This window comes from Pandoraea faecigallinarum (genome assembly GCF_001029105.3).
In the GTDB taxonomy this organism is placed as follows: domain Bacteria; phylum Pseudomonadota; class Gammaproteobacteria; order Burkholderiales; family Burkholderiaceae; genus Pandoraea; species Pandoraea faecigallinarum.
Map to the genome: position 1 here is coordinate 1 of NZ_CP011809.2, position 57,671 is coordinate 57,671.

Consider the following 57,671-nt stretch of genomic DNA (forward strand, 5'->3'; position numbering starts at 1 on the left):
AGCGCGATTACGGTGCTTGCCAGCATCCACACCGTCATCCCCGTCGTGTCGGTGATGGATGCCAACGGTCATGTACTCAAACAACAGGTGGTGGACAGGGAGACGATTACCGCACAGGAGAGCTTCGTTCAGAGCCAGGTGTACGACTTCATCATGGACTGCAACACTTTCGATCCGGCGTGGCGTCAGCGCTTTGCCGATCTGTGCCGGCTGCACGCCACGCCCGACGTGGCGCGCCAGTACGACGCGGAAACCGCTGCGGAGAACCCGCAAAACCCTACTACCTGGTCGGGCAGGGGGGCCGACGTTACCCCCAAGATCACCGGCATCACCTCGCTGGGCAAAGATGCGTATCAGGTGTCGTTCCAGTCGATTACCGAGAAAGCGGCACCGAGCCGAAGACCGAGTACTACACCGCGCTGGTGCGCTACACCTTCACGTTCAAACCGCTCGCGCTGGGCGATCGCTGGGAAAACGCGCTGGGCTTCGCCGCGACGGCGTATCGCAAGGATCAGGAACTGAGCCGACAGTAATCGGCGCCAATTATCGACGTCAACGACCGGCACCCGTCATCGAATTCAGCAAGGACACCGTCCATGAAACCCAACGCTGCTTCCCTCGCGCTTGTTCTTCTGGCCAGTGTCTGCGTGCCGCTGGCGCTGCTGGCACCACTGACGCCGGGCCCCGGCGTGGGCGGCCAAGAAGCCGAAACAGCTGGTGACCGACGATCGCGTGAAACAGGTGGCCTACGATCCGAATCAGGTCTATGAGTTGGTCGGCACGTATGGCTATCAGACCTCGATCGAATTCGCCGACGATGAGACGGTCAAGGTCGTGACCGTGGGCGACTCGATCGCCTGGCAGACAGTGCCGTACCAGAACCGCCTCTTCATCAAGCCGGTTGAGCCCAACGCGGCCACCAACCTGACCGTGATTACAGACAAGCGCACGTATTACTTCAAGCTCATGAGCGCAAAAAGCCGCGCTTCGCAGACCTTCCTGGTGCGCTTCATCTATCCGAATACCAGCACCGGCTTGGCGGGCGGGGTGGATGGGATGGGCGGGGCGGGCCGATCGAACCACGGCTTCGACCCGGCGAAGCTCAATCTCGACTACGGCACGTCAGGCAATAAGTCGGCCATCCGGCTGACGCGCGCCTTCGATGACGGCCAATTCACTTACTTCCTGTTCGACCAGAACGCCGAGATCCCCACGGTGTACACCGTGGGGCCGGACGGGACCGAGTCCATCGTCAACACGCGGCGCGAGGGCGCGTACCTGGTGGTCGAGCGCACGGCGAGCCTTTTCACGTTGCGCAATGGCGACGCGTATCTCTGTGTGCAGAACAACGCCAATCCGTATCAGCGCGTGATCAATGGTTCCGTGGGTGGTTCGGTGAGTGGCCCAGTGAGCGGGCCGGCGCGCGATCCAACGCATTCTGGATGGGGAAACTGACATGGGCGACCCTGCCAGACAACCTGAGGAGGACCGCGAGGCGGCCGTGCGCGAGTGGGAACAGCACCACCATCACTCGCTGGTGGCCGATGGCCGGAAGCGGACGGCGGGCGGCATCGCCATGGTCGCGATCGCGGCGGCCGTGCTCGGTGCTGCCGGGTACATCAAGCACGTCAGTAGCGAATCGGCGAAGCCGGCGGGTAATAGCGAGCTGAGCATTGCCGAGCGTAAGCCGGTACCGAAACTCAAGGTTCAGGAGGCGGCCGGCGTACCCGTGGCGCCATCCGCACCCGCCGCGCCGGCCGCAGTGGCCACAACGCCGGCGAGCGCGACGCCAGGCGATGACCCGATGGCCGCCCAGCGCGAACAGATGGCAATGCAACGGCAGGAACAGGCGCGCCGCATGCTCGAAGCGCGTATGAAGTCGGCCATTATCGCGCCGAATACGAACAACCCAGCGCCCGGCGTGCGCGGCGACGCAGGGCAGACGCACGCCGGCACACTTGGCACCGGTGGCGGCGCGCAAGACCCGAATTCGCGCTTCGCACGGGCCGTCTCGGGCAATGGCGTGGCCGTCAGTCCGGCGCACCAAATCGACAATCTGCCCTACAAGATCTTGCAAGGCAAGCTCATTGAGGCCGTACTGGAACCGCGCGCGATCTCCGATTTGCCCGGCATGGTGTGCGCGACCGTGCAGCGCGACGTGTACGGCGCGCAGGGCCGGCACAGGCTGATTCCCTGGGGTTCGCGCGTGTGCGGCGTGTATAGCGCCGAAGTGCGCAAGGGGCAGGACCGCCTGTTCGTGATCTGGAACACCGTGCGCAGGCCCGATGGCGTCGAGGTGGCGCTCGATAGCGCCGGTGCCGACCAGCTCGGCACAGCCGGAATGGGCGGCCGGGTGGACAGGCATTTCGCAGAGGTCTTCGGCATGTCCGCGCTGCTGTCGATCATCGGTGCGGGCGCGGCGACCGTCGGGGTCAATCCTGTCGATCAGTACAACTCCGCGGCCGCCTATCGGCAGTCTGTGCAGCAGGCGGCTGCGCAAACCTCGCAGTCGGTGCTCCAGCCGTATATCAACATTGCGCCCACCATCACCGTGCCGGCCGGCTCACGCGTGCGCATTTACGTGAACAAGGATCTCGATTTCACGCCGGTCTACCAGGCCGACATCGACACCACCCGCGACGCGGCCAGGCATGGCGGCGTGACGTTCATCCAGTAAGGGCCGGCCCATGTCTCAGATCGCTTCATTTCGCGCCAAGCTCTCGTTGCTGACCGACTATCTCGATGATCCCGGCATCACCGAAGTCGCCATCAACCGCCCCGGCGAGGTGTGGATCGGGCGGCAGGGCCAACGCTATATGCAGCACGCCGACGTGCCCGAACTGAACTACCGGCTGCTCGAGTCGCTGGCCGACGTGACCGCCGCGTACACGAATCAGGAAACCGATCGGGAGCGGCCACTGCTGGCGGCCACGATGCCGATCAATCTGGCGGAGGGCGTCGATGACACCGAGCGTGGCGGCTACCGCGTGCAGGTCGTGCGCCCGCCGGCCGTCGAGGAAAAGACCATCGCGCTGTGTATCCGCAAGCCTACGCTGCTCGATATCGGGCTGGACCAATACCGCGAGCAGGGTGCGTTCGATCACGTGAACGAGACGCTCGAGGACGGCGATGATTCGGACGAACGGCTGCGGGAATTGTACCGGGGGCGCAAGTGGGAAGCGTTTTTGCGCGGCGCGGTTCGCGCGCACAAGAACATTGTGATCTCGGCCGGTGCGAACGCCGGCAAGACCACGTTACTTAACGCGCTGCTCAAAGAAATTCCCGAGCATGAGCGTGTCGTGACGATAGAAGACGCGCGCGAAATCCGGCCGCGCCAGCGCAACTGTCTGCACATGCTGTATTCGCGGGGCGGGCAGGGCGTGGCTCGTGTGACGGCTGTGGAGCTCCTCGAAGCGATGCTGCGCCTCACACCCGACCGGCCCATCATGGGCGAGCTGCGCGGTGCGGAAGCGTATGCCTATCTCGAGCTGCTTAACTCCGGGCACGCCGGCTCAATCACGACGATTCACGCCGACAGCGCGAGTCTGATGTACGAACGCCTCTCGCAAATGGTGATGCGCTTCGGTGCGGCGATGAGCCGCGACCAGATTATTGCGTACGCGAAGTCGCTGATTCAGGTGGTGGTGCAGTTCAAGCGCGCTGCGGATGGCCGCCGCTACGTCTCGGAGATCCTCTATGAAGGCGCTTAACGGAAAGGCGATGGCGGCGGGCAGGCTCACCGTCTTCGCTATTGTCGCGGTGTTGGCCGTGATGCCTATGCTGCCTATGCTACTTATCCTGCTGCCGCTCACGGCCCGTGCGCAGAGGCCGGCACACCCACAACCACAATCGCAGCCGCAGGCGACGTTGCTCGAGACCCCATTCGAGACCCTCGCTGCGCAGTGCGCCCCGGACGTCCACCCGTCCACGCTGCGGGGCGTGGTGAGCACGGAATCCTCGGGCAACCCTTACGCCATCGGCGTGGTGGGCGCGCGCCTCATGCGCCAGCCGCGCAGTCTGGCCGAAGCCGTCGCCACGGCCCGCGCGTTGGCGCGGCAGGGCTTCAATTTCTCAATGGGCCTCGGGCAGGTGAATCGCGGCAACCTCACCAGGTACGGCGAGACCTACGAAACGATGTTCGATCCGTGCCGCAACCTGAAGGCGGGCGGCGCCATCCTCAAGGATTGCTATGCGCGGGCCAAAGTGCGGATGCACGACGACCAGCGCGCCTTGCGCGCCGCATTCAGCTGCTATTACTCGGGCAATTTTGCACGCGGCTTCCGACCGGACAAAGCGGGGCGGCCCAGCTATGTGCAGAAGGTGGTGGCAAACGCCACCGAGGCGGTGCCACCGATTCCGGTGGTGCCGGCGGTTGTGCAGCAAAGCACCGATGGGCCGATTCCGGTTCGGCCGGCGGCCCGCGCTGCTGGGGCGGCTATGGGGGCTGCCAAGCCTGCCGTTGCGCCGCCGCAATGGGTCTTCTTCGCGGACGCACCATCGCATGAAGAGGGGGCCGTGCGCTCGCCCATGTTTTCACCGAGCGGAACGTCCGATAGCCTCGCGGTGCAAGTGCGACGGGTGGCGCGGGGTACTGAAGATTCGGGGCGCGCTGAGGGCATGCGCGCTGCCGCGGCGGTTCAGTCAGAACCCGGCCCTCCGCGGGAGGCGAGCGCGGCACCGACACGGCATCCGCCGGCGAACGGCGTTCAGAAGGAAGCCTCCTTCGTGCAGTTTGCAAATTGAGCGACGTGTGGCCCAAAGACAGCTCACTTGGTTCACATGTGAAAATCAGGAGTCAACGCGATGAAGAATTGGCTTATCGCACTGCTCATCGTGGGCGCTGCCGCCTCCGCGCACGCTTCCGACTTTGGTTGCAAGGTGCTGTTGTGTCTGGCGAATCCGGCATCGAACGGTGGCCCCCAAGGGGTCGCCGAATGCGTGGCGCCGATCGACCAGCTCTATCACGATCTAGACAAGGGCCGGCCGTTTCCGACGTGCGACCTCGCGGACGGCAACGACGGTGGCAGCTATGCCCGCCAGGTCTACGACCCCTACGACCCATGTCCTCCGCCCTTGCAGCCGGCCGCCCGCGGCGCCTACGTCGTGCAGGGCCGGCGCAATGTTGGCAATGGCGGCAACGCCGGCAGCGGCGGCAGCGGCGGAATTGGGTGGGACGGCAGCGGGGGGTACACGCTGAGCGGTCAACCGCAGATGTCCGAGTCGCAAAGTGGCCAGAGTGGCGGCGGAACAGGGCCGCGGGCCTGCGTCGGTAAACCGGTCGGTACCTATACCGTGGGCAACTATGACGATAGCGTCACAGTCAATGTGTTCGTCCAGGTGCTCTGGCAGCCGGCGCAGAATCCGCGCGCCATTGACGTGTTTATCAACAACGTTCGGCAACAGCGTGTGCGCTGGTGACCGAGAGAGCGAGAGAGGAGGAGTGATGCGTCGATTTATCGTTTGCGCCGCCTGGTTGGCCTTCGCCGCCGGGGCGGAGGCTCACGGTCTCACATTGGGCGGTCTGGCCGGAGGGTACAACACGGCCACCGCCGAGCCAGGGCCCACAGCGCGCGCGCCGACTGCCGAAGCCGCTCGAGTCGCGGAAGTTGCTTTTTCCCCGGAGGCCGGCGGCGAAGCGTTGGTGCTCAAGGCGATCCATTCGGCGAAAACCTCCCTGCGCCTGGCGGGCTACCTCTTCACGTCGCCGCCCGTGGTCCGTGCCCTGCTCGATGCGAAGCAGCGCGGCGTGGATGTGGCGGTCGTGGTCGATGACAAGGGCACCCGTTCGACCACTTCGCGGCAGGCGCTCAACCTGCTGGTGAATGCCGGCATTCCGACCCGCACGGTCAGCGTCTACGCGATCCACCACGACAAATACATCGTCATCGACGGCCTGCACGTCGAGACGGGCAGCTTCAATTACACGACGGCGGCCGCAAAGCGCAATAGCGAAAACGTGCTGGTCCTGTGGAATTACCCCACGCTGGCCGCCCAGTATCTTGCGCACTGGCAAAGCCGCTGGGAGCAAGGCCAGCCGTACCAGTCCAGTTACTAGCGGAGGCCCGCCCGGGCGGCGATGCGATCCCCCACTGGGAGCCGCCGTCGGGAGGAGTGAACGATGCAGAAACATGAAGTCGAGAACGCCACGCTGCTCTTTGGCGTCATTCTGCCGATCACCGGCTGGCTTGCCGGCGCGTGGGTGGCACATGTCCCGCTTAGACCGCTCCCGCAAGCGCTCACCGTCGCCTTGCAGATGACGCCGCACCATCCGCTCATTACCGGCGGGGCTATGCTCGGACTGGGCCTTGCCGCAGCGAGCGGCTATCTAGTCCACGAATACGGTGACGACGGGTTCCGCGGCGCCCCGTATCGCCGCTGGATGCGCGGCGCCCGCATGGCGAACTGGCATCGCGTCAGGCGCCTGGTCAACGCGGCCAACCGTCGGGAGAACCGGCGTCGACGCAAGGACGATGCGACCGCGCCGCGCTTGGCCCCGATCATGGTCGGCGCGATGCCGATGCCGATCCACCTGGAGAACCGCAACACGCTGATATGCGCGTCCGTGGGCGCGGGCAAATCCGTGGCGATGGAGAGCATGATCGCGTCGGTCGTGAAGCGCCGCGACAAGATGGCGGTGATCGACCCCAACGGCACTTTTTATTCGAAGTTCGGCTTTCCCGGCGACACGATCCTTAACCCGTTCGACCGTCGCACGGCAGGCTGGACGCTGTTTAACGAGATCAAGGGCGTGCACGACTTTGACCGCATGGCCAAGAGCGTGATCCCGCCGCAGGTCGACCCGAACGACGAGCAATGGTGCGCCTACGCGCGCGACGTGCTCGCCGACACCATGCGCAAACTGGTCGAGACGGACAACCCCGATCAGGACAGGCTCGTGAACCTGCTGGTGCGAGAGGATGGCGAGGCGATCCGCGAGTTCCTCGCGAACACCGATTCGCAAGGCTACTTTCGCGTGAACGCCGAGAAGGCCATCGCCTCGATCCAGTTCATGATGAACAAGTACGTGCGGCCGCTGCGCTTCATGAGCCAGGGCGACTTCTCGCTGCATACGTGGGTGCACGATCCTCGTGCTGGCAATCTGTTCATTACGTGGCGGGAAGACATGCGCACGGCGCAACGGCCGCTGGTGGCCACGTGGATCGACACGATTTGCGCCACGATCCTGAGCTACGCGCCGATGACCGGCGCCCGACTGTGGCTGTTTCTCGACGAACTGGAGTCGCTCGGCAAGCTCGAGTCGTTTATCCCGGCCGCGACCAAGGGGCGCAAGCACGGCCTGCGCATGGTCGGCACGATCCAGGATTGGGCGCAACTCGACGAGGCTTACGGCACGGACGCGGCCAAGACGCTGCTCGCGTGCTTTCGTAACTATCTCATCTTCGGCGCGTCGAACGCGCTAAATGCGGACAAGGCCAGTGAGATTTTAGGCAAGCAGCACGTTGAGCGCATCCAGGTCACGTCCAACGCTGGCCGGGGTGGGGCCGGCCGCAGCCGCCACGTGGTGGCGAGCCCACCCGAGCCGGTCGTGATGGATTCGGAAATCTCGTACCTGCGCGACTTGCACGGCTACGTCATGTTTGCCGAGGACTTTCCGATTGCCCGCATCACGCTGCCCTATGTGAACTATCCGCATCGCGCAGCGGCGATCGAGGTCAGGTAAGGAGCGCGTCATGCTCAACGTGACCCCGATTCGCGGCAACAACCAGTATGCGGCGGCGCACTATTTTGCAGCCGCCGACGATTACTACGCCAAGGAACATCCCGGCGAGTGGCAGGGCGAAGGGGCGCAGCTGCTTGGACTCACCGGGCCGATCGAGCAGGCCCAGTTCTCGCGCCTGCTCGATGGCCGGTTGCCCAATGGCGAGCGCATTCAGACGACGTTCGATACGACCGCTCACAAAAAGCGCATGGGGCTCGACCTCACATTTTCGGCCCCCAAGTCGGTATCGATGCAGGCGCTTGTCGCCGGCGACCGGGAGGTCAGTGCAGCGCACGACCGCGCCGTCACGCGCGCCCTCGAACAGGTCGAGCGGTTGGCCGAGGCCCGTAAGAAGACCAAGGGCAAGAGCTGTCGCGAGCGTACCGGGAATATGGTCATTGGCAAGTTCCGGCACGAGATGAGCCGGGCCAAAGATCCCCAGCTTCACACGCACGCCGTCGTACTGAACATGACACGGCGCGCCGACGGCGCGTGGCGTGCGTTGTCGAACGAGGATATTTTCCGCGCCTACGACGGCATCGATGCCCTATACAAAGCCGAATTGGCGAGAGGCATGCAGGCGCTGGGTTACGCGATCCGGGTCGTTGACGACAAGGGCAATTTTGAGTTGGCCCACATCAGCCGTGAGCAGATCGAGGCGTTTTCCGCGCGTAGCCGCGTCATCGAGCAAGCGCTGGCCGACGAGGGCAAGACGCGCACGAGTGCGAGCACGCTCGAAAAACAGGTGATTGCACTCGCCACACGGCCGCGTAAAGACGAATCCGACCGGCAGATCGTCAAACAGTACTGGATCGAGAAAAGCCGCGAACTGGGCATCGACTACGGCGCCCGCTCGCCGCTCGACGGGCACAGCGAGGGTCCACGCAGCGCGCTCGATCGCGCTGCGGCAATGAGCCTGCCAGTCGGGCTCACGCCGGCGCAGGCGGTGGTGCAGTACGCGATTAATCACCTCACCGAACGTGAGGCCGTGGTGCGGGAAAGCGCGCTCACGGCGACGGCCCTGCGCCGCGCGGTCGGGCTGGCCGGCATCGAGGAGGTGTGTGCCGAAATCCGGCGCCTGGTCGAGCAAGGGGCGCTGATCGAGGCGGTGCCAGCCTACCGCACGACCAGATCCATGGACGGACCGGCGCTCTCGCCGGCCGGCTGGGCGAGCTTTTTGAGTGAACGCGAAGGATTAACCCAGCAGGAGGCCCGCGCTTATGTATCTCAGGCCATCCAGCGTGGGTCTCTTGTGGCGGCCGAGACGCTTTATACGACCCACAAGGCGCTGGCGCGCGAGAAGGCGATACTGGCCATTGAACGCAGCGGCCGCGCCGCGCTTGCGCCGATCATGACCGCTGTGGCGGTCAAAGCGGCGCTTGAGGGCTTCCCACTGAACGCTGACCAGCGTTTGGCTGTGGAGACCATCATCGCGACGCCGCACCGGTTCGTCGGCAACCAGGGCGACGCCGGTACCGGAAAAACCTATACCGTCAACCAGGCCGTCGCACTCATCCGGCAGGCGGCAGCAGGCAACGGCGGTGAGAGCGGATACCGCACCGTCGCGCTCGCACCCTACGGCAACCAGGTGACGGCGCTTAGGAACGCGGGGCTCGACGCGCACACGCTGGCGAGCTTTCTGCGTGCCAAAGACAAGTCTATCGATGCCAGGACGATCGTCGTGCTGGATGAGGCGGGCGTCGTCGGCGCCCGCCAGATGGAGCAGCTCATGCGCGCCGTCGAGCAGGCCGGTGCGCGTATGGTGATGATCGGCGACACCAAGCAGACCGAGGCCATCGAGGCCGGCAAGCCGTTCGCGCAGCTTCAGCAGGGCGGCATGCCCACCACCCGCATCAGCGAGATTACGCGGCAGGAAGACCGCGCGCTCAAAACCGCGGTCGAACACGCCGCCGAGGGCCGCGTCACGCAATCGCTTGCGCACCTCAGCCACGTGGAAGAATTCAAGGAACCGTCCGAGCGCCATCGCGCCATCGTCGCGGACTACATCGCGCTCACGGAAGCCGAGCGCCGAGATACGCTGATCGTCGCCGGCACGAACGATGCCCGCCGTGAGATCAACCGCATGGTGCGCGAGTCGCTGGCGCTCACGGGGAACGGGCGCGAGTTCGAGACCCTGACCCGCGTGGACATGACGCAGGCGCAGCGCCGCTTTGCCCCGAGCTATCAGCCGGGCATGGTGATCCAGCCCGAGCGCGACTATCAGAAAGCCGGGCTGACGCGAGGCGAAACCTACCGCGTCCGGGAAGCGTTACCGGGCAATATACTGCGCCTGCAACGGCCCGACGGCACCACGGCCGCGATCAACCCTCGCCGGGCGACGCAGCTCAGCGTCTACCAGCTGGAGCGCGCCGAGCTCTCAGTCGGCGATACCGTGCGGATCAACCGCAACGATCCCGGGCGCGATCTGACCAACGGCGACCGCCTGCGGGTGGTCGGGGTGGCGGGCGGTGCTGTCACATTGGAATCGCTTGAATCGATCGAGCCGCGCGAAGGCCGGCCGGTGCGCTCGCTTGAGTTGCCGTCCACGAGGCCCCTGCATCTTGAGCACGCCTACGCCTCGACCGTTCACAGCGCGCAGGGCCTGACCAGTGAGCGCGCCCTGATTGCGCTCGATACGAGAAGCCGCACCACGTCGATGAACCTCTATTACGTTGCCATCAGCCGGGCGCGGCAGGAGGCCCGCGTCTATACGAACTCGCTCGGCGAGCTACCGGACGCCATCGCCCGGCGTTTCGACAAGAGCACGGCACTGGCGCTCCAGCGCGAACGACAGGTGCTGCGCCGCGAGGCCGGCCTGCCGCCAAAAGGCGCGGCTGACGGCAAACCGGCGCTATCGCGCCCGCCACGCGAGCCGCATGAACTGCACGAGCCGCAGCGCAGGGCGCCGGCGAGTGGCAAGGAATCATCGGGGTACGAGCGCTTTGACTAATTCCGTGCCAACAATGGGAGCACGGCTGGCGCGTGAGCGACGCATTCAAAACGGTCGAATGGCGGATGTCGGGCAAAACTCGAAGGCAATGGACGGGGCCATCGCCAAGAGAACCCCGCAGGGGGTGCGTTTCGTGTATTGAGGTTTTCGGGCCCGTTAAGGGACCAAAAACCTCCAGGGTTAAGGGCGTTCACACGGTATAGGCCGAAGGCCGTAGGGGAATTGTTCTGAAAGAACAGCAACGTGATAGCGAAGAACGAGCAAAAGTCTAACAACTGCACACCGAAATGAGAGCGTAGTCGAAGTGATGCAGTAGGTATGTAGTAGTGCAATGGTAGTGATTCAGTAGTGATTTGGTAGCGAATGAAGCCACTCGTGAGGACCCCATGAGCGAAACTGAATTGAAAGCCCGAATCGAGGCGCTCAAGCGCTCGACGAAAGCCTCCCGGCTGCGCCAATTGATGCCGACGATCGAGGCGAAGCTCGCCGAGGGCGTGCGCGCGGCCGAGATTGTCGAGACGTTGCGCAAGGGGGGCTGGAACTGACGATAGCCACCTTCAGAAACTACCTGTACCAATACCGTGCCAGGCATCGGAACAAGAGTACGGAGCGGCCGGAGGTGCCCGGCGGATCCCAGACGGCCGGGGTGCCCGCGTCACGCCGGCCCGAGGCGTGCGTGTCGCAGGAGAGTGTCCCGCCCGCAACAGATAGCGGGCCTCCCCCGCCGCGAGAACCGCTCTCGGTGCAGGAGCTCGATCGTCTGATGAAGCCCGATCCGGCGGAACTGGCCGAACGGATCGCGCGCTATGAGCGACTCGCGATAGAGAAAGAAAGGAAATGATATGAACGCCTCCCACCCGTGAGCGGTAGGAGCTAGCAGAAAGGAATCGAAGGCGGAGCCTCACGGGCCAACGGCAACAGAGTGCCCAGATGGAAGACCATAGAGGTTTTCCTAGCAAACCGGAGGCTCCGAAATGAAGCATACGACAGTGGGTGTGGACATTGCAAAGAACGTGATGCAGCTCCATTACATCGACGCAGAGACGGGCGAAATCGTGAACAAACCGGTGAGACGGGGCGCGTTTCTCGAACACTTCGCGAATCTGGCTCCGTGCCTGGTCGGGATGGAGGCGTGCGGTGGCTCACAGCACTGGGCCCGCAAGCTCACGACGATGGGCCACGAGGTGAAGCTGATGCCGGGGAAATTTGTGAAGGCGTTTGTGATGGGCAACAAAAACGACGCAGCCGACGCGAAAGCCATCTGGCTAGCCGTGCAGCATGCAGGCAAATCGGTTGCGGTAAAGACGGAAACACAACAGGCGGTACTGGGACTGCACCGGATGCGCGAACAGTTGGTGAAGTTCCGCACAATGCAGATTAATGGCTTGCGCGGCCTGCTTGCCGAGTACGGCGAAGTGACGGGCAAAGGCCGGGCTGCGCTGGATAAGGCGATCCCCGGTGTACTGGAGCGACTGGTCGATCGTCTGCCGGCGATTCTGATCGACACGTTGCGCGAGCAATGGAACGGGTTGGCGGAGCTAGATAAACAGATTGCGAGCATCGAGCGACGTCTGCAGACGTGGATGAGAGAGGACAAAGCGAGCAAAGCGATTGCGGCGATACCGGGCGTTGGTCTGCTGACGGCGACGGCGGCTGTTGCGACGATAGGCGATGCGAAGACGTTCAAATCTGGGCGAGAGTTCGCGGCTTGGATTGGATTGGTTCCGAGGCAAACGGGTACGGGTGGCAAGGTGCATCTGCACGGAATCAGTAAGCGAGGCGATATATATCTACGCAAGCTGTTGATCCACGGTGCGCGCAGCGTGCTGTGTCTGGCGAAAGAGCCAGGGCCGTGGGCCGAAGGAATCAAAAAGCGGCGACCGCTAAACGTAGCAATCGTGGCTCAGGCCAACAGGATTGCCCGCACGATCTGGGCGATCCTGGCGCACGACAGGCAGTACGAACGGGGTTACCTGAGCGTGAAGCCGGTTTAACCGATGAGCACTGGGTAGCAGGACGATTAATTTTTACAGGATGACACGTCGAAAGGTTGCGCTGGCAATCGTATGTAATGACAAGACAGGTCGGACCGGGACTCGCTAAACCTGAATTTTCGGATGAGCTTCGAGCTCGCTAAGGAAATGAGGTGTATTAGCTGAGACTTGATCTGACAGGTAGTCGGAAGGATTAAGCGGTCACGGCAGCTGAATGAGGAATGAGTTTCTCCTTGGCGAGCGAGAGAGAATCGAGGAAAGTCTGCATGGGCGTCTTGCCATAGCACCATCGACCTTGATGTTCTCGCCGCGTGTTGTACTCGTCAAGCCAGTGGTCGAGGTCGGCCTGCAGTGCGGGGATGCAGTCGTAGATTTTCCTGCGAAAGGCGATGCGATAGAACTCGTTGAGCATCGTCTTGTGCAACCGCTCGACGATACCGTTGGTCTGGGGCGACCTGGCCCGAGTACGGGTGTGGTCGATGTTTTCCACCGCCAGATAGAGCTCATACTCGTGATGCTCGGGGTTACCGCAATATTCGGTGCCACGATCGGTCAGGATGCGCATAAGCGGGATGCCGTGGCTATCGAAGAAGGGCAGAACGCGGTCGTTGAGCAGATCAGCCGCCGGCAGTGGCGTCTTGCGATCGTAGAGCTTGGCGAATGCGACCTTCGAGTAGGTATCGACGAACGTCTGCTGGTAGACCCGGCCCACCCCTTTGAGCGTGCCGACGTAGAAGGTGTCCTGAGCGCCGCAGTAGCCGGGACACTCTGACTCGAATTCGCCGTGCGTTTCTTTCTCAAGCTTGGCCCGCTCGAGCGAGGCGAGCTGGGTCTCGGTGAGCACCAGCCCTTCCTGCGCAGATTTGGCCTCCAACGCCGTCAGGCGTTTGTTCATGGTCTCGAGGTCGTGACGTAGCCAGATGCTGCGCACGCCCTGAGGCGAGACGTGCAGCGCATGACGCTTGAGCACCTCATTGGCGATGCGGATCTGGCCGTACGCGGGCAACTCCAGGGCCAGCTCGACCACTGCGGCTTCGACCTGCGGATCCACGCGATTCTTGGGCTGCGGGCGCCGCCGAGAGATTTCCTGCAGGGCGGCTTCGCCGCCCGTCTCGTACAGTTCTTTGAATCGGTAAAAACTGTCGCGTGAATAGCCCATCACGCGACACGCTTGACTGACATTACCGAGCTGGCGGGCTAGCTCGAGAATTCCGACTTTGGCACGAATGACTTTCTGATCTTGCGTCATGGTGGACTCCTTGCGGTTCAGGGACCGCAACGTTGCCGTCACTGGATGCGACGAACAACGCTGTGCCCCGGGAGAAACCGACAGCTGTCAGATTTAGTCTAGGCTATTACAAATGAGGTGCGGGTCCGCGGATTTCATGGTGGGCCGCAGCGTATCGGGCTGCAACAAGCCCGGATATAAAGCTGCAACCCCTCCTGTCACAGTCGGAACACACGAAAAACCGTCGCAAACGGGAGGCGTTCATATAAGCCGAAAATGAAAGTCGCGGTCCTGAATTTCAGTGGGAATCCGGGCAAGACCACGCTGGTCGATCATCTGCTCGCGCCGCGCATGAACGCGCCCAGGTTCGAGATCGAGACCCTCAATGCGAGCTCGGCCGACACCGGCGCGCTGCGCCTGAAGGGCCGCGACTACGGCGGGCTGCAAGAGGGCCTGATGACGCTCGACTCGGCCATCGTCGACGTGGGCGCTTCCAACGTCGAGGAATTCATCAAACAGATGGGCCAGTTCGAAAGGTCGCACGACGAGTTCGACTACTTCGTGGTGCCTGCGGTGAGCGAGAAAAAGCAACAAACCGACACCGTGAACACGATTGAGACACTGGCTGGCCTCGGTGTGTCGGCACAGAAAATCCGCGTGGTGTTCAACAAGGTCGAACTCGAAGACGCGAGCGACGTGCCGCGTCTGTTTCGGACGATCTTCGGCTTGCACGATGGTACCCAAAGCTTCACGCTGCGAGCAGACGCCGTGGTGTTCAAAAACGAGATTTTCGAGCGGCTGCGGGGGCTGAACAAGTCCGTCGCCGACGTTATTGCGGACGACACGGACTATCGGGCCATGCTGCGCGAAGCGGGCGATGAGGCGACCCGCTCGCGCGCAGTAAGCATGATCAGCGCCCAGCGCCTGGCCAAATCTGCCCACAAGAACCTCGAGAACGTCTACCGGGCGTTGTTCAGGTAATCGGGAGGGGTCATGGCCACTGATGTCGCCACCGCGCGCGAAGCGCTGATGGCCGAGCTGCTCCAGGAGGCTGACACGCTCGTGCGGCGCTTTGAGCAGGCTGACCAGGCGCTGGCCGCCAGGATGGAGCAAGCGACCACGGACGCGGCCGGTAAGGCGTTTCTGGCCGCCCGGCTCAGCTTCGAGTCCGTTATCGACAAAAACGCCGCGAAACTGACTGAAGCGGGCCGACACGCGGCGGCGCAGATCGGCAATCAGCTCAATCATAATGCCGCGCGGGCCGTCGCCGTGAACCTCGCGCTTGAGCGCAAGGCGCGGCGGTTCGTGCTGCTGCTTGTCGGCTTCGCGTTCGTCGCAGGGGCGGTAGGTGGATTCGTCGGGGCCCGGCTGGCCGGCCTCTGAGGCCTTGACACTGAGACATTGACCGCTAAAAGATGGGTGACCATCGCGCTATCGCCTCACCCAAAAGCATCGCCACAAACAGCGCCTTACATCAGGGGCAGCGCGCCATGATGGCCGGCCACCGGGGCCCGCGTGGACGATGTCGCCGACGCTTCGAGCTTTGCCGCGCTACCGGTGTGCGGATCCGACAGTTTCGTCGTGTCCTGCGAGCGCCTGATGCCTTGCCATACAAGCACGCTGAGGCCGCCCCACTGGAGAATGCGGCGGACGACACGTCCGATCTGCGTATGCGACAAGCCGCTGAGCGCCAGCGATGCCACAGAATGGTTCGTTGCAATAAGCGTGGGTAGGCGAGCGAGGGCTTAATTAGCGGTGTGGCTGCGCGCTTCATCTGTAATAGCCTAGACTAAATCTGACAGCTGTCGGTTTCTCCCGGGGCACAGCGTTGTTCGTCGCATCCAGTGACGGCAACGTTGCGGTCCCTGAACCGCAAGGAGTCCACCATGACGCAAGATCAGAAAGTCATTCGTGCCAAAGTCGGAATTCTCGAGCTAGCCCGCCAGCTCGGTAATGTCAGTCAAGCGTGTCGCGTGATGGGCTATTCACGCGACAGTTTTTACCGATTCAAAGAACTGTACGAGACGGGCGGCGAAGCCGCCCTGCAGGAAATCTCTCGGCGGCGCCCGCAGCCCAAGAATCGCGTGGATCCGCAGGTCGAAGCCGCAGTGGTCGAGCTGGCCCTGGAGTTGCCCGCGTACGGCCAGATCCGCATCGCCAATGAGGTGCTCAAGCGTCATGCGCTGCACGTCTCGCCTCAGGGCGTGCGCAGCATCTGGCTACGTCACGACCTCGAGACCATGAACAAACGCCTGACGGCGTTGGAGGCCAAATCTGCGCAGGAAGGGCTGGTGCTCACCGAGACCCAGCTCGCCTCGCTCGAGCGGGCCAAGCTTGAGAAAGAAACGCACGGCGAATTCGAGTCAGAGTGTCCCGGCTACTGCGGCGCTCAGGACACCTTCTACGTCGGCACGCTCAAAGGGGTGGGCCGGGTCTACCAGCAGACGTTCGTCGATACCTACTCGAAGGTCGCATTCGCCAAGCTCTACGATCGCAAGACGCCACTGCCGGCGGCTGATCTGCTCAACGACCGCGTTCTGCCCTTCTTCGATAGCCACGGCATCCCGCTTATGCGCATCCTGACCGATCGTGGCACCGAATATTGCGGTAACCCCGAGCATCACGAGTATGAGCTCTATCTGGCGGTGGAAAACATCGACCACACCCGTACTCGGGCCAGGTCGCCCCAGACCAACGGTATCGTCGAGCGGTTGCACAAGACGATGCTCAACGAGTTCTATCGCATCGCCTTTCGCAGGAAAATCTACGACTGCATCCCCGCACTGCAGGCCGACCTCGACCACTGGCTTGACGAGTACAACACGCGGCGAGAACATCAAGGTCGATGGTGCTATGGCAAGACGCCCATGCAGACTTTCCTCGATTCTCTCTCGCTCGCCAAGGAGAAACTCATTCCTCATTCAGCTGCCGTGACCGCTTAATCCTTCCGACTACCTGTCAGATCAAGTCTCAGCTAATACACTTCATCGACTGGGTTCCCGGTGCTCGAAACCGTAGAGTCTACCTGTCTACCCCTATCGCGACGGAACCGTTTTTTGTGGTACCCCTTATAGTTTCCTGAGGGAGTTTGGAAGCTGCTGCCCCATTGCAAAATGACATATCGCTCTCATGCGAGGTGGTTCGCCTTCGGGAACCGATATCTCTTCGTTGTAATCTGAGCGATCCCGGACAGAACCTGACCGCTCATCCTCGAGATCTATTCGCTCATCCACAGAACTGGCGCGCTCACCGGCGGAATCTGTTAATGACCCCACGGTATCGGAAGGCTCACTAGCGGCATCGGCCCAATCGAACAGCTCGTGGGCGCGCGTCGCGTTTTTCCAAAAACCGTCCCATGCTTTTTGAGACGCTGGGGACTCATGCCTCGGCTTCGGTCAAACCTCCCTAAGTTGACAACGCCGCACCATCAGCTCGGTGGGAAATGGCGGACGGCCACCGCGCTCGCGGCCCGGCCTCGGCGCCGCCTCGTCGATCTGCGCGGCGAGTGCCACAAAGTCCACGTGTTCGCTTAGCTTGCTCAGCGCATCCCCTATCTGGTCCAGCTTGCTCTCTCGTTCCTGCTCTGCAAACAGACTGATCTTGATCATCCCAACATCCTCGTGCCTTGCCCGTCGATTACAACATCATGCCTGCGTATCGGCGGTTTTTCGAGGTGCCCCTATGCACTGGCCGCGTAAAAACCAACCTGCCCCTGGCTTCGCTTCGGCGTAACTTCGTTATCGCGACAGAACCAGATTTTTTCATGCCGCATTCTATCCTCCCCCGCCTAACAACCTGACGATACCCGGGCCGCTACACCCACCCAAAAAAATATAAAGCCGACTTTTTTGCGTAATTTCAAAAGAATTTTTTCATGTCATCGTCTATAAACAAACCCTCTGCATGACGCCGACGTTGTACGGGGGGGAATACTTGGCGCGCTGGGGCTTCACGCCGCAAAAGCCGATGAAGCGGGCGCACGCGCAGCCTTGGCTGAGCTCACACACCGGCGAGCACGAAGTGTTCTACCTGCCGTCGTACAGTCCTGGGCTCAATCTCGGCGCGGTGTTCATGTTCAACGCCGACCTCAAAGCGAAGCAAGCTGCCGGCGCGAACCAAGTGTCATGTCAAGAAAGTCGTCGCAAGTCATTTGCAGGACTTCCAGAAATAGCCACAGCGTGACGCGGGCAATTTTATGTGCAAAACAATTCGCTATACAGCCTGATTCAAAGTCATTGGTTTCTAAAAAATGTTAAGGATCTGAAGTTGAATATCTATCTTTCGAAGGGCCCGAAAATCCCCAATCTCGAGACCACGACATGGGGTGCTAAAACCTACAGCGACAAGAATTTGCGTCGCACCGACAGTAAAATTAGTAAGTTCGACAAAGTGGCGCCAGGCCAACAGCTGACGCACCTCCAACGGCTTAGAGCCAGTTTGGAAGGCTTCCAAGCGGCGAACGTCAATAAAAACAGCAGAGCAGAGCATCTTCACAATGTCTATCGTGCGAAAAACAGCTATTTTAACGATAAGGTTGCCGACGCATTTGGAGAGAAAAAAGAAGAAGGTTACTTAGATCTGAATTTTGGTCACCTCGATAATGCTTATTTCACCCGAAGCAACGATGAGGCTTTTTCCACTGTGTTTTTACGTCTTAGGAATTATGCCGACAAAATTACGGGCAAAGAAAACCAAGACAAGTTGTCACAAGCAGATAATGTGCCTACTGAGACACGCGATGCAATTCTTGAAGAATTCAAAAAAATTAAAAAGTTGATCGACAATATTAATCTACAAGATAAGCTAGTATCTTTCGGTTGGACTCAAGTAAGACCCGTTGAAAATATGAGAACCGAGGCGGATTTCACGTTGGATGTTGAGCCTCTCCCGGAATTTCACCATAATGGAATGGGGCAACCATCGTGGACGAATTTCAATTTAAACCAAAAAACTGCATACACTAATGCCGCTATGGTTTTTAATGAAATTAAAAACTCTACAATTCCGGAAAAAGATAAATACCAATTTTTTAGCGACGTGCTCTCTTACGTGCAAAGCAAAGAAGGAGTAAAGCCCAAGTGGCCACAGGATGAAACCGTTCGTCAGACACTGCAAAATAAATTTGTAGATATCACGCATGAATTAGTTTTAGGCGAAATAAAATCGTCTCCAGAATTGTCAAGATTTTTTTGTCAAAATGCAGAAGATGCATTTGATGTCAGTGTTAGATACTTTGGTATCAAAGCAAAAGATGACACCCAATGTGCCCTAACGAAGCAGTCAGGGGTGAAGTGCGTTGACAAAAATAATGTCACCATCGCCACGTTCACCGACCCTCTGCCGGCCGCTCAAGCCCGAGCATCGGGGCATTTGCCCCAATTATCGCCCCTCCAGCTAAGGATCAACGTGGATATCGCTGGGCATGGAGACAAGGCCGGGGCCAGCGCGCTTGAGATGCGAAAATTTTTTATTGAGCTAAGCAAAAAAATCAATCTCGACCTCAAATCCGTTGCGAGCATCGAAATAAATAATGATGTGCTGCAAGGAACATGGCCGTCATTCAATCCCGATAAGTTTTTTAGGATCAATCAAATTGGCATCTCTTTTAAGGCTGGTACAGCGACAAAAAAAATTTACGAAGACGCCAAAGTATTAGATGATTTTACTAAAAAGTTTTTTAAATTAAAACATACGTCTTTTGATACTGGCAGTGCCATAAAGATGGCTGGTCTCGACTACGTTACGCAAATCCATCAATCGCAACATTTATTGGTGAACGGTTACATAAAAAATAGTTTTGCGAAGACTCCCGGTTTTGGAGGCGTTGTAGCTTAAGGCATCCGCTTATACACAACTGCCTGTATTGCCACCTGTGCGTAGCGCGTGCAGTGTCTTAGCAGGGCACTGTCACGTTAGCGGCGAGTTGGCATACGATGAAGCGATGAGAAAACCGAAATCGCTCTATCACGGCCACCGTTTCCCGGCGTTGGACATCAGCCATGCCGTGCGTTGGTACTTCCGATTTCAGCTCAGCCTGCGCGACATCGAAGAGTTGCTGTTCGAGCGCGGAGTGACGGTTAGCTACGAGACGATCCGCCGCTGGTGCAACAAGTTTGGCAAGGGTTTTGCCCACCGAGTCAAAGCGGCGCGCCGCAAGGCCGGTGGCACGTGGCACCTTGACGAGATGTTCGTGAGCCTGCGCGGTGAGCAGTACCTGCTGTGGCGCGCCGTCGACGCGCATGGCGCGGAACTCGACATCCTGCTGCAGAAACGGCGCGACAAGGCGGCCGCCAAGCGCTTCTTCAAGCGCGTGCTGCGCTCGAACCCGGTGCCGCACAAGATCGTGACCGATCAACTGCGCAGCTATCCAGCAGCCAAAGCCGAGCTCCCGGAGCTGGTCAACGTCAAGCACGTGTTCGTCAAAGCAGCGGCCCGGATCAACAACCGCGCGGAGAACAGCCACCAACCTACGCGGGAGCGCGAGCGGCGCATGCGGGGCTTTCGCGACCCAGCGCGCACGCAGGCCTTCCTGTCATGCTTCGGGCCAATCCGGCAGCACTTCGCACTCAAACGCCATTTGCTGCGCGCGAGGCTTTATCGCAAACAGCTCGCGGTGTGCTTTGCTGCATGGCGAGAATTCACCAACGTTACCCAAAATCCGTCCCATGCTTTTTGAGACGCTGGGGACTCATGCCTCGGCTTCGGTCAAACCTCCCTAAGTTGACAACGCCTCGTCGAGTGTGGCGGCCCGCATGGCATCCCGGGAGGCTTGCGCCCGCTCGAAACCGTGCAGGATCTCGTAAGCGCCGTCGATAACGTGCTCGGCTACGTTGCCCTTATAAGACACCCGCACGTCGGCGACGCAATCACCACAAACAAGGCCGTTGCTGCACACGAAACGGAGCATTCCCGCGAGCATTTGATAGCTGCTCGTGCCGTCATGCGAATTGACCAAAATCACTTCGTTGGCCTCACAACTGTTGAACTGGCCGACGTGCCGCAGCCGGATCATGTGTTTGGTGGTGTCTCGCCGGTCGTCGGTCCGCACGCGGGATTGGCACACCATGAGTGGCTCGAAGCCTTCGCCGCGCAGTTCTTGCAGCACGACGGCGGTGGGGATGTAGCGGTACCGCTCGGAGCGGCTTTCATGCGGGGCCAGTGCGAAAATGGACGGTGCAACGGCACGGATCTGGTCGTCCGACAAGGGATACTCGGAGCGCAGCGCCGGTGGATGAGAAGCAAAATGGGAAGCGAGTGGCATGGTATGTCTCCTGACAAAGAGAGGGGCGACCATAGATTTCTGAGACGGCCGCAGGTGCGGAGCTTGGGCGGCATGTCGAGCGCTCCCCATTAGCACCACACGACGTGACCAAAATCGACGGTGCGGCGGTAGTGGTAGCGGCCATCCCAAGGCGTGAACGTGTATTCCATGTACGCGCAACCTAGGACCACAATCCAGTGATGCAGTGAGAGCGATGGCATATCGGCCTCCATCAAAAAGGGGTGGGGTTCACCGCTACCGGATTCCAAGATTTGGAGCCCGCTTTTTGGGGTTTCGGTGCGGTCGGCACGAGGAGCCCGGATGGCCTGTTGCCGCCGTCTTTCCTGAGTTCATCGCCCGCGACGGCCGGGAGTGCGCGGCCCGACGCCGTCAAGGAACCAAGCGCAGGGTGGGTGCGGCCCGCTGGCGCAGCCGAGGACACGGCCCTGCGCGCCTTGATGGCGTCGGGCCGTGCGCTAAAGTCGCGGACAAGGGGATGAGTTCAGGAAAGACGGCTTAACGGGAAAGGGCAGTGCTGCATGCGGATCGTGTGCAAGCGAAGCGCGCAGGGCCGGGTGGATGAATCCGGGCCGGAGGGGCCATGTCAGCCGAACTCAGTGAGGGACGATGGAGAAGTGCCCAAGTCGAGACGCCGCCCCGCCGTTTGGAGCAGACGGCCCAGCGCACGTAAACCTGAAACGATCTCAGTTTGACTTGATCTTCGCCAGCGCACGCCATTAACTGGTAACTGGCGTCCGCTGACAGTGTCGCGGGCGCATCTCCCCATTTTTTAGGAGTGCGATTATGGGTTCCAGTGTTCCGAATCTAAGCGTCAACTGCGATTACGCCACGCCCGAGAAGGATACTGCCGTCGAACTGCACATGGCATTGCCTATCCCATATGCCGATCTGGGAAAGGTGCAGAAGTGGCTCGGCGACGGTGATTGGACGTCGACTGAGCAATACCTGGCTGTGAAATATCCGCAGCATCGTGAATGGCTCTCAGACTGGCTGGCCGCGAGCCGCGAGCCGCGAGCGTAGTGACGGCCCATTGACCGCAAAACTTGCGGCGGTAGGCTGATCGCCGAGACAGGGATCGTCAGGGGCGGACGCTAGCTCCGCCCTCGTCAGTCCTCCGCCTATCCTGAAGGGTCACAAGCGCGGCGGCTACCTGAACGTAGCCGTCGCAGCGTAGCTTCAGCACAGCGGTAGCTTTCGTGGGAAACAGCGAATGGAAGTGCGACCCAAAATCGCCGCAGAAATAGCGCAGTTGCGCCAGGCTTTCCGGGAATCAGGCGCTGTGCTCGTCGAGGAGGTGCTCGATGAGGCGGGCGCCCGCGATGCGCATCAGCGGCTTGCCTCGCATCAGGAGTGGTTTATCACCATAAAAGAACCTGCCCGAGTATCGGGGCGTGGTTGCACCGAATGGCGGGTAGCTGAATGGGAGCGCATGTCGGCCCGACAAAAACGTACAATTATTAACGATCTTCATGAACGGGCAGCCGCTTCGTTCGAGATGTATTTCAAGCAGTACCCGCTGATTGAAAAATTCAGGATCGGCGAAGATGGCGACATCCCGATGATGCGCATCGCGCGCCTCCTGGTGAGCGGTGCCTTTCTCGAGCTCATCGGCAACATTACGGGTATCGATGGCCTGACCGACGTGACCGGCATGGCTTCACGATTCGACGCGGGGCACTTCATCCTGTCGCATACGGATCGACAGCCGGAAGGATCCGTGGGCCGTCGCGAAGTTGCTTTTGTTCTTTACCTGACGGAGGGTTGGCGTGATGATTGGGGGGCACATACTTGCCTGTGGTCGGAAGGGGCCTCCGCGGCCGTCTGCATCCCGCCACGATTCAATACCATGCTGATTTTCCGCGTTCCGCGGGCGCACTCCGTGCTGTACGTGCCGCCCTTTGTCACAGCAAGCCGGCTCGCACTGGCAGGTTGGGCTTACAGCAGAACCTAAACGGCGCAAAAAGGCAGCTTGAGCGCAGCGCCATCCAAACCGTCTGGTCGCCCTCCGATCGCCAACGACAGGAGCATCGATGGGATACTCCGTAGGTCCCTCAACTGAGCGCGTGCGCGCAATCTACGCGCGACAGATCCTGGCGCTTGCCAATGCGTCGGAAAATCGTCGGCTTGAACAGGCCTTCGCGGCGGTGCCACGCGAGACTTTTCTTGGCGAAGACCGATGGCAGATTCTGACCTCGCTCGCCGGCTACACGCCGTTACCCGAGAACGATCCCGTCCTGATCTATCAGGATGTCGTGGTCGGACTGGCCACGCCGCGCGGTGTGAACAATGGCAGTCCCGCGCTGCACGCACGATGGCTCAATGCGATGGCCCCGCAGAGGGGCGAGGTGGTCGCGCACATCGGTGCCGGAACAGGTTACTACACCGCAATCCTCGCCGAGCTGGTCGGGAGTACCGGCCGCGTAATCGCCGTCGAATACGATAACGATCGGTGTACTAGGGCGCTCAAGAATCTTGCGCACAGATCAAATGTTCAAGTCGTGCACGCAGATGGCGCCGCCTATCCGGTGGAGCCCGTCGACGGCGTTTACGTCAACTTCGGCGTCGCGCGGCCTGCCCGCCCTTGGATCGACCGCCTGAAGCCCGGGGGACGCCTTGTACTGCCGCTCGGTGCGCCGGAAAAGCAAGATTTTCTGCCCGGCCGCTTTGCAGCTCAAGCCATTGGTTTGCTCGTCACACGGGTAGACAACGGCTTCGCGGCGGCATCGTTGGGCCCTGCCTCTTTTATCTTTGCCGAAGGCGACCTGGGGGCAACGACTGAGGAAATCAACGCGCTTCGCGTCAGTCTTCAGAACGCAAACGACGGCAAGATACGAAGCCTGCTGTGGGACCGGCGGCCAACGGGCGCCGTCTGGTTGGCCGCTTCAAACTGGGCACTTTCATTCGAAGCACCGGTACGTGTTGGCGGCCGCTAAGAAAATGTACTCGTAACGCCCGGCCTGTTGGCGTACCGATCAAGGCTGCACCGGCCCGCTCGTTTTCTGCCGCGCATGCACAGGAAAAAATGCCTCGGACCCATCGGGATTCGCGGCGCTGAATGGCTCCCAACAAGCACCCCACGTCATTGCAATGCATCCACGAATACTGGTTTGCAAAACCACGCCTGGCGGTAGACTTCGATATGCCGCCGGCGTAGGACCAGCTGCACAGGTACCCACCCATCGGCGGGCTGACAAGAAAGTCCGCTTCGGAGAGCTTTTCGCCGGCGCGGCGAAGCCGGATGATGTCGACAAGCATTAGCGCAAAACACTGTTTATATATACAGTATTATAGGCAAGCAACGATGAGCCTCGCAACCGGTGCTCCGACGTGGCCGGCAGCGATGGTGCGCGGGGTCATGAGGGCGCCATGAGGGGTTAATGAGGAGGTTTCGATGTGTTACTCGGCGCAGATTGAGGCCAGTTTTCGCCAGTATGAGCGCACGTTTGGGGCACAAGTCGACCTGCCCGCGTTTTTCGATCTGTACGCCCACCGTGCGGCCGGCGCAAAAATCAAGCTGCCCAAGGCTGTTGACGCGGCGTTCACGCGCGCGGCCGATCCCGCGTTGGCCGAGCTCCGCGAGTCGATTCGCAGCTTTGAGATTACCCAGGGGGCGGTGCTCGAGCAGGAACTGTTCACGCAGCGCACGCGCCTGGCCGAGGCAGGCCGTACCTTCCACAGCAAAGTCACGAAGGCCGCCTTGGAGAGCCAGCGTGCACATTGCATCGGCGAAGATCACGTCGACGTTGCGTTGCCTGGACGATCTGCGCCCCACAGCGCTCAAAGTCCGCGATTTGCGCATCTTCCCCGGTGGCTATGCGCCCGTTATGGGGATAGAGCACGGCCGTCGCTTGGTGAAGTCCATGCGCTACCAGTGCCGATCGGCCGGCAAGCCTGCCAACTACGACACCCGCATCCCGGGAAACTGCAACGCGAGACGAGATAAACTTGAAGGCTTCTGGCAAGGCCAGTTCGGCGTCATGCATGGCGTGATTCAAGCGCGGGGCTGATGGGCCGGGCACTTCGAAGAATATCGGCCCGTGACGTTTTCCCAACGTGTTTTGCTATTTATGCGTATGACATTATTTACTAGCGCCGTGACATTCCATTCACATTCGTGTATACTTCACGTAACAACTAACCCTCAACCGTCCGTGTGGCTTGACCATCTGATGTGAGGGAGAAAAAGCCGGCGCAAGCCGGTTTTTTCATTTCTGGAGACGGGGCATGCAGCTGGAAGGGCGAGCGCGTCGCTTGCGGACGAGGGTCTACATCGACGGCTACAACTTCTATTATGGCTGCTTAGAGCCGGTTTACGATCTCCTGAGCAGCAGTGCCAAAAAGGCGAGATGGACAAACTGCAAGCTGGTGTTGAGCAAACGCTCACAGTTCTTCCATAAGCGCCGGTTCTTCTCCAGCCAGGCGAAACTGCGCTCGACGACCCAACGCTGCGGCAGGACCTTGAAAGTATGCAGTTCGCTGCGTTTGGCGATCTGCACCGTGACCCGCTCGCCCAAGATCTCGCGCACGCCCTGCGCGAAGGGTTCGCCCACGTAACCGCCATCGACCAGCACACTTTGCACCTGTCCCAAGCGAGGCTTGCCGTGCTCGAACGCCAGCAACGCTCCTTTGCGATCGGTCACCTCGGCAGTGGTTACCGCCACGGCGTGCGGCAAGCCCTGCGTGTCTACGGCAATATGACGCTTGATGCCCGACACCTTCTTGCCCGCGTCATAACCCTTATGCGCTGCCGTGTCAGTGTTCTTCACGCTCTGCGCGTCCACGATCAAGAACGTCGTGCTGGCGCTGCGTCCCTGTCTTGTGCGCGCCGCGCCAACCTGATTTTTTGAGTGCCTGCTCCAGCACGCTCACGCCGTGCTGGTCAGGCTGACTCCATTTGCTGAAATACGCGTAGACGGTTTGCCACTTGGGAAACTCGCTGGGCAAGAAGCGCCATTGGCAACCTGTACGCAACAGATACAGCACCGCGCAAAACACCTCGTACAAGTCCACCGTCGTGGGCTTCGTGCGCCGGCGCACGCTGCGCAACAGCGGCTCGATCTCCGAGAACTTCTCTCGGCTTATGTCACTCGCGTATTTCTTTCTCGTCATCCTCGAATTATCAGGGATGACCAGAAGATCGCAAACACGTTCTTAGGAGTTTTGCCACACGCTGCACTCGCGCAAAAAACGCTGGTGAGTGCGCTCGTGAAAGCCCCACCTAACCGAGACCCGATGAGCGCGGCTGACGTCCCTCTCCTACCCTCCCGCCCCCACCTGACGCGTCGGATCGCGGCGAGAACAGCTGGCGCGATCCGAATACCCTACGTTCTATTTGGTGCATGGAGTTGACCCTGTAAAACCGGACACACCATCGCGCACAATGTCGCCGCTGTGGCCTGCTGTCGTCGCCGCACAGCTCATCGCTTCTCGGTCGCAGCAATCCAGCGCAAACGTCACACGCAGCGGCTCGCCGTTGTCGCAGCGGAACTCGAAGCCGTCCGAGCACCATCGCTGATTGCTGCGCGCGACGGCCACTTTGCCATCATGTCGACGGTGGGCTCGCGGCGCAATCGGTCGGCGCTGTGTCAGCAGCCCATGCGTTCGCATGATGCGATAAATGCGCTTGGCATTGAACGGCGCCAGTCCAACTGCAACGCGCTCGTTGCGCAACGTGCCCCAAACCCGCCGGTAGCCATAGCTGGGCAAATTGCCGACGACACGGCGGATTTCCTCGACTACAGTTTCGTTGTCGGTCGGCCTTGATTGCCGGCCATCGCGCCACGTCGCCGGACGCGACAGTCGTGCCGATACGTTCGAGCGCGACACGCCGAGAACTTCACAGACCAGTTTCACTGGCCGTCCTCCGGCAGCAAGGGCGAGTGCGCTATCCATTTTTTTGCTCGGCTGTATTCAACTGCTTCCCGGAGAATCTCGTTCTCCATTGTTTTTTTGCCGAGCATCCGTTGCAGCTCGCGAATCTGCCTGAGCGCATCAGCCAACTCCGATGCCGGAACCACTTCTTCGCCAGCCTTGACCGCTGACAGGCTACCGTCCTGGTACAGCTTGCGCCAGTGGAATAGCTGGTTCGGGTTCACGCCGTAATGGCGCGCGACCATTGAAACCGATTTTCCCGGTTCGAAACTCTCGCGAACCATCGACAGTTTCTGCTCCGCCGTCCAGCGACGCCGGCGCTCTGGGCCCGTCAACACTTCCATCACTTCCTGCTTGGTGTTAGTCAAAAACACAGTCTTATGCCTACCCGTTATTGTAAGTGGGTCGTTGTGTCCGGTGTTTCATGGGGCCGCTCCAGTGCACGAATCAGTAATACGCATCCACACCGAAGTTCGTCACACACTTTTACGCCGGTTTCTCTTCATCGCCAGCTTGACGGTTTCTCTCATTTCTCTAAATTCTTTTCTCAGTTTACGATCTGGCACCTTACTCTTATCCCTGAGCACAAAGTCCCCCTGGTACGTTGCATCCGTCATTCGTGTATTTTTGTCCGTGACTTCGAAAAACGCGGTTGTCACCGCCCGGGTAGTCGTCAGCGAATCCGACTCGAAGAACTTGTCGCCAAAAAAATAGACCTTGGCCTCTGCGCTGAGCCTCGTGTGGCCCGAATAAAATGAGATCCCAACCGCATCGTCACGGAGAGCTGGCATAGTTTTGCGGGTGGAGATGGCGACTCGGTACTTCTCATTACGATTGTCCTTAACCGTGGGCTCGCCATTGATGTCTCTGACGATTTGCATTGCGGCCGGCCCGCGGGCAATCGTCGCGAACATCTGGCGTTGTGTGGCTTCGTTAGGACACGCCTCCTTAATCCGCCCGATCACCGCAGAGAACAGGGCCGTTTTCACCGTCGCGATCTGCTCGACCGACGTGTGGCTCGGTAGGCCCCCAATTCTCACCACATCTCTGAGGGTCTCGCGGAAGTCGTCGGGCACCTCTGACTCCGCCGCAAAAGTCTCCACGCCTCTTAAACGCTGGCAGGCCCCGCGCATCCTAGCGTCCATGATGTCGTTACCGTCGATCTTGATGACAACACGCTCCGTGCCAGGGGCGGGGAACAGGGCGCCATCTAGCGCGGCGCATACCTCTTCGAACAGCTTGGCATCGCCTTCGGAGGAGCCGAGATCAGCGGCCTGCGCGAGTTCCGCGACGTGTGCGGTGGCATAAGCATAGGTGCCTTTGGGAAGCGAAGGCACGCCCCAGAAAGTCAAGGGATTCCCAACATGTAGATTGCGGTCGGTGCGCAAGGTGCGCTCCTTCTTTTCGAGCGTCGCGCGCGCCCACTCGTCAATGGCTTTACGTTGCGTTTGGGCATCCAGCGCTGGACCCCGGTTGCGGGTCACGTGAACGTTATCGTTATCGTATTGGTAAGTGACCGCGTGCTTAAACCGCCCGTAAGCTTTGCTCGCGGACGCGAGCCAGGCTGTTTTATCGAAGTTCTCGTCAAGACCAAGTCTATCGAGACTGATCCCGTCCGGACGTGCGGCGGCGTCCGGGTCCACGCGCGCGACTTCTTCCACATCGCCCACCACGAACTTAATGCGCCGTGCGCCCAAGAATATGCCGGACAGCAAGTGGTACAAATCCTTTAGGCACGCCAAGAAATCGTTCGACGCTGGGGACGCGGCCGGCACACCGAATAGCTTCTTCGTGTCTTCGACCAGCGACTTAACCGACAGATCAGGCGATTCGGCCACTCGCACCGCAGCCTTGATAACCTCTGCCTCGACGCAGTCACCCGTGCTGGTGAACTGCATCGCCAGGTCCACGACCTGCGTCACCGGCTCATTGGACTGGGGGCCAAATACACTGCGCGCGGGGTTGATCGTCGTGTACGTCGTCGTCTTGTGGATGTGGACTTTGTTGTCGTCGATGCTCACGTGGATGGCCTGCCGATGCATCTTTTGAGAGCCATCCTGGGAGGCCAGCAAGTGGTCCGCATTCACAAACGCCTTGCAGCCCAGATGGCGCGCGATATCGCGGGCCTTAACGCATGCGATATCCGCAGGCTCACCATTGTCTTCCAAGGCTTTTTGGATTTTCCGGGTCATCTGGCGCAGCAGTGCGCCCCCCGGATCGCTTTGAAAATGCGGGTCTTTGTCGGCCACCGCGGCACACTCATCCTTTCCCACGGTGAGAATGATCTGCGCGTTATCACCAGGCGGCGCGAAATATAGCGCCTCCATTTCCTTACCCACCTCGGCGTCGGCCCGTTCCTCAAGTTCGATTCGAGCGAGGAGCACCTGGTCAATAGGCGTCGTGCCGGTAGTGTTATACGCGCGCGAGGTTGACTCTATTGCCATACTGTGTTTTTCCTTAGCATTTGGTTCAAAAGCTGCGCGCGAGAGTAATTTTTTGTCTTACCGGACGCGGTGCTGGCCCATCGGAATCACGCCACCGCAGGACTTCGTGCGGCGCTGAGAAAAGGGGCCGTATCTTGGGTGTCGACGTCAGACTGCGACGACAGCTATGCTGTCATTGTCGGCGTCCTCGGCCGGGTTGGACTCCGGTGAACACCTTAAATCCGCTCCCTGGCGCGCGCGTGAGGGCGCGCGCGCGAAGGGACAGGGCGCGAATGCGGGCACTGAAGACGTTGGTTGAGAACGATTCTCACGAGAAGAACGATGGCACGGCCGGACGACGGACGAGCGAAGCCGTTCACTCGCCCGCTTTACCCGCGTTGGTTACTTTCCAGGTCTGGAAAGCTTTATCTCGTTTCATGTGTTGGACGAGTACGTGCTCGATGATGAAATCGAGTGAAATCTCCGTCTCGTTCATTTCCTGATAAGCACGTTGATAGGCCCGCAATTCGTCGTGTACCGCTTGCGATAGGTTCATCTGGAGCTTGGTCTTTTCCGGCTCGCGCTTGACGATCGGGAGCATGAGGCGGGGCGACGAGCTACGCGGTGGTTTCTGCTTCATGGAGGTTCTGATCCTTAGAACGTGTTTGCGATCTTCTGGTCATCCCTGATAATTCGAGGATGACGAGAAAGAAATACGCGAGTGACATAAGCCGAGAGAAGTTCTCGGAGATCGAGCCGCTGTTGCGCAGCGTGCGCCGGCGCACGAAGCCCACGACGGTGGACTTGTACGAGGTGTTTTGCGCGGTGCTGTATCTGTTGCGTACAGGTTGCCAATGGCGCTTCTTGCCCAGCGAGTTTCCCAAGTGGCAAACCGTCTACGCGTATTTCAGCAAATGGAGTCAGCCTGACCAGCACGGCGTGAGCGTGCTGGAGCAGGCACTCAAAAAATCAGGTTGGCGCGGCGCGCACAAGACAGGGACGCAGCGCCAGCACGACGTTCTTGATCGTGGACGCGCAGAGCGTGAAGAACACTGACACGGCAGCGCATAAGGGTTATGACGCGGGCAAGAAGGTGTCGGGCATCAAGCGTCATATTGCCGTAGACACGCAGGGCTTGCCGCACGCCGTGGCGGTAACCACTGCCGAGGTGACCGATCGCAAAGGAGCGTTGCTGGCGTTCGAGCACGGCAAGCCTCGCTTGGGACAGGTGCAAAGTGTGCTGGTCGATGGCGGTTACGTGGGCGAACCCTTCGCGCAGGGCGTGCGCGAGATCTTGGGCGAGCGGGTCACGGTGCAGATCGCCAAACGCAGCGAACTGCATACTTTCAAGGTCCTGCCGCAGCGTTGGGTCGTCGAGCGCAGTTTCGCCTGGCTGGAGAAGAACCGGCGCTTATGGAAGAACTGTGAGCGTTTGCTCAACACCAGCTTGCAGTTTGTCCATCTCGCCTTTTTGGCACTGCTGCTCAGGAGATCGTAAACCGGCTCTTAATGTTTGCGGGTGATTCGCTTGTAGACGTTGAGCGGCCAGAGCCACACGTAATACAAGCGCACGTCGAGTCTACTATTCCAGTTCAAACCGGCCATCGCTTCGGCCGGCACAACCTTGAAGAGCAAACCGGCGAGGTAGCCGACGATCACGTAGGCGCCGAATGCGAGGACAACCTCCTGCTTGCACGGGAAACCAACACGCGGCAAGACGGTGCCGACGAGGACCATGAACGCAAACAGGACGCCCACATTGATGGAGCGCACGTGTAGCGCGCGCTCCCGGCCCATGTTGAGGGCGCGCTGTTTGATGCGGTCCCGCTCTTGGTCGTCTGCGACCCGTTTTACGCGCTCGGGTAGCGTCTCACCTTTGCGCCTACCCAACAGGATCGGGGCGATCCATTTGTACGCTTTCGTCGCAATCACGGCCGCGACACCGAACAAGACCGTATTTAGGGTGAAGGATTGGAGAAGGTGGTATTGTCAGGTTGTTCGGATGGGGGAGGCGGAAGGATAGAATGCGACATGAAAAAATTTTCAGTCAGCCCCCAGCGCTCGAGCGACGCGGCGATCTCGTTCAAAGGCTACCGATTTCCGCCTGACATTATCCGCTATGCGGTGTGGCTGTATTACCGGTTTCCGCTGAGTCTGCGCATGGTCGAGGAAATGTTGGCCGCGCGGGGGATTGAGCTGACCTACGAGACGGTACGGTGCTGGGCGACGAAGTTCGGTTTGGCCATCGCCGGGCGTATTCGATCGACGTCCCCGAGGCGCGGCGACAAATGGCATCTTGACGAGGTGGTCGTGACAATCCACGGCAAAAAACATTGGCTGTGGCGGGCGGTGGACGAACACGGCGCGCTGCTTGAGGTGCTGGTGCAAAGCCGTCGCGACACGGCCGCCGCCAAACGGCTCATGCGCCGCCTGCTCAAGCGCCATGGCGGCGCACGCGTGATCGTCACGGATAAATTGCGCAGCTATGCAGCGGCCCACCGCGAGCTCCGGCTAAGCGTCGAACACCGCCAGCATAAAGGTTTGAACAACCGGGCGGAGAATTCGCATCAGCCTACGCGGGTGCGGGAGAAAGTGATGCGTCGCTTTAAGTCGGCACGCCAATTGCAGCGCTTCGCCTCAATCCACGGTCAGGTTTCGAACCTGTTCATGGCGTGCCGCTATCACCGCAATGCCGAGCAAAAACGTGCGGCGCGCACCCAGGCCTTCGCCGCCTGGGAATGGGCTTGCTCCACCCGCATGGCGGCGTAAGGGCGTCGTTTTCTGCCATGGTACCTTGGCTCGGTTTCAACTAAACAACCTGACAATACCCATTAGACTGCTGCGACCGCGAGGCCATGAGTTGGGTCGCGAGCACGGGCGGCTACACCGGCGACATGGTGCGTGACGTGATGCTTCAGGCCGTCGAGAGCCGCTTCCAGGGAGCGCTGAAAACCGACGGCGAAATCGAGTGGCTCAGCGATAACGGTTCCTGCTGCATTGCCGACGAGACGCTGACGTTCTCGCGGGCAATCGGCCTGAAGCCGGTCACGACGCCTGTCAGAAGTCCGCAGAGCAACGGGATGGCCGAGAGTTTTGTCAAAACGATGAAGCGTGATTACGTTTCATGGATGCCCAAGCCTGACGCCAGGACAGCGCTGCAAAACCTGGCCATCGCGTTCAACCACTACAACGAATCGCATCCGCACAGCGCACTGAAATACCGCTCGCCACGCGAGTTTCGACAGCAAGCAAATTCACTAACCTAAGCGTGACCGTGTGTCCGGTCATGCAGGGGCGAGTCCAATGTATTACTGCCACGAGTGGTCCAACACAACGATCACTCAGTTCATGCAGAAGGTCGACGCCTACATCCGCTGGTATAATGAGCATCGAATCAAGATGTCACTGGGTGCTCTCAGCCCAATGGAGTATCGACGTCATCTCGGATTGGCAGCATAAATCAGTCCAAGAAAACGTCCGCACCCCCTAGTGGGTCATTGTCATCCCGTTGCTGACAGGGCGAAGGGTTGCCGTCGCCGGGGCTCGAGTGCCGGCAGCGTTTGGTCCTTAGCCCTTGGCGCATGGAGAAGGGGAGGGCCGACGGGGAGGGTGGCGCCAGGCGTGAGGCAGCGGGCGGGGCGGCGCGATACAGGGTGACGCTGGCTGGGGCGGTCCATGCGGCCGGGCGGTTCGCCGGGCACGACGCGTGCCGCCGGTCACAAACACGCGCAAGGGGCGGGCCGGACCGCCAGACACTCGCTGGCAACGCGCCGGGTAACCCCCCCGCGTCGGTCGAACCCTGGCCGTCGGCGCCGGCGTACACCTCAGGTGTTTGCCCGATAGCGGCTTTGCCTGAGCCGCCGAGAATGACAGCAAGATATCTGCCACGATCGAGACGACGGCGCGTAACCCGATGCGCCTTTATCGTCGACGACACCGGCGAAAATTGCACCTGGCGCGCTGCCTCTCGCGGGGACGACCGCATGACGCGCGCGGCACCGCGATACTGCACAAGGAGAGAGTCAGGATGTGCAGCACGACCGTGACCAAGGCGCTCTGCGACCCGAGCGCGACGTTCGTCGGCACGCTGGAGCACCGATTCGAGCTCGCACCGAAGCCTTTCGGACACGCTGGCACGCGTGTGGCGCAACGCTGTTTGCTACTGCGCGACGGGCCTGGCCGCCGGCGAGAACGCCGGCACTGCTATCGCGGGGGAAAACCGCGGCCGACGCCCCCGCCTTCGTGATTAACCCACCCCTTCATCAAGATCTTCCGGCCCACATACCATGCCGCTCGACCCACCCACCAGCGCCCAGTCCGCAGGCGTTTACGCCGGCACGGCAGCGGACGAGCCGTTAGTATTCGAGTTCTACGAAAACGACGGCACATACAAACAGTTCTTTATTACCGTTGAAGACATGCAAAAGGCCGATCCCGCGGCCTGGAACCATTGGTTCAACAAAATCTGGAACTCGATTTGTGACTATTTCTCCGGCCCTCGAGTCGCCGGCGCGCAAATCAACGAGGCCAACACGTTTTTTCACGCCGCGGTGAGCGCGAAGGACGACGTCACCAAGGCGAAGAATTACTTCGCGTTGAAGGCGATGGCTACCCTCGAAACCCAAAGAACAAGATTTAGCGAGGTGTACAACGCGACTACAGGCTTGGTTACCCTCGGCATTGAAGCTCGACTTGGCAAGGGCCCGGGCGTCGCGATGACAGTGGAAGCATCAGCCCTACCTTCCGAAGCAATAGCGATCCTCGACTTGCCGCAAGACGTCATGACCGCGGCTCTGGAGAGGGAGGCGAAGAGGGATAGTGGGCAGCCTGTGCAAGCGAACTCCGTGGAGGGCGGTGTGGCTCCCGTCTGCACGACGACGCACCAATTTGACGGGACAGCTTACCTGACGGACTGGGCTAACCGGGTGTGCACGTTACCAGATAAGGAAATTCTGGAAGACCCGGCGCGTGAGAGGGGAGCAGCGGCGCCGCGACTTCAGTATTGGTTAGACCTCTCTAATTTCGAACCTCCTGTCCACGGCCAATGCGTCTACGAACTCGAGCTGAACGACGGCCTGGGCCCTGCCACGTCTAAGAACGTTTGGACCGAGGGTGCTGATGTGGCAGCGAATCTTGAATTCGCAAATCGTCTTCACAGGGCCCAGACGCTCACGCCTGCTCAGGTGAACTCGACGGCCTTTCTGATGCTGGCCGACAATTCAGTGCAAGAACTGATGAATGAGGCCGCCGCAAGGGATCCACGCTTCGATCGCAGCGCCAATGGTTGGATGTGCAAAAATAACTTTTCCATTTCGCACCACGGAACTCATATGGTGATGTCCATCACTAGTGAGAGCCAACTGTCCGACGAGCAGCTACACATGGACACCGGGGCGGGGCCGGACGCGCCACTCGTACATCAGGAGGTCACGTACCGGCAGAAGTGGGTTATCACCCCCGACGGGCAGATGCGGTGCCTCTTTGCCACAGCGGCGAAATCGGTAAGCTTATTGGATGCTCTCAACGACGATGTCATTGCCGTGCATGCGCCGGACGTGGACGACCCACACACTGCGGCGTTAAAGAGGCGGTACGATGCCTTGGGGGACAAGGCCCGCCATTCGCTTGCGTCGTGTACGAGCCTACGAAACTTTTTGAAGGAGGCCAGGGCGTTTTTGTCAGGCGATAACGCCCGCTTTAATGAGCGAGTGGCCCATTATTTGATGGGCAAACTCACCGTATTGCCCAAGGGGCTACCTAAACCGCAGCCCGATATTCCTGATGAAGTAAAAAACGAACTCAGGAACTTGCTGCGCACTCATCGATATGGAATATTTGGTATACCCGAAACGCCTGAAAAGACAATAGCTAAGCTCTATTCCTTGGATCTTAAACTATTGGATGAGGGAATCGACCTTGAATACAAGCGCCTCTCCGCAAAAGATCATCCAAGCGAACAAGTTCCGCAAAATGGGATCGACGTCTCCCCCGTCGATACGATGCAGGATACGCAAGGGCACATAGCCGAGCGGCCACGCGTCGTGGCGGCCAGGGTGAGCGCACCAAACGCCGGGGACCTCACCGCTGCGACGGGCCAGCCACCCCACATGACTTTCCCTGAGGCGGCAACAGGCCTCGTGCCGACAAGCCTCATGACGGCTGACACGAACGTCCCTAACGCTAGCATCGTGGTTCAGGATTCTTCTGGGATGGCGGTGAAGAGGCGAGGAGAAAACGCGAAGCCTCAAGATTACTTCGGATCGATCTGGCCAAAAATTGACAAGTGGTTCACCTTGCTCGACGGGGGCGCTGCCCGGGAGTTGCTTGGCTACGTCCTCAGGGAAGGAACGAGCGTTGACGACAGGCTGACCTGCCTCGATAACCTGCGACATCTTGCGTTGGGACATCACAAAACGGCGATTCGCCCTGAGGTCGATGGCGATATCGTCTCGCTCGTGATCGATGACGTTTTTACGATGACCCTGAATCGACCCACTGGGCGCGGCATATTCCAATCGGGTTTGGATCTGCCCGATTAAATATTCTGAGCTTTGCCCACCGTTAATCTCGAAGAACACACTACCGCACCAATCTCGGGGAGCGTTTTTCCGCTCTTTCGGCGGCCGGTTGCCGGTGGCGAACGCCCCCCGGGGGATCGCCCAAGACGCCCTGGCGACGCCCCCGCGCCGTGCGTCGTGTCGCCCCCGACCCTCGCAAACCCACGCCCCGCCGTCGTCCCCAGGGCGGCCGCAGGGCAAACGAGCGCAAACGCGGGCGGCAGGTGATTTTTGGGGCGCGAGTTCGCCCGCAAAAGTGGCCCATGTCATAACCCGAGTTATAGACAGAGCTGAATTCAATCTATTGGGGCTGAGCACGCGCTTTTGCGGGTCGGCTCGCGCGACGCGCCGGGCGTGAAGCCCGCCGCGGGCCCGCCCCCGAGCCGCTTTTGCCCGCGTCGTCGAGCGGGTAGGGGAGATCGGCAGGCAGTCGCGCCAAGTATTGGCTCGGCCCGCAAGGGAGCGTGAGACCCCTTGCTCCCTCAGCGATAGCCTGCTGGGGCGCGAGGGCGTGGAGAAGGGGAGAGGCGCAGGCCTAAACGGGAGAGGGCGGGGAGGGCTCGCCGGCAACGTGCATGACGGGGCTGCCGACTTTGCTGGAGCGCCGACCAGCCGTGCCATCGTACATTCACCCAGAATGGTTCTCAGCCACGCATTTACAGGACTGCCAACCGGCTGGCCGGCGCGCAGTGCGACTGACGACTGACCAGTGTGCCGTCCCCGAAAAACGTTGTACAGCCGAGCCACTCGCTGAGGAAGGGACTCGGCGGTTCCCTTTCTTGATCTCATGGGCGTACATCGTGCAGGTGGGGGAACAGGTATTGACGGCCGGCTCGCCGGTTGGCTTCTGCGGCCCGCTCAGGCAGATCCGCTAGCCGGTAGAAGTCTGCGGCCTGCGTGTACCGACCCGCTTACCTGTCGGCCTTTGCGGCCCTCTGGTAGGCGTCTACAGCCTGCGCGCGCAGGCCCGCCAGCATGTAGAAGTCTCCGGCCCGCGCGTACCGATGCGCTTGCATGTCGGTGTCTGCGGCCAGCTCGTAGGCGTCTACGGCCTGCTCGTGAAAACCCGCCAGCTTGTAGGCGTCTCCGGCTTGCCAGGGCAAACCCGCTGCCATGTAGGCGTTTGCGCCCAGCGCATACCGCTCCGCTCGCATCTCGGTGTCTGCGGCCAGCTCGTAGGCTTTTCGGGCCTGATCGGGCTGTTGCGCTTGCGTGTAGGATTCTGCGGCCTTCCAATAGGCGTCTGCGGCCATCTCGTAGGCTTTTCGGGCCTGATCGGGCTGTTGCGCTTGTGTGTAGGATTTTGCGGCCCTCCAATAGGCGTCTGCGGCCAGCTCGTAGGCGTCTGCGGCCCGCTTGTGCAGGCCGCCCCGCTCGTAGACTTCTGCGAGTGCCGTGTAAGCGTTGGCGGCGTCCCGGTCGGTTTCTGCGGCCTCCGTGCTGTGGCCCGCGTCCGTGTAGGCCGCTGCGCCCGCCTCGAAGGCACGCGCTGCCCGCTCATACCGATCCATCGACCTGAGGATTTTGGCGAGAACCACATGGGTGTCGCCGGCCGATCGGGTGGTGGTTATGGCCTGCTCGGCCCGACCCACGGCCATGTAGGCTTGTGTGGCCTTCTTGTAGGTTTCGGCGGCCCGCGTGAGGACGTCTGTGAGCTCGCGATGTTTGGATTCGACCCGCGCCAAGGCTTCTGCGCGCGTGCTGCCGGCCGCTACGGCGCGAGCGATGGCGTCCGAGATGTCGTCGTGGTCGGTGTGATCTTGTGCGCGCAACACGTGAGCGGCCAGACAAAGCCTGTCGGCTTGCGCCAGGTATTGGCAAACCCCCTGCACTTCTACGCCTGGTTCAAGACTTTGCACGAGCTGGGCCATCTCGGTGGGCCAGAGATGGGCGGCCAGCGTCGTGAGGGCTCGGTCCCGGTTTCCTGGAATGTGCTCAGTGCTCGCGCCGCCCTGTTCGTCGGCGCGCTTGCAAAGGACCAGGGTGGCGATGGCGGGCAGGCGCTCGGCTTTCGTACCGCCATGAAAGACCGAATCGTTGACGGTGCCCCTCATTCCCATGTGGATGATTGCCTCATAGGCTTCCACGACGTCCTGCTCGCGAGTGACGTCAAGCGTTCTCGTGTGGACGAGGGCGGCCTCACGTATTGGGGACAGGTGAGGATAGCCGGGGCGGGCCTGGCGTTCAATAGAGGGGTGGTTCCCCATAAGGCAGTGCTTCAGACACGTATCGAGGATGCCAATGAATACCACCGTCAGCGGCCCATCACATTCGTATTTCGGCCAAACCATGCAGAATTGGGAAATGAAGGACGAGCTTGGCCTCGAAAAAACGGCCGATGCCTGTGCGGGCATGAGCGCCGCAAAACTGTCGTGGCTGGTCGCCTGGTATATCCGCGACGAGACCTACCAGAAAGGACTGGCTGAGCGGGGCAACTATCAGCATGGTCTGCCTTTTACTGCCTACCGGGGCGAGGGGGGCCACCTCGTCGTCCGATGGCCAGCGCTTCCGCGCGGGGGGCCACGCTCAGGCAGGCGGCTATCGCAACGCGAAGTACGGCAATGAACCCGGCGTCCTGTCTATACGCACATCGCCGATCAGTATGCGCCGTTCCACACCAAGGTCATCAATTCGCCCGTGCGGGATGCGACGCACGTGCTTGATGGCTTGCCGTACCACGAGTCCGAGTTGCGCATCGAAGAACACTATACCGACACTGCGGGCTTCACCTACCATGTATTCGCGCTGTGCCACTTCCTCGGTTTTGAGTTCGCGCCGCGCATTGCGGATCTCGCTGACAAGAATTTGTACGTACCCGGCAAACCGGGTGACTGGCCGGCGCTGTCGTCGCTGATTGGCGGCTCGATCAGCCGGAAACTGATCGAACGGGAATTCGAGGATGTGGTTCGCCTGGCGGCGTCGATCCAGCAAGGCGCCGTGACCGCTTCACTGATCCTGCGCAAGCTGAGCGCGTATCCGCGGCAAAACGGTCTCGCGGTTGGCCTGCGCGAGCTCGGCCGCATCGAGCGGACGTTGTTCACGCTCAAGTGGCTACGGGACCCGGCTTTGCGCCGGCGCGTGTCCGCCGGACTGAACAAGGGCGAGGCCCGTAACTCACTGGCGCGCGCGGTGTTGTTCTATCGGCTGGGCGAGATACGCGACCGTTCGTATGAAAACCGGCGCTGCCGGGCCAGCGGCCTGAACCTGGTGGTGGCCGCGATCACGCTGTGGAACACCGTCTACCTGGAGCGGGCGACCGCCGCCTTGCGGCAGCACCGCGAGATCGACGACAGGCTGGTCTCACACGTCGCGCCGCTCGGCTGGAACCACATCAACCTGACCGGCGACTACGTATGGCACGCAAACAAGCGCGTTGCCAAGGGTCGATTCCGGCCGCTGCGCGCGCCGAAATCGAGCCCGGCACTATCTTGGCGTACGAAAAAATCCGTTTCTTGAGGGCCCCCCGACTCACCAATACGCTTCTCAACGCGAACAGCCTGCCTCGCCAGCCGGTCAACGACTTGCTGCTGCCGGACGGCTCTCGGGGCATTATTTGTTGGCCGCCGGCCGTGCTCGAAGGAACAGTGCTTGTCGCCATACGGAAGCACCTGGCCGTCGACAAAGATCTCGAGGAACTGCGAAGCGAAGGCCGCTTCGCGCAGCTGAAGATTAAGACCCACGCGGATTCCGGTCGGCTGACGCCGTTCGAAGCACAGATGATGGCCTTGCGCGACGAGGTAACCCGGGCCGGCGATCCTGTCGAATTTCTGAAAAAGGCGGTCATCGGCAAGCTGAATATTGCCGTCGCCGGCGCGACCGGCTCCGGCAAATCGACGTTCACGCGCTCGCTGTTGAAATACGTGCCACGTACCGAGCGCGTGATGATTCTGGAAGATACCCACGAAGTCGGTTCCGACGCGCTGGACGAGGTTGGCTACCTGGTATACGGCGAACAGGAGGGCCGCTTGTCCGCTCGCGCCTGTCTGAAAACCTGCATGCGGTTGTCGCCCGATCGTATCTTTCTGACTGAGCTGCGCGAGGATGCGGCGTGGGACTACATCAAGAGTGCGAACACGGGCCATCCCGGCGGTATCTTTTCGACGCACGTCAACAGCGCGGCCGAAACCCCGGCGCGTATCGCTGACCTCGTGAAATCGTCCGAGGTCGGCCGCATGCTCGACTACGACATGATCCTGCGGACGATTCACGCGACGGTCGATGTCGTCATCTACATGCACGACTGGAACGTCGTAGAGCTGCTGTACGACCCACTGTTCAAGAAGCAAATCGCCGAGCGCTAAGGAGGCAACGTGAACGACCTTCTCGGTATTGTCAGGTTGTTTAGTTGAAACCGAGCCAAGGTACCATGGCAGAAAACGACGCCCTTACGCCGCCATGCGGGTGGAGCAAGCCCATTCCCAGGCGGCGAAGGCCTGGGTGCGCGCCGCACGTTTTTGCTCGGCATTGCGGTGATAGCGGCACGCCATGAACAGGTTCGAAACCTGACCGTGGATTGAGGCGAAGCGCTGCAATTGGCGTGCCGACTTAAAGCGACGCATCACTTTCTCCCGCACCCGCGTAGGCTGATGCGAATTCTCCGCCCGGTTGTTCAAACCTTTATGCTGGCGGTGTTCGACGCTTAGCCGGAGCTCGCGGTGGGCCGCTGCATAGCTGCGCAATTTATCCGTGACGATCACGCGTGCGCCGCCATGGCGCTTGAGCAGGCGGCGCATGAGCCGTTTGGCGGCGGCCGTGTCGCGACGGCTTTGCACCAGCACCTCAAGCAGCGCGCCGTGTTCGTCCACCGCCCGCCACAGCCAATGTTTTTTGCCGTGGATTGTCACGACCACCTCGTCAAGATGCCATTTGTCGCCGCGCCTCGGGGACGTCGATCGAATACGCCCGGCGATGGCCAAACCGAACTTCGTCGCCCAGCACCGTACCGTCTCGTAGGTCAGCTCAATCCCCCGCGCGGCCAACATTTCCTCGACCATGCGCAGACTCAGCGGAAACCGGTAATACAGCCACACCGCATAGCGGATAATGTCAGGCGGAAATCGGTAGCCTTTGAACGAGATCGCCGCGTCGCTCGAGCGCTGGGGGCTGACTGAAAATTTTTTCATGTCGCATTCTATCCTTCCGCCTCCCCCATCCGAACAACCTGACAATACCGTTTTTGGGTACCACGCCGGAAGCCCTGGTTTTCCGGATCACCTGATGCAATGTCGCCTTCGACGAAATTTTCAGCGGCGGAGGGAATAGTCCGAAAGCCCATCGTGCAAGCATTTGCCAGGCATTGCTCGGTTTGGCCGTCTAACGAGCGTTTGATGGTCACGCGTAAGATAATTACTTTGTATATACTACGTTAGTATCTATTGCGTGAAGGAGGGGGCGATGTCCAAAGCTGTTTTCACAATGAAGCTCGAACCCGAGCTGCGCGACGCCTTCATGGCCGAAGCCGAAGCAACGCACCGGCCAGCGTCCCAAGTGGTGCGTGAGCTGATGCGCGATTTCGTCCAGCGCCAACGCGAAACGCGGGAATACGATGAATTCCTGCGCCGCAAGGTCGAAGCCGCGCGCATTTCGATGAGAACTGGCCGTGGCCGCTCCAATGAGGAAGTCGAGGCCGAGGCTACCGCGCGGCGAGTGGCCTTGTTGCACAAGGCCAATAAGGCCGGCTTGTGAGGATTATTTGGACGCCCGAAGCAGAACAAGACCGAGACGACGTGTGCGAGTACATCGCGCCCGACAATCCGCGGGCAGCGGCACACATGGATCAGCTGTTCAGCGATGCAGCCGCCAGGCTGGCCGATCATCCGAAGCTTGGCAGAGCAGGGAAGATTGCGGGCACGCGCGAACTGTTTCCTCACGAAAACTATCGTCTAGTGTACGAAATTGACGGGGAAACGGTATGGCTACTGGCCTTGGTGCATACAGCCCGCCAGTGGCCGCCGCCTCGGGAGTGATGCCGGCATGATTCAGTACAGCACCCCCCTTCCAAGCGAACCGAAATGTTGCTCGCGTGCCGCTTGATTTGCTGGAGCCAACCAAGGCAGCATCCGGTTGATTTCGCAAAAGCTTCTAAGAACGTGTTTGCGATCTTCTGGTCATCCCTGATAATTCGAGGATGACGAGAAAGAAATACGCGAGTGACATAAGCCGAGAGAAGTTCTCGGAGATCGAGCCGCTGTTGCGCAGCGTGCGCCGGCGCACGAAGCCCACGACGGTGGACTTGTACGAGGTGTTTTGCGCGGTGCTGTATCTGTTGCGTACAGGTTGCCAATGGCGCTTCTTGCCCAGCGAGTTTCCCAAGTGGCAAACCGTCTACGCGTATTTCAGCAAATGGAGTCAGCCTGACCAGCACGGCGTGAGCGTGCTGGAGCAGGCACTCAAAAAATCAGATTGGCGCGGCGCGCACAAGACAGGGACGCAGCGCCAGCACGACGTTCTTGATCATGGACGCGCAGAGCGTGAAGAACACTGACACGGCAGCGCATAAGGGTTATGACGCGGGCAAGAAGGTGTCGGGCATCAAGCGTCATATTGCCGTAGACACGCAGGGCTTGCCGCACGCCGTGGCGGTAACCACTGCCGAGGTGACCGATCGCAAAGGAGCGTTGCTGGCGTTCGAGCACGGCAAGCCTCGCTTGGGACAGGTGCAAAGTGTGCTGGTCGATGGCGGTTACGTGGGCGAACCCTTCGCGCAGGGCGTGCGCGAGATCTTGGGCGAGCGGGTCACGGTGCAGATCGCCAAACGCAGCGAACTGCATACTTTCAAGGTCCTGCCGCAGCGTTGGGTCGTCGAGCGCAGTTTCGCCTGGCTGGAGAAGAACCGGCGCTTATGGAAGAACTGTGAGCGTTTGCTCAACACCAGCTTGCAGTTTGTCCATCTCGCCTTTTTGGCACTGCTGCTCAGGAGATCGTAAACCGGCTCTAAGGCAGGAGGATCACGAAAGATGTCGCTATTGAAAAATCGTCTCGCCGCGACGGATGAGAAGCTGGCCGCATTGAAAGAGGCGCGCAAGACGGCTGACAAGGCACGCCGAAAAACCATGAAGGAAAGCCGTGCCGATCGCGAACGCAAGCTCAGATTGATCGGCGAAGCCGTCCTACAACGCGTTGCCAGTGGCGAGTGGGACGAGGACGATTTCCGGACGATGATGGACGCGGCACTCGCCCGCCCGGCTGACCGAGCCCTGTTCGAGCTGGAGGAGTCAGACAACTGATCGGCGATAAGATGCCGGAGCATGCTCAAAACAAACGACGCGATAGTTTGAGGCGCCACGCCGGAAACCCGGATTTATCCGGCTGACCTGCAATGTCAAAGCTTGGCAATTGGTACGCGATTGTTTTGCAATGGGGGTAGCAGATTCGCACACCGAGGCTGACACGCCCCGCATCGCTGTCACGGAGGTGGACACCGCCAAAATTGCCGGGTAATGTCGTCCGAGCGCCTCGCGATATGAGAATTCGAATCGCGCGACGCTTATCGTCGCAAATGGGACTTGCCCGGCTTCGGTTGGGATTTTTTTTGCACGTCACTTGCAAAACAGGTGAGGGGCAAAACCGCAGGGTGCCCGCCCCGCTGGGGGCGCCCTTCTCGCATGCGAGAAATCGCACGGGTAAGTCTCGCCGAGGGCAGCAGTCCGTCTGGTATTGTCAGGTTGTTTGGTTGACGATGCGCCAATAGGGAGTTGCAGAAAACGATGCTCGTTATGCCGCCATACGGGCGGAGCAAGCCGATTGCCAGGCGGCGAAGGCTTGGGTGCGTACCGCGCGTTTATGCTCGGCATTGCGGTGATAGCGGCACCCTGTCTGGCGTCAATTAGATTTGCCGGTAACGACAACTAGAATTGCCGCCCTATGCCGGCTCCGCAGTCTTGTCGGAGCCCGCTTGCTTTGTGGCAGCGACGTTGGCCCGGTAGCTCTCCACGTCCATGAGGTCGAGCACGACGCGGTGGTGCACGACACGATCAATTGCCGCCATGGTCGTCATCGGATCCTTAAAAATGCGCTCCCACTCCGAGAACACCAGGTTGGTGGTGATCACCACGCTGCGGCGCTCGTAACGCTCGGCCAGTAGCGTGAACAGCACTTCCATTTCATCGCGGTCGTGCTGGACGTAAGCGATGTCATCGAGAATGAGACACTCGCAGCGATCGAGTTTGGCCAGTTCCTGCGGCAGGCGCAGATCGCGTTTGGCGGCCAACAGACGCTGCACGAGGGCTGCGGTCTGCGGTCGGAGAGAACAGTAGCGGGCAACCAAGTTCGACCAGGGTGTGTCCCAAGGCGCTGGCGAAATGGCTCTTGCCAGAGCCCGGGCGGCCGACGGCCACGACATTGATTGCGTCTTTGAGGAATGCGCCGCTTGCAGCCGCTCCATCTGCATCCTGGTGGCAGGGTCGAAGCAATTCAGGTCGAGTGCCCGGAAGGTCTTGCCTGGTGCAAGTTCCGCCTGCTTTCGCAAACGTTCGATGCGTCGCCCGACCTTGGCCGCCTGCTCAATGCGCACGAGCTCCAACAGGAACGCCTCATGCGTCAATCCTTCCTTGGCCGCGCGCAACGCCGTCGCCTCGACGGCCTCGCCCATGGCCGAGAGATTCAAGGTGCGCAGCAGCGCCAACAATTCATCGCGCGCACTGGCCATGTTGGCTCCTCGACGGAATCAGACGGTCGTACCCCGACGAATCGATGACGCCCTTATCGATGGCCGGTGCCTGGGTCGGAGTCGTTTTTACAATGAGTTCGCGCACCGCATCGAACGTCGGCAATTGCTGCTGGTCCACAAGCAGCCCGATCGCGCACTCAACTTCGGCTTCGCTCGTGCTCGCTGCCAGATGTAGCAGGCGCAGATACTCCTTGTCGGCCCCGGCAGGTTTGCCTTCGAGCAGCGCGTCATAAGCGCGCCGGAAGACGGTTGTCGGGAACAACTCTTCCCGATAGCAATAATTGACGAAAGCGCCAGGCTTGCGTACCAGAGACCAGATCAGGTGACGGTAGTCGATACGGCGCTGATTGCGGCCAATCAACCTGGGCAGCGTCAGCACATGCGCAGTACCATGATGCAGCTCCAGTGTTTCCGAGCGAACCCGCACTTTCAGACTCGCACCGATCAGGCGCGACGGCACGGAGTAATGGTTGTTGAGCACCCGGATCAGGCTAAAACGCGACACCCTGACTGTCAGCTCGCGCGTGAAGTCCAACGGTGCCGCCGGCAACGGCCGCAGGGCAGCACGGTCGGCTTCAAAGCGAAGTGTGCGTGTCAGGTTGCGGCTTCGTACCAAATCGCTCAGAAACCGTTCCTACGCGGTACGATCGTCGAACTCTCGGCTGCCACGCACACGCAGCGCCTGGTCTACCGCAGTCTTGAAGCGGAAATGCGACTGCTCGACATCGCCGTTCTGATTGGCGCAACCTGCGGTATTGGCTGACGGCTGCATGCCGTAGTGATTCAGCAAGCCTCGGTAATTGGCGGTGAACTCGTGCCGGCCGTCACGATCCAGATCTCGCACCGCAGCCGTGAGGTTGTCGGTCCGGTGCCATTGCGGAACACCTCCGATTTGCCACAGGCAAGCTTCCAACCCTTCGGCTAAAGATTCAAAGCTCTCCGAGAAGCCAATGCGGATCGCTTCGACATTCGAGTACGTCAGGACAAGGTGATACACAAGATGCTCAAACGGAGCGCCGGCTATCGTCACTCCGAGTGAATTCATCTCAGTAAAGTCGGACTGCGCCATCCGCCCCGGAACATGCTCCTGCGGGAACATAATCTCCCGCTCCGGACCGCTTTGCGCACGCCACGCCTGCACATGGCGCTGCAGGGTGCGTAACTGGTTTTCCTGATACCGCCCCGGATACGCCTCGCAGAGCAGAACAAACAGCGTCTTGGCCTGCAAAGCCGGATCCCGCTGTAGTTGCGCCTGGACCCCCGGCCAATCCGTCAGGAAAGGGTTGGTTCGGGTACGGTGCGTTCTCGGCGTCTTCATCTGGCTCGGCAGCTTGCCGGCGCGTTCGTATTTGCGTCCCGTCCGCTCGCTCATGCCGGTCCTGGCTGCCGCTAACTTCTGGCTCGTTCCTTTGCGTCGTTCTTCCAGCAACAATCTGATTTCTCCGTCTTGCTTCATGCGGCCTCCTTGCGGAGGCTGCACGATAAACAAGAGCCAGACCGGAATCGGCCCAGCTCTCTTCAACCGGCAAATCTAATTGTCGCCACCGGAATTTCTAATTGTCGCTGGACACAGCTGTTTCAAGTTGCCGATAATAGGGCGGATTCAACCGGTCGTCGCAACATCGGATTGTTGAACAGATTTTAGGTACTCGTCCAAGGCTTCCGCAGGCGTCTTCCAGCCAAGCGTTTTGCGGGGCCTGGAGTTCAACGTGTTCGCAACAGCCTGGATCTCTCGAGCACTCCAGCGAGACAGATCCGTGCCCTTTGGAAAGTGTTGTCGTAGGCCGTTAGTGTTTTCGTTCGTACCACGCTGCCATGGGCTGTGCGGGTCAGCGAAGAACACCTTCACGCCGGATTCGACGGTGAAACGTGCGTGATCGGACAGCTCCTTGCCACGATCCCAAGTCAACAATCGCCACAAGTGGGCAGGCAGGTCCACCACGGTCTTCTTGAGTGCGTTGGCCATCGTGACAGCTCCGTAGCCGGCCAGCGCGGGTCCGTTTTTGGTGCGTGGAATAAGTGGTTCTGTCGCGATATCGAAGTTGCGCGGAAGCGAAGCCAGGGGCGCGTTGGTTTTTACGCGGCCAGTGCATAGAATTGCTCAGCAGGGGACGCACGGCGTCCCTTGGGGGCAAGCATTTGCCCCTTGCGAATCATGTGCATGGTCTCGATGCCGCCCAGGACATTGCGGGCACAACGGAAATTCTGGAAACCCAGCATCGGTCTGACGCGCCGTTTGATCGCGCGGTGGTCCTGCTCGACAAGGTTGTTCAGGTACTTGTTCTGGCGGATTTCGATGGGTGTCTCGCGCTGGGCGCCCAGCGCCTGCAGCGCGGCGCGGTTCGCCCCGCTTTTGTCAATGGTGACGGTCTTCGGCGTGCCCCGCCCGGCGGTGGCTTTTTCGAAGAACCGGCGCGCGGCGGCGGTATCGCGGCGTGCGCATAGCAGAAAGTCGATGGTGTGGCCCGCCTTGTCCACCGCCCGGTAGAGGTATTTCCACTGGCCTCTGACCCGAATATAGGTCTCGTCCATGCGCCAGCTCTCACCCACTGGGCGCAGGCGGCGACGTATCGCTTTCTCGAAAACCGGCAGCCACTTGATCACCCAGCGATGGATCGTCGAGTAGTCCACCGGTATTGTCAGGTTGTTTAGTTGAAACCGAGCCAAGGTACCATGGCAGAAAACGACGCCCTTACGCCGCCATGTGGGTGGAGCAAGCCCATTCCCAGGCGGCGAAGGCCTGGGTGCGCGCCGCACGTTTTTGCTCGGCATTGCGGTGATAGCGGCACGCCATGAACAGGTTCGAAACCTGACCGTGGATTGAGGCGAAGCGCTGCAATTGGCGTGCCGACTTAAAGCGGCGCATCACCTTCTCCCGCACCCGCGTGGGCTGATGCGAATTCTCCGCCCGGTTGTTCAAACCTTTATGCTGGCGGTGCTCAACGCTTAGCCCGAGCTCGCGGTGGGCCGCTGCATAGCTGCGCAATTTATCCGTGACGATCACGCGTGCGCCGCCATGGCGCTTGAGCAGGCGGCGCACGAGCCGTTTGGCGGCGGCCGTGTCGCGACGGCTTTGCACCAGCACCTCAAGCAGCGCGCCGTGTTCGTCCACCGCCCGCCATAGCCAGTGCTTTTTGCCGTGGATTGTCACGACCACCTCGTCAAGATGCCATTTTTCGCCGCGCCTCGGGGACGTCGATCGAATACGCCTGGCGATGGCCAGACCGAACTTCGTCGCCCAGCACCGTACCGTCTCGCGGGTCATCAATCCCCCGCACGCCCAACATTTCCTCGACCATGCGCAGACTCAGCGGAAACCGGTAATACAGCCACACCGCATAGCGGATAATGTCAGGCGGAAATCGGTAGCCTTTGAACGAGATCGCCGCGTCGCTCGAGCGCTGGGGGCTGACTGAAAATTTTTTCATGTCGCAATCTATCCTTCCGCCTCCCCCATCCGAACAACCTGACAATACCCCGCAAACGTCCTCATTCGAGCCTAGCGGATCAGACGCCCGATGAGGCATACTTCGCGACGCTGCCAGCGATCAAATCGGCAGCATGATCGCCCCGGACGTTCCACTTAAAAATCTCGGAAAACTGTCCGAAGAAGCGACGCCACCTCTCTTATTGTTTACCTCAGCACCACAACATAAGGCTCCGCCAATTTTTCAGGACCGACTAATTGACGTCAGACACCGGCGGAGGCATTCACGTTAGCCGCTTAACCCGTGCAATATTGGCTGGGTCAATACGGCCGGCGCAACCCAGGTCACCAACCCGAGGTGATGTCGACCTTCACAGGTTTTTCAGAGCCCTTCGCCGACAGGGCGGCATGAAGCACCGTCGCATCGATGTCCGAATCGAGGTTCATGGTTAACGAAGAAAGATTATTTAGCTTTTTCAAGGGCCCAACCAAAGGATCGAATCCGGTTTGATCGAACTCATGACTACCCCTCAGATCAATCGTCAAACTCTTCAAACTTTTCATCTCGGAGATGCCCCTAAACAACCTTAACATTTCTGCATTGTCAATCTTATTCTGTTGCATCGATATTTTCAATGTATATATTTTATTATACTGCCCCAACTTCCCCAGTTGACTGCCGAAATCCCCAAAAACATTGTCGTAATCTTCAATCTCTTTTGAATAATTGAAACTGATATTTAAATTTTCCAATTTTTTTAAATTACCAATTCCACGAAACACCGCTTTCACACTGGAATCTGGATTAGAGGGCAGCTCACGAGCATGGTGGAACAAATCCATATCGATGACTAGCGTTTCCAATAGATGTAAATCATGACCCAATATGTTACCAAGCTGCTTGTAATCATCACTTTTCCATATCACTTCTTTCAAACCCAAATATAGTTGGCGCACCCCTCCCAGTGCACAGCCATGGAAAAGTTGCTTTTTTAAAGACACCCCTTCGTCTAGCTTTACCATCACCGTTGTTTCCAACAGACTCACGTTCAACTTGTGAAGATTAAGGACCTCTTTCAATGGCGGGCCTGGCATATTAACTTCATGGCCTTTATTCACCTCAACAAATCTCATGCCGACTGACGAAGCCGTTTTCCAGTGTTCTCGATTAATTTTTGCCTGCTTTATATCAGTATTTTGATTATCAGTCGCACCTTTATTTTTGTCGGACGATTCCGCGCTCTCTTTGTCATCCTCCCGCTTGACGGTAAGATGCGTTTTATAAGCCGCCCCACCAAATACTACCGATGACATGATATTTTCTCCAAAAGCATCAAATAAGATTGATTTATTACGACTAACAAATGATCGTCTAAGAGACTGTTTCAAAAAGGCGGCTCAGCGCGCCGGAAGATGTTCCAGCAGACGAGAGAACAGCCGAGTTTGAGGAATGCCTCGTGAATGTCATCCCGACGTTCGAAGCGAATGCGAAGACGGCGAAAGTTGTGAAGCCACGCATGAGTACGTTCGACAACCCAGCGGAATTTGCCCAAGCCACTGCCGTGTTCTGTCCGGCGCCTGGCGATCACCGGTTTGATGCCGCGCTCGCGAAGCCGCTGACGATGCGGCTCGGAATCATAGCCACGGTCTGCGAAGATGACTTTGGGCTTCAGAAGCGGTTGGCCGCGCACGCCGCGAATGGGTGGGATCGCGTCGACGAGCGGCAGCAACTGGGTGACGTCGTTGCGGTTCGCGCCGGTCAGGATTGCGCTGACGGGGATGCCATTTGCATCGACGAGGATGTGATGCTTGGAACCTGGTCGCGAGCGATCCGTGGGGTTCGGGCCCGTTTTTCGCCCGCCCCAACGGCTCGCACCGACGATGAATCGACGGCTGCTCGTGAGAAATCGAGCTCGCCAGCCTCGCGTAACTTGTCCAGCAGTAGCTGGTGCAACCTGATCCATACGCCGGCTTTCTGCCAGTCGCGCAAGCGCCTCCAGCAGGTTGGCCCCGAACCGAATCCCAACTTGGTCGACAGGTCGCACCAGCGTATCCCGGTCTTGAACACGAACAGGATGCCGTTCAGTGCAGCTCGGTTTGAACCGGTAGCCGCCCTGGATATTCCGGGCGTCGCGGTTTTGGCGGCGGCAGCAAAGGTTCGATCAGTGCCCACAGCTCGTCGTCAATGATCGGCGTGCCCATCCCCTCGGTTCCTGTTGTTCAGATGGACAAGGTTAACAGCTTGCCGAAAAGGTTAACAGCCCCCTTGGGCTCTTTTTGAAACGGTCTCTAAGGGAGTATGGTCATCGCCTTGCGAAGGCGCAACTGAGATAAATACACGCCGAACACAAGCAGCAGGACGACTCCCCCGCAGGCTCTTATGGACATAGTACGGATCGCGCTGATTGTTTCCGCCGCAAAGCGACGCATCAGGTGGGGCGCTCGATAGCGAGCACATCGCGGCCGGTTCGTGCGCGTTGTTGATTTTCACCAAATATTGACCCGGGGTTTTCATCGAAATTTGACCCACCCCAAACAGCGTAGTACATCTACTTCTGTGTGGATAAGTCGTCGGTTTCCGTGCCCTTGAGGGCCGTTTTCCGCGATACCCGAGACTTTGCCGAACTGGTCTTGAAACGCCAGGACTCATTGCCCGTTTCTACGATGTGGCAGTGATGCGTCACCCGGTCGAGCAGCGCAGTTGTCATCTTCGCATCCCCGAATACGCTGGCCCATTCGCCAAAGCTCAGGTTCGTTGTTATTGCCACGCTGGTGTGCTCGTACAGTTTCGAGAGCAGGTGAAATAGCAGCGCGCCGCCCGTCTGACTGAATGGCAGATAGCCCAGCTCGTCGAGGATCACCATATCCACGTACATCAACTTGTGTGCTATTTGGCCTTGCTTACCGATAGCCTTCTCCTGCTCCAGCGCGTTCGTCAGTTCCACTGTCGAGAAGTACCTAACTCGCTTGCCCTGGCGCTGCACCGCTTGGATCCCTATGGCGGTGGCCAAGTGCGTCTTGCCCGTACCTGGCCCGCCGATAAAGACGACGTTGTGTGCACTCGAGAGAAACGTCAGATCGTGCAGTTCGCGCACCAACACTTCATCTACGTGCGCTTGGCCAAAATCGAATCCCGTGAGATCTCGATGCGCAGGGAAACGAGCTGCAGTCATCTGATAAGCAATAGATCGGACCTGGCGCTCTGCCGTCTCGGCCATCAGTAGTTGCTTCATGAAACGCTCAGGATCAAACTCCGTGTGCCTGGATTGCGCGAGCAACTCTGGCCAACTGCTTGCCATGCCATGCAACTTCAAACCTTTAAGCTGGGCGGTGATGTCGTTAGACATGGCGATTCTCCGGAGCATTGGGCCGCAGGCGCTCATAGCGATCGACATCCGCTAAGGGCTCTTCGGTCAGATGCAGTTTGGTCGGGGTGGGCAATAACGGCCCAACTGGCGTTTTGAGTCGACTCAGCACATTGATGACATGCTCCGCACTCGGCCGGCCGGATTCCAGGGTAATTTTTACGGCAGTCAGCACGGCGTCTAAGCCATGGTCACGCACTGCCGCCAGCACTTGAGTCATAACCCGGTCACCACCAGGCTGTTTGAGCAAGTAGTGCTGTAAGCGCTGCAGCGGCACCGGCATCGTCGCAAATGGTGCTCCGTTGCGCAGTGCACCGGGCTTGCGCTCCACCAGGTCGATGTAGTGGCGCCAATCGTAAAAGGTGAGATATCGTTCAAAGCTACGCTCATGTCGGGCAACTTCTTGCCCTTCGGAAACGATGCTCAGATATGTCGGGTAGCTGCGCACGCTAACGACCTGATTGGTCAGACTCGACGGCACACTGTAGCGATTGCGTTGGAAGTGGATCAGGCTCGTTGAGGAGACGCGTAGCGTCTGCTCAACATATCCATCAAATGGCTTGGGGTTGGGCATCAACTTCGTTCGTTCATCTTGCAACGCGTCAGCGATGGTGATCTCGGGCCACTGCGGGTGTTTGCCTTGCCACGCGCATAGGCATTGGTCAGCCACCCACTCGTTGAGCGTCGCCAAAGTTTCCCATCGACGCTCGGCAGCTTCATGCCAAATCTGTCGCCGTCGATCTTGCACATTCTTCTCAACGATCCCTTTTTCCCAACCGGCGGCACGATTGCAGAACTCTGGCTCGAAGAGGTAGTGGCCACACATTGCCTCAAAACGAGCGTTGATCGCTCGCTCTTTGCCTCGGCCGACCTTGTCGACCGCCGTCTTCATGTTGTCGTAGATGCCTCGGCGAGGCACGCCACCAAATGCCGCAAAAGCTCGAGCATGTGCGTCGAATAGCATCTCGTGGCTCTGCGTGGGATAGGCGACTAACCAGAAAGCGCGGCTGGCGTTGAGTTTGACGTGAGCGACTTCAAGCCGTCGGCGCAAGCCTCCCACGAAGGCATACTCACAGCTCCAGTCAAACTGGAAGGCCTCTCCGGGATCGAATGCCAACGGCACATAAGCTTTGGTGCGTGGCGCCTGAGATTGCGCCTCGTGCCAGTGCCGCACAAACGCGCTCACTCGCGCGTAGCTGCCGGCATAACCCTGTGAACGTATCGCCTCAAACATGAAGCGAGCCGTACGCCGATCGCGCTTCGGCCGATGGCTGTCGGTACATAACCAGCCACTCAGTTGTTCGGCCCACTCGTCGACGACGCTGAGGCCGTTTCGCTTGGGGTAATGTGGCTCGACCGCATCGGGCTGGCGCAGCCAGCTGCGTATCGTGTTTCGGGACAGGCCCGTGCGTCGCGCGATCTCTCGCAGCGGTACCTTCTCGCGGATATACATCCGCCTGATCTTGGCTAGCATGCCCACCGTGATCACCTTGGTATCTCCTGCTCAAAGGTTGAGCAGGACATTGAATCACGTGGGTCAATTTTCGATGAAAACTACACCCCTCAAAGGGTCAGTTCTTGGTGCACATCAACACGTGCGCGTGCCACATTGCGCACGTGGCGAACGTTCGTCGCCGGGCACCGGGACGTGCAAGCTTGGCCCGCTCGAGCGAGGCAAGTTGGGTCTCGGTGAGCACCAGCCCTTCCTGCGCAGATTTGGCCTCCAACGCCGTCAGGCGTTTGTTCATGGTCTCGAGGTCGTGACGTAGCCAGATGCTGCGCACGCCCTGAGGCGAGACGTGCAACGCATGACGCTTGAGCACCTCATTGGCGATGCGAATCTGGCCATAGGCGGGCAACTCCAGGGCCAACTCGACCACTGCGGCTTCAACCTGCGGATCCACGCGATTCTTGGGCTGCGGGCGCCGCCGAGAGATTTCCTGCAGGGCGGCTTCGCCGCCCGTCTCGTACAGTTCTTTGAATCGGTAAAAACTGTCGCGTGAATAGCCCATCACGCGACAGGCTTGACTGACATTACCGAGCTGGCGGGCCAGCTCAAGGATGCCGACTTTGGCACGAATGACTTTCTGATCTTGAGTCATGGTGGACTCCTTGCGGTTCAGGGACCGCAACGTTGCCGTCACTGGATGCGACGAACAACGCTGTGCCCCGGGAGAAACCGACAGCTGTCAGATTTAGTCTAGGCTATTGCACCTCATTCGTAAATGGCACTTTTGGCAGCTATGTGGTCACTACCCCTTCTTCGACAGCCGCCACCGCGAGGTGAGCGCAAGCCGCCGCGTGAGGTGAGTCAAACGCCGGTTCTTGCCGTCATTGTCGGCCGCATAGGCAAAGGCCCCTATCGGGTGAACACCTGAGGTGTGCGCCGTCGCCGACGGCTCGGGTTCGGCCGACGCGTCCTTCTGCCCGCCGGGCGGTGCGCGGCCCTCATCAAACCGACCAAGTCTGTCGCCGTCTACGTATTGCGACAGCACCGTTGGGTGGCGCGTAAATGGCACACGCGCTGGGCTTATAGTCCCAGTTCTCACCGGCCCGCGCGTTAAGGCCGAGCGCGCTTCTCTTCTGGAGATCAGCCACGCCATCGTGACCATGCGCTACGCCACAACCGAGAAGCTTCGAGACACATTCACAATCGGCTTGGCTAGGTCGGAAGCTCGTCTGGAACGACACCCGAACCGCCTCGCTTTCCGCCAATTGGGCGGCATACTGCCAATCGACACCTTCGGGCGCTTTCCACCATGCGTCTTCCGGAAGATCGTCGGGATACCCGTTCGGGAACTCAACCGGTTCAAGCCTCGTGTAGTTGGGGGCCCTAGTTTGTATGTCTGAGTTGGCTATGAAGTCTCTCCCCGCCGAAGATTCACGGAGTATACCCATAATCATCGATTTCTCCGCCCGGGTAAGCTCTCCTTTCTTCTCCGAAAGCTTGATCCGTTTGCCCGCCTGAATATCGGCAACGAGCTTTTCCGGGTTGTCCTTATAATCCGCCGCGCGCAAAAATCCGCCTGCGTACCATAGGGTGCCGTTCGGCCCCGGTCTTAGGCCTTGGTGCGTGAACAATATGTTGGTTGATTTCGAGAAGTAAGCGTGCCGAAACACTTTTTTTTCGTGCGCTATCCAATCTTTGAGCTTTTTTGTGCTCCACGCAAAGTCCCCATATGTGGACATTTTCCCGGCGCTCGGGTCTGCCTTCAGTTGATACTCCTGCGTAACCCGATGGTCATCGTGATTGCCAAAAAGAGTAATCACCCCCATGGCGGCCAATTGCTCACGGAGCCAACATTCCACATCTTTATCCAACGAAAATCTATCGTGGCAGACATCCCCCACAAAGATAAGCTCCGTGACGCCTCGGCGAAAATCCAGGTGGTTCTTCAGTTCGCGTAGGGCCGCCCGATATTCCTCGTTTTCCTGGTAAGCTACAAAGTTAGGTCCGTGCCGTTCGCGCACCGCCCGCGCTTCAGCCTTGAGCAGTTGGCACACAAGCGCACGTCCCCTTGCGCTCTTGATTCGGATCACGCCAGCCTGAATGGCAAGCATGATCGCGCGAACCGCACTGCCGTCGCCGTCGCCGCCCGCGATCACCTCAGGGTGCGCACGGCTAACCGCGGGCTTGTCGAGCGCAGGGATATCGAGCAACGATTCGACATAATTTCGGGTGTCCGCGTCTAAATCCGCCGCGATACTCGCCATGGTATAGGCGGCTTCAGTACGAATCGCCGCGGCTCTCATCGAGGCTAAGCGGGGCTCCGGGTCTGCCACGGTAACGGCTGCTGCAAAGTCCTTGTACGCGTTCGCGCGATTCTCCCCCCAAGCCTGCCCAATCCCCCCTAGCACAACGGCGCTCAGCGCCACTAACCCGCCGAAGCCCCATACCGCTGCGCTCGACGCCAACAAATACGGCGCCACGGCCCATACCCCCACAGCGACTAAAATACCTATTAAAGTCCCCAGCTTCTCGAGCACCTTCTCCGCCACGTCCGGCCCGAGTTTTCTTTTTTGGACTTCTTGGAGCACTTCCTCGACACCGTCCACCGCTTTAGAAATCGAGGTAAGTATCTTGTCGGGTGCCGCCTGCGGTTGTGCGCAATGCTGTTTCAGCTCGGTGATTGCCGTTTCACAATTACGCAATCCCTGATCAATAAAACCGCCCTTCACCGAGTCAGTTAAAACTCTCGTTACCTTCGAGAGTTCATACGTACAATCCACCAATGCCTGCGACATTGCGTCGCCGATGCCGTTGTTTTGCGGGGCCAACGAGGTGCTATTTACGCTGGCCGAGCGCAGCCGAACCTGTGGATCCAATACCATAGTGACTAAATTCCCGACGGTGGCGCAGTTCGCCAACGGTTGACACATCACGGTGCGGCACGGTGTCGTGGCCACGCTCACGCGCTAGCGAGAACGCGATGCCCGTCCGACAGGTCGGCGGGGGGTGCGGCTCGCCAACGCCGCGTGGGGGAGCGGGCCACAGCCTGCCGTGGCCCCGCCTCGTTTCGATGAGGCGGCATGGGGCGTCTTGCCATCATTATCCGCATGGCCAGTCAGGTCGGCGTCAGGTGAACACCTGAGGTGGGCGCCATCGCTGGCTGCGGCGGCCGACGTTCGCCGCGGCGCGGGGGGCAGGTCGCCGCCCGAGGGCAGTGGGCTAAGCGGTTGATTGGGCGGGATTGGTGGGAGTAATGTAAATAGATGGTTGAGAACGGTTCTTATCCGGGAAGCCCCTCGCCGGCCGCACGGGCGGGGCGGGGCGGGGGAGCCGGGGCTGCGCGGTCCTCTGACTGGTCCTCACGGCACTGTCACGTTATCGGTAAGTTGGCGTACGATGAAGCGATGAGAAAACCAAAATCGCTCTATCACGGCCACCGATTCCCAGCGTCGGTCATCAGCCATGCCGTGCGTTGGTACTTCCGATTTCAGCTCAGCCTGCGCGACATCGAAGCGTTGCTGTTCGAGCGCGGGGTGATAGTCAGCTACGAGACGATCCGCCGCTGGTGCGACAAGTTTGGCGCGGGCTTTGCCCACCGGGTCAAAGCGGCACGCCGCAAGCCCGGTAGCACGTGGTACCTCGACGAGATGTGCGTGGGTCTGCGCGGTGAGCCGTACCTGCTGTGGCGCGCCGTCGACGCGCATGGCGCGCAACTCGCATCCTGCTGCAGAAGCGGCGCGATAAGGCGGCCGCCAAGCGCTTCTTCAAGCGCGTGCTGCGCTCGAACCCGGTGCCGCACAAGATCGTGACCGATCAACTGCGCAGCTATGCGGCGGCCAAGCAGACATCCCGGCGCTGGCCAATGTGAAGCATGTGTTTGTCAAAGCAGCGGCTCGGGTCGACAACCGCGCGGAGAACAGCCATCAGCCGACGCGGGAGCGCGAGCGGCGCATGCGGGGCTTTCGCGTCCCAGCGCGCACGCAAACCTTCCTCTCGAGCTTCGGGCCAATCCGGCAACACTTCGCACTCAAACGACATTTGCTGCGCGCGCCGCTCTTTCGCAAACAGCTCGCGGTGCACTTTGCTCAATGGCGTGAATTCACCCAGGTTGCCCAAACTCCGTCTCATACTTTTTGAATCGCTGTCGATTCGTGCATCGGCTTCGACGACATCCCTAAGAGACCGTTTCAAAAAGAGCCCAAGGGGGCTGTTAACCTTTTCGGCAAGCTGTTAACCTTGTCCATCTGAACAACAGGAACCGAGGGGATGGGCACGCCGATCATTGACGACGAGCTGTGGGCACTGATCGAACCTTTGCTGCCGCCGCCAAAACCGCGACGCCCGGAATATCCAGGGCGGCTACCGGTTTCAAACCGAGCTGCACTGAACGGCATCCTGTTCGTGTTCAAGACCGGGATACGCTGGTGCGACCTGTCGACCAAGTTGGGATTCGGTTCGGGGCCAACCTGCTGGAGGCGCTTGCGCGACTGGCAGAAAGCCGGCGTATGGATCAGGTTGCACCAGCTACTGCTGGACAAGTTACGCGAGGCTGGCGAGCTCGATTTCTCACGAGCAGCCGTCGATTCATCGTCGGTGCGAGCCGTTGGGGCGGGCGAAAAACGGGCCCGAACCCCACGGATCGCTCGCGACCAGGTTCCAAGCATCACATCCTCGTCGATGCAAATGGCATCCCCGTCAGCGCAATCCTGACCGGCGCGAACCGCAACGACGTCACC

45 protein-coding genes and 14 pseudogenes (1 of these 59 running past the window's edge) are annotated in these 57,671 nt (G+C 59.9%); 35 read left to right on the forward strand and 24 right to left on the reverse strand.

Features of this window, described 5'->3' with window-relative positions:
* Positions 1-54 precede the first annotated feature (54 nt).
* The 11 genes and pseudogenes from AB870_RS26995 to AB870_RS24910 all read left to right on the forward strand — a co-directional run bounded on the left by AB870_RS26995 (position 55) and on the right by AB870_RS24910 (position 12,664).
* Positions 55-533 (forward strand): annotated as a pseudogene (locus AB870_RS26995) (VirB8 family type IV secretion system protein).
* 63 nt (positions 534-596) lie between these two features.
* Positions 597-1,455, forward strand: a pseudogene (gene virB9, locus AB870_RS24870) (P-type conjugative transfer protein VirB9).
* A 1-nt stretch (position 1,456) separates the two neighbouring features.
* A complete protein-coding gene (locus tag AB870_RS24875; RefSeq protein ID WP_047909476.1) occupies positions 1,457-2,677 on the forward strand; it encodes a TraB/TrbI/VirB10 family type IV secretion system protein in 1,221 nt (406 codons plus the stop codon).
* A gap of 10 nt (positions 2,678-2,687) precedes the next feature.
* The gene (virB11, locus tag AB870_RS24880; protein WP_047909477.1) at positions 2,688-3,710 is read left to right on the forward strand and encodes a P-type DNA transfer ATPase VirB11; all 1,023 of its coding nucleotides are present in this window, start codon (positions 2,688-2,690) and stop codon (positions 3,708-3,710) included.
* Entirely contained in the window at positions 3,697-4,743 is a 1,047-nt protein-coding gene (locus AB870_RS24885) for a lytic transglycosylase domain-containing protein (protein ID WP_418304028.1), read from the forward strand. The genes virB11 and AB870_RS24885 overlap by 14 nt, the downstream gene beginning before the upstream one ends.
* Positions 4,744-4,803: 60 nt before the next feature.
* Complete coding sequence (locus AB870_RS24890) at positions 4,804-5,418, forward strand: hypothetical protein (protein ID WP_047909478.1); 615 nt, start codon at positions 4,804-4,806, stop codon at positions 5,416-5,418.
* A 55-nt stretch (positions 5,419-5,473) separates the two neighbouring features.
* Positions 5,474-6,055 carry a phospholipase D family nuclease gene (locus AB870_RS24895; RefSeq protein WP_047909479.1) on the forward strand — a complete coding sequence of 194 codons (582 nt, stop codon included), beginning with the start codon at positions 5,474-5,476 and terminating at the stop codon, positions 6,053-6,055.
* Positions 6,056-6,118: 63 nt separating this feature from the next.
* Positions 6,119-7,681 (forward strand): type IV secretion system DNA-binding domain-containing protein, encoded by a 1,563-nt coding sequence (locus AB870_RS24900; RefSeq protein ID WP_047909480.1) that lies wholly within the window; start codon positions 6,119-6,121, stop codon positions 7,679-7,681.
* Between the two features lie 10 nt (positions 7,682-7,691).
* A complete protein-coding gene (gene mobF / locus AB870_RS24905; protein ID WP_047909481.1) occupies positions 7,692-10,670 on the forward strand; it encodes a MobF family relaxase in 2,979 nt (992 codons plus the stop codon).
* A gap of 386 nt (positions 10,671-11,056) precedes the next feature.
* Positions 11,057-11,215, forward strand: coding sequence for a hypothetical protein (locus AB870_RS27325; RefSeq protein ID WP_237170184.1), 159 nt, complete (start codon positions 11,057-11,059; stop codon positions 11,213-11,215).
* Positions 11,216-11,644: 429 nt separating this feature from the next.
* Positions 11,645-12,664 (forward strand): IS110 family RNA-guided transposase, encoded by a 1,020-nt coding sequence (locus AB870_RS24910; RefSeq protein WP_047909179.1) that lies wholly within the window; start codon positions 11,645-11,647, stop codon positions 12,662-12,664.
* Between the two features lie 193 nt (positions 12,665-12,857).
* Here AB870_RS24910 and AB870_RS24915 read toward each other — a convergent pair whose 3' ends face one another.
* Positions 12,858-13,913, reverse strand: coding sequence for an IS481 family transposase (locus tag AB870_RS24915; protein WP_047906141.1), 1,056 nt, complete (start codon positions 13,911-13,913; stop codon positions 12,858-12,860).
* A 255-nt stretch (positions 13,914-14,168) separates the two neighbouring features.
* Between AB870_RS24915 and stbB the strand changes: the two genes are divergently transcribed.
* Together stbB and AB870_RS24925 are read left to right on the forward strand one after the other, a co-directional pair.
* Positions 14,169-14,873, forward strand: a complete 705-nt coding sequence (stbB, locus tag AB870_RS24920; protein ID WP_047909482.1) for a StbB family protein — start codon at positions 14,169-14,171, stop codon at positions 14,871-14,873.
* 48 nt (positions 14,874-14,921) lie between these two features.
* Positions 14,922-15,275, forward strand: a complete 354-nt coding sequence (locus tag AB870_RS24925; RefSeq protein WP_047909519.1) for a hypothetical protein — start codon at positions 14,922-14,924, stop codon at positions 15,273-15,275.
* A gap of 86 nt (positions 15,276-15,361) precedes the next feature.
* On the opposite strand, the gene AB870_RS24930 is transcribed toward AB870_RS24925, so the two are convergent.
* Positions 15,362-15,595, reverse strand: a complete 234-nt coding sequence (locus AB870_RS24930; RefSeq protein ID WP_047909483.1) for a hypothetical protein — start codon at positions 15,593-15,595, stop codon at positions 15,362-15,364.
* 183 nt (positions 15,596-15,778) lie between these two features.
* On the opposite strand from AB870_RS24930, the gene AB870_RS24935 reads away from it, so the two are divergent.
* Positions 15,779-16,834, forward strand: coding sequence for an IS481 family transposase (locus AB870_RS24935; RefSeq protein ID WP_047906141.1), 1,056 nt, complete (start codon positions 15,779-15,781; stop codon positions 16,832-16,834).
* Positions 16,835-17,311: 477 nt separating this feature from the next.
* Here the strand turns inward: AB870_RS24935 and AB870_RS24940 are convergent.
* Positions 17,312-17,500: pseudogene (locus AB870_RS24940) on the reverse strand (IS5/IS1182 family transposase); the annotation flags it as partial.
* A gap of 295 nt (positions 17,501-17,795) precedes the next feature.
* On the opposite strand from AB870_RS24940, the gene AB870_RS24945 reads away from it, so the two are divergent.
* The 3 genes from AB870_RS24945 to AB870_RS24955 all read left to right on the forward strand — a co-directional run bounded on the left by AB870_RS24945 (position 17,796) and on the right by AB870_RS24955 (position 20,568).
* Positions 17,796-18,074, forward strand: a complete 279-nt coding sequence (locus AB870_RS24945) for a hypothetical protein (protein WP_047909485.1) — start codon at positions 17,796-17,798, stop codon at positions 18,072-18,074.
* An 84-nt stretch (positions 18,075-18,158) separates the two neighbouring features.
* On the forward strand, positions 18,159-19,727 hold the full coding sequence (locus AB870_RS24950) for a hypothetical protein (RefSeq protein WP_157112545.1): 1,569 nt from the start codon (positions 18,159-18,161) through the stop codon (positions 19,725-19,727).
* 106 nt (positions 19,728-19,833) lie between these two features.
* Entirely contained in the window at positions 19,834-20,568 is a 735-nt protein-coding gene (locus AB870_RS24955; protein WP_047909487.1) for an IS6 family transposase, read from the forward strand.
* Positions 20,569-20,625: 57 nt separating this feature from the next.
* Here the strand turns inward: AB870_RS24955 and AB870_RS24960 are convergent.
* Positions 20,626-21,153 (reverse strand): annotated as a pseudogene (locus AB870_RS24960) (DUF932 domain-containing protein); the annotation flags it as partial.
* Positions 21,154-21,242: 89 nt separating this feature from the next.
* Positions 21,243-21,374, reverse strand: a complete 132-nt coding sequence (locus AB870_RS27390; protein WP_257786675.1) for a hypothetical protein — start codon at positions 21,372-21,374, stop codon at positions 21,243-21,245.
* Positions 21,375-21,957: 583 nt separating this feature from the next.
* Between AB870_RS27390 and AB870_RS24965 the strand changes: the two genes are divergently transcribed.
* The 4 genes from AB870_RS24965 (at position 21,958) to AB870_RS26875 (ending at position 25,181) form a co-directional block, all read left to right on the forward strand.
* Positions 21,958-22,194, forward strand: coding sequence for a hypothetical protein (locus AB870_RS24965; RefSeq protein ID WP_047909488.1), 237 nt, complete (start codon positions 21,958-21,960; stop codon positions 22,192-22,194).
* A 190-nt stretch (positions 22,195-22,384) separates the two neighbouring features.
* Entirely contained in the window at positions 22,385-23,125 is a 741-nt protein-coding gene (locus AB870_RS24970; protein ID WP_064674971.1) for a 2OG-Fe(II) oxygenase, read from the forward strand.
* Positions 23,126-23,204: 79 nt separating this feature from the next.
* Positions 23,205-24,107 carry a protein-L-isoaspartate O-methyltransferase family protein gene (locus AB870_RS24975; protein ID WP_047909491.1) on the forward strand — a complete coding sequence of 301 codons (903 nt, stop codon included), beginning with the start codon at positions 23,205-23,207 and terminating at the stop codon, positions 24,105-24,107.
* A 777-nt stretch (positions 24,108-24,884) separates the two neighbouring features.
* Complete coding sequence (locus AB870_RS26875; RefSeq protein WP_167362763.1) at positions 24,885-25,181, forward strand: hypothetical protein; 297 nt, start codon at positions 24,885-24,887, stop codon at positions 25,179-25,181.
* A 303-nt stretch (positions 25,182-25,484) separates the two neighbouring features.
* Here the strand turns inward: AB870_RS26875 and AB870_RS26130 are convergent.
* The 4 genes and pseudogenes from AB870_RS26130 to AB870_RS25010 all read right to left on the reverse strand — a co-directional run bounded on the left by AB870_RS26130 (position 25,485) and on the right by AB870_RS25010 (position 30,108).
* A protein-coding gene (locus tag AB870_RS26130) for an IS5 family transposase (RefSeq protein WP_418303967.1) occupies positions 25,485-26,283 on the reverse strand; the annotation gives its coding sequence in 2 pieces (ribosomal slippage) (positions 25,485-26,013 and positions 26,012-26,283; 801 coding nt in all).
* A gap of 261 nt (positions 26,284-26,544) precedes the next feature.
* Positions 26,545-27,389, reverse strand: a pseudogene (locus AB870_RS26135) (IS3 family transposase); the annotation flags it as partial.
* A gap of 132 nt (positions 27,390-27,521) precedes the next feature.
* Positions 27,522-29,489, reverse strand: a complete 1,968-nt coding sequence (locus tag AB870_RS25005; protein ID WP_047909493.1) for a hypothetical protein — start codon at positions 29,487-29,489, stop codon at positions 27,522-27,524.
* 355 nt (positions 29,490-29,844) lie between these two features.
* Positions 29,845-30,108 (reverse strand): DUF2274 domain-containing protein, encoded by a 264-nt coding sequence (locus AB870_RS25010; protein WP_047909494.1) that lies wholly within the window; start codon positions 30,106-30,108, stop codon positions 29,845-29,847.
* Positions 30,109-30,167: 59 nt separating this feature from the next.
* Between AB870_RS25010 and AB870_RS26140 the strand changes: the two genes are divergently transcribed.
* Positions 30,168-30,966 (forward strand): IS5 family transposase gene (locus AB870_RS26140; RefSeq protein WP_418303967.1). Its coding sequence is split into 2 segments (ribosomal slippage): positions 30,168-30,439 and positions 30,438-30,966, totalling 801 coding nucleotides; the frame shifts between segments, so codons are not numbered across the junction.
* Between the two features lie 8 nt (positions 30,967-30,974).
* Here the strand turns inward: AB870_RS26140 and AB870_RS25025 are convergent.
* Positions 30,975-31,418, reverse strand: a complete 444-nt coding sequence (locus AB870_RS25025; protein ID WP_047909495.1) for a hypothetical protein — start codon at positions 31,416-31,418, stop codon at positions 30,975-30,977.
* A gap of 81 nt (positions 31,419-31,499) precedes the next feature.
* Between AB870_RS25025 and AB870_RS25030 the strand changes: the two genes are divergently transcribed.
* The 4 genes and pseudogenes from AB870_RS25030 to AB870_RS25045 all read left to right on the forward strand — a co-directional run bounded on the left by AB870_RS25030 (position 31,500) and on the right by AB870_RS25045 (position 36,007).
* The gene (locus tag AB870_RS25030) at positions 31,500-32,237 is read left to right on the forward strand and encodes an IS6 family transposase (protein ID WP_047909496.1); all 738 of its coding nucleotides are present in this window, start codon (positions 31,500-31,502) and stop codon (positions 32,235-32,237) included.
* A 56-nt stretch (positions 32,238-32,293) separates the two neighbouring features.
* Positions 32,294-32,734, forward strand: a pseudogene (locus AB870_RS25035) (integrase core domain-containing protein); the annotation flags it as partial.
* A 55-nt stretch (positions 32,735-32,789) separates the two neighbouring features.
* Positions 32,790-32,927: pseudogene (locus tag AB870_RS26145) on the forward strand (IS3 family transposase); the annotation flags it as partial.
* An 827-nt stretch (positions 32,928-33,754) separates the two neighbouring features.
* On the forward strand, positions 33,755-36,007 hold the full coding sequence (locus tag AB870_RS25045; protein ID WP_047909497.1) for a hypothetical protein: 2,253 nt from the start codon (positions 33,755-33,757) through the stop codon (positions 36,005-36,007).
* 929 nt (positions 36,008-36,936) lie between these two features.
* On the opposite strand, the gene AB870_RS25050 is transcribed toward AB870_RS25045, so the two are convergent.
* Positions 36,937-38,112 carry a soluble NSF attachment family protein gene (locus AB870_RS25050; RefSeq protein WP_157112546.1) on the reverse strand — a complete coding sequence of 392 codons (1,176 nt, stop codon included), beginning with the start codon at positions 38,110-38,112 and terminating at the stop codon, positions 36,937-36,939.
* A gap of 265 nt (positions 38,113-38,377) precedes the next feature.
* Here AB870_RS25050 and AB870_RS25060 point away from each other — a divergent pair.
* Together AB870_RS25060 and AB870_RS25065 are read left to right on the forward strand one after the other, a co-directional pair.
* Positions 38,378-39,481, forward strand: a pseudogene (locus tag AB870_RS25060) (Tn3 family transposase).
* On the forward strand, positions 39,379-40,326 hold the full coding sequence (locus tag AB870_RS25065; RefSeq protein ID WP_084664393.1) for an ATPase, T2SS/T4P/T4SS family: 948 nt from the start codon (positions 39,379-39,381) through the stop codon (positions 40,324-40,326). Before AB870_RS25060 ends, AB870_RS25065 begins: the two are co-directional and overlap by 103 nt.
* An 84-nt stretch (positions 40,327-40,410) precedes the next feature.
* Here AB870_RS25065 and AB870_RS25070 read toward each other — a convergent pair whose 3' ends face one another.
* On the reverse strand, positions 40,411-41,148 hold the full coding sequence (locus AB870_RS25070) for an IS6 family transposase (protein ID WP_047909496.1): 738 nt from the start codon (positions 41,146-41,148) through the stop codon (positions 40,411-40,413).
* Positions 41,149-41,419: 271 nt separating this feature from the next.
* Here AB870_RS25070 and AB870_RS25075 point away from each other — a divergent pair, with 271 nt between their 5' ends.
* The 4 genes from AB870_RS25075 to AB870_RS25095 all read left to right on the forward strand — a co-directional run bounded on the left by AB870_RS25075 (position 41,420) and on the right by AB870_RS25095 (position 43,251).
* Positions 41,420-41,710 (forward strand): hypothetical protein, encoded by a 291-nt coding sequence (locus AB870_RS25075; RefSeq protein WP_047909499.1) that lies wholly within the window; start codon positions 41,420-41,422, stop codon positions 41,708-41,710.
* Positions 41,707-41,991, forward strand: coding sequence for a type II toxin-antitoxin system RelE/ParE family toxin (locus tag AB870_RS25080; RefSeq protein WP_047909500.1), 285 nt, complete (start codon positions 41,707-41,709; stop codon positions 41,989-41,991). Before AB870_RS25075 ends, AB870_RS25080 begins: the two co-directional genes overlap by 4 nt.
* A 161-nt stretch (positions 41,992-42,152) precedes the next feature.
* Positions 42,153-42,951 (forward strand): IS5 family transposase gene (locus AB870_RS26150; protein WP_418304029.1). Its coding sequence is split into 2 segments (ribosomal slippage): positions 42,153-42,424 and positions 42,423-42,951, totalling 801 coding nucleotides; the frame shifts between segments, so codons are not numbered across the junction.
* A 30-nt stretch (positions 42,952-42,981) separates the two neighbouring features.
* Positions 42,982-43,251 (forward strand): hypothetical protein, encoded by a 270-nt coding sequence (locus AB870_RS25095; protein WP_047909502.1) that lies wholly within the window; start codon positions 42,982-42,984, stop codon positions 43,249-43,251.
* A 635-nt stretch (positions 43,252-43,886) separates the two neighbouring features.
* Here the strand turns inward: AB870_RS25095 and AB870_RS25100 are convergent.
* From AB870_RS25100 to AB870_RS25150, 12 genes and pseudogenes are all read right to left on the reverse strand, one after another.
* The gene (locus tag AB870_RS25100; protein ID WP_237170185.1) at positions 43,887-44,672 is read right to left on the reverse strand and encodes an ATP-binding protein; all 786 of its coding nucleotides are present in this window, start codon (positions 44,670-44,672) and stop codon (positions 43,887-43,889) included.
* Entirely contained in the window at positions 44,653-45,198 is a 546-nt protein-coding gene (locus AB870_RS27330; RefSeq protein WP_237170186.1) for a Mu transposase domain-containing protein, read from the reverse strand. The genes AB870_RS25100 and AB870_RS27330 overlap by 20 nt, the downstream gene beginning before the upstream one ends.
* A gap of 129 nt (positions 45,199-45,327) precedes the next feature.
* A complete protein-coding gene (gene istA / locus AB870_RS27335) occupies positions 45,328-46,149 on the reverse strand; it encodes an IS21 family transposase (RefSeq protein ID WP_237170187.1) in 822 nt (273 codons plus the stop codon).
* Between the two features lie 147 nt (positions 46,150-46,296).
* Positions 46,297-46,713 (reverse strand): annotated as a pseudogene (locus AB870_RS25110) (IS30 family transposase); the annotation flags it as partial.
* A 56-nt stretch (positions 46,714-46,769) separates the two neighbouring features.
* Positions 46,770-47,330 (reverse strand): annotated as a pseudogene (locus tag AB870_RS25115) (IS6 family transposase); the annotation flags it as partial.
* Positions 47,331-47,385: 55 nt separating this feature from the next.
* Positions 47,386-48,121 (reverse strand): annotated as a pseudogene (locus AB870_RS25120) (IS6 family transposase).
* A 344-nt stretch (positions 48,122-48,465) separates the two neighbouring features.
* Positions 48,466-49,434, reverse strand: a complete 969-nt coding sequence (locus AB870_RS25125; RefSeq protein ID WP_071386935.1) for a hypothetical protein — start codon at positions 49,432-49,434, stop codon at positions 48,466-48,468.
* A 71-nt stretch (positions 49,435-49,505) separates the two neighbouring features.
* Positions 49,506-50,084, reverse strand: a complete 579-nt coding sequence (locus AB870_RS26160) for an IS5 family transposase (RefSeq protein WP_418304030.1) — start codon at positions 50,082-50,084, stop codon at positions 49,506-49,508.
* A 585-nt stretch (positions 50,085-50,669) separates the two neighbouring features.
* On the reverse strand, positions 50,670-51,467 hold the full coding sequence (gene istB / locus AB870_RS25135; RefSeq protein WP_047907355.1) for an IS21-like element helper ATPase IstB: 798 nt from the start codon (positions 51,465-51,467) through the stop codon (positions 50,670-50,672).
* Positions 51,460-52,959 carry an IS21 family transposase gene (istA, locus tag AB870_RS25140; RefSeq protein WP_418303997.1) on the reverse strand — a complete coding sequence of 500 codons (1,500 nt, stop codon included), beginning with the start codon at positions 52,957-52,959 and terminating at the stop codon, positions 51,460-51,462. Before istA (AB870_RS25140) ends, istB begins: the two co-directional genes overlap by 8 nt.
* A gap of 181 nt (positions 52,960-53,140) precedes the next feature.
* Positions 53,141-53,587, reverse strand: a pseudogene (locus AB870_RS25145) (helix-turn-helix domain-containing protein); the annotation flags it as partial.
* Between the two features lie 349 nt (positions 53,588-53,936).
* Positions 53,937-55,817, reverse strand: coding sequence for a metallophosphoesterase (locus tag AB870_RS25150; RefSeq protein ID WP_047909438.1), 1,881 nt, complete (start codon positions 55,815-55,817; stop codon positions 53,937-53,939).
* 522 nt (positions 55,818-56,339) lie between these two features.
* Between AB870_RS25150 and AB870_RS25155 the strand changes: the two are divergent.
* From AB870_RS25155 to AB870_RS26165, 3 genes and pseudogenes are all read left to right on the forward strand, one after another.
* A pseudogene (locus AB870_RS25155) lies at positions 56,340-57,072 on the forward strand (IS6 family transposase).
* A gap of 129 nt (positions 57,073-57,201) precedes the next feature.
* Positions 57,202-57,396: pseudogene (locus AB870_RS27640) on the forward strand (transposase); the annotation flags it as partial.
* 44 nt (positions 57,397-57,440) lie between these two features.
* Positions 57,441-57,671, forward strand: partial view of an IS5 family transposase gene (locus tag AB870_RS26165; protein ID WP_418304025.1) — the beginning only. The gene runs 348 nt beyond the window's last position; 231 of the gene's 579 nt are visible here — the first part of the coding sequence; it begins with the start codon at positions 57,441-57,443; its stop codon lies off the right edge, out of view.

What these genes read in the sequence shown, in the direction of transcription:
- AB870_RS24875 (WP_047909476.1), top strand. Translation starts at nt 1,457, where the DNA reads ATGGGCGACCCTGCCAGACAACCTGAGGAGGACCGCGAGGCGGCCGTG.
- virB11 (WP_047909477.1), top strand. Translation starts at nt 2,688, where the DNA reads ATGTCTCAGATCGCTTCATTTCGCGCCAAGCTCTCGTTGCTGACCGAC.
- AB870_RS24885 (WP_418304028.1), top strand. Translation starts at nt 3,697, where the DNA reads ATGAAGGCGCTTAACGGAAAGGCGATGGCGGCGGGCAGGCTCACCGTC.
- AB870_RS24890 (WP_047909478.1), top strand. Translation starts at nt 4,804, where the DNA reads ATGAAGAATTGGCTTATCGCACTGCTCATCGTGGGCGCTGCCGCCTCC.
- AB870_RS24900 (WP_047909480.1), top strand. Translation starts at nt 6,119, where the DNA reads ATGCAGAAACATGAAGTCGAGAACGCCACGCTGCTCTTTGGCGTCATT.
- mobF (WP_047909481.1), top strand. Translation starts at nt 7,692, where the DNA reads ATGCTCAACGTGACCCCGATTCGCGGCAACAACCAGTATGCGGCGGCG.
- AB870_RS27325 (WP_237170184.1), top strand. Translation starts at nt 11,057, where the DNA reads ATGAGCGAAACTGAATTGAAAGCCCGAATCGAGGCGCTCAAGCGCTCG.
- AB870_RS24910 (WP_047909179.1), top strand. Translation starts at nt 11,645, where the DNA reads ATGAAGCATACGACAGTGGGTGTGGACATTGCAAAGAACGTGATGCAG.
- AB870_RS24915 (WP_047906141.1), bottom strand. Translation starts at nt 13,913, where the DNA reads ATGACGCAAGATCAGAAAGTCATTCGTGCCAAAGTCGGAATTCTCGAG.
- stbB (WP_047909482.1), top strand. Translation starts at nt 14,169, where the DNA reads ATGAAAGTCGCGGTCCTGAATTTCAGTGGGAATCCGGGCAAGACCACG.
- AB870_RS24925 (WP_047909519.1), top strand. Translation starts at nt 14,922, where the DNA reads ATGGCCGAGCTGCTCCAGGAGGCTGACACGCTCGTGCGGCGCTTTGAG.
- AB870_RS24935 (WP_047906141.1), top strand. Translation starts at nt 15,779, where the DNA reads ATGACGCAAGATCAGAAAGTCATTCGTGCCAAAGTCGGAATTCTCGAG.
- AB870_RS24945 (WP_047909485.1), top strand. Translation starts at nt 17,796, where the DNA reads ATGACGCCGACGTTGTACGGGGGGGAATACTTGGCGCGCTGGGGCTTC.
- AB870_RS24955 (WP_047909487.1), top strand. Translation starts at nt 19,834, where the DNA reads ATGAGAAAACCGAAATCGCTCTATCACGGCCACCGTTTCCCGGCGTTG.
- AB870_RS27390 (WP_257786675.1), bottom strand. Translation starts at nt 21,374, where the DNA reads ATGCCATCGCTCTCACTGCATCACTGGATTGTGGTCCTAGGTTGCGCG.
- AB870_RS24965 (WP_047909488.1), top strand. Translation starts at nt 21,958, where the DNA reads ATGGGTTCCAGTGTTCCGAATCTAAGCGTCAACTGCGATTACGCCACG.
- AB870_RS24970 (WP_064674971.1), top strand. Translation starts at nt 22,385, where the DNA reads ATGGAAGTGCGACCCAAAATCGCCGCAGAAATAGCGCAGTTGCGCCAG.
- AB870_RS24975 (WP_047909491.1), top strand. Translation starts at nt 23,205, where the DNA reads ATGGGATACTCCGTAGGTCCCTCAACTGAGCGCGTGCGCGCAATCTAC.
- AB870_RS25005 (WP_047909493.1), bottom strand. Translation starts at nt 29,489, where the DNA reads ATGGCAATAGAGTCAACCTCGCGCGCGTATAACACTACCGGCACGACG.
- AB870_RS25010 (WP_047909494.1), bottom strand. Translation starts at nt 30,108, where the DNA reads ATGAAGCAGAAACCACCGCGTAGCTCGTCGCCCCGCCTCATGCTCCCG.
- AB870_RS25030 (WP_047909496.1), top strand. Translation starts at nt 31,500, where the DNA reads ATGAAAAAATTTTCAGTCAGCCCCCAGCGCTCGAGCGACGCGGCGATC.
- AB870_RS25045 (WP_047909497.1), top strand. Translation starts at nt 33,755, where the DNA reads ATGCCGCTCGACCCACCCACCAGCGCCCAGTCCGCAGGCGTTTACGCC.
- AB870_RS25065 (WP_084664393.1), top strand. Translation starts at nt 39,379, where the DNA reads ATGGCACGCAAACAAGCGCGTTGCCAAGGGTCGATTCCGGCCGCTGCG.
- AB870_RS25070 (WP_047909496.1), bottom strand. Translation starts at nt 41,148, where the DNA reads ATGAAAAAATTTTCAGTCAGCCCCCAGCGCTCGAGCGACGCGGCGATC.
- AB870_RS25075 (WP_047909499.1), top strand. Translation starts at nt 41,420, where the DNA reads ATGTCCAAAGCTGTTTTCACAATGAAGCTCGAACCCGAGCTGCGCGAC.
- AB870_RS25095 (WP_047909502.1), top strand. Translation starts at nt 42,982, where the DNA reads ATGTCGCTATTGAAAAATCGTCTCGCCGCGACGGATGAGAAGCTGGCC.
- AB870_RS25100 (WP_237170185.1), bottom strand. Translation starts at nt 44,672, where the DNA reads ATGGCCAGTGCGCGCGATGAATTGTTGGCGCTGCTGCGCACCTTGAAT.
- istA (WP_237170187.1), bottom strand. Translation starts at nt 46,149, where the DNA reads ATGAAGCAAGACGGAGAAATCAGATTGTTGCTGGAAGAACGACGCAAA.
- AB870_RS25125 (WP_071386935.1), bottom strand. Translation starts at nt 49,434, where the DNA reads ATGTCATCGGTAGTATTTGGTGGGGCGGCTTATAAAACGCATCTTACC.
- AB870_RS26160 (WP_418304030.1), bottom strand. Translation starts at nt 50,084, where the DNA reads ATGGATCAGGTTGCACCAGCTACTGCTGGACAAGTTACGCGAGGCTGG.
- istB (WP_047907355.1), bottom strand. Translation starts at nt 51,467, where the DNA reads ATGTCTAACGACATCACCGCCCAGCTTAAAGGTTTGAAGTTGCATGGC.
- istA (WP_418303997.1), bottom strand. Translation starts at nt 52,959, where the DNA reads ATGCTAGCCAAGATCAGGCGGATGTATATCCGCGAGAAGGTACCGCTG.
- AB870_RS25150 (WP_047909438.1), bottom strand. Translation starts at nt 55,817, where the DNA reads ATGGTATTGGATCCACAGGTTCGGCTGCGCTCGGCCAGCGTAAATAGC.